The following is a 57,671-nucleotide window of genomic DNA, read 5'->3' as shown; positions in this document are numbered from 1 at the left end:
GGCGGCGGTGCTGGTCGGCAGATCGGCGGCCTCGGCCAGGTCGACGAGCCCACGCGGGCGCTGGGCCACCTGTTCGAGGAGGGCCATCGATCTGACGACGCTCTGGACGGCTGCCATCTGACCGCGTAGATTACCGCTCAACGGCAAGAAGTCCAACGGATTCCACATTGTGGGAATGCCTGTCAGCCGAGCGGAGCGACCATGACCCACCGGGACGTCGACGCCGTGATCATCGGCGCTGGCGTCATCGGCGCGGCCGTCGGCTTCGAGCTCGCTCGACGCGGTTGGCGCACCCTGAACGTCGATGCGCTTCCCGCGGCAGGCTTCGGGTCGACCAGCAACTCGTGCGCGATCGTGCGGTTCACCTACTCGACCTACGACGGTGTCGCCATGGCGTGGGAGGGGTTGCACTACTGGCTCGACTGGCCCGACTACCTCGAGACCGGCGACGAGCGCGGACTCGCCACGCTGATCCAGTGCGGCACGTTGCTGCTGCGCAACCCCGGTGGGCACCACACGAAGGTCCAGCCCCTGTTCGACGAGATCGGCATCCCGTACGAGGACTGGGACGCCGAGACGCTGCGGGAGCGCATGCCCGCGTTCGACACCGGCGTGTTCGGGCCGCCGCGTCCCGTCGACGACGACGCGTTCTGGGACCCGCCGACCGAGCCGCTCCCGGGTGCGATCTGGACGCCCGCCTCCGGCTACGTCAGCGACCCGCAACTGTCGAGCCACAACCTCCAGCGCGCCGCCGAGGCCAAGGGTGGACGGTTCCAGTTCTCCACCACGGTCACCGGCATCGGGCGCGACGGCGGGCGCGTCACAGGCGTCACGCTCGACGACGGCTCGACGGTGAACGCGCCCGTCGTGGTCAACGTGGCAGGCCCGCACTCGGCGGTCATCAACGACCTGGCGGGACTGACCGCGACCATGAACATCGGCACGAGGCCGCTGCGTCACGAGGTGCACCACATCGCCGCACCCCCCGACGTCGACTACGAGCGCGACGGCGTGCACGTCTCCGACGGTGACACCGGCATCTACTTCCGACCCGAGACCGGCAACAGCATCCTGGTCGGCTCGGAGGATCCGGTCTGCGACGCGCGCCACTGGGTCGACGACCCCGACGACTTCGACCGTTCGATCACGCCGGCGCAGTGGGAGGCGCAGGTGCTGCGCCTCGCACGACGCATGCCCGACCTGGGTGTGCCCAACCAGCGCCGCGGCGTGGTGGACCTCTACGACGTGGCGGACGACTGGATCCCCATCTACGACCGCACCGACCTCGACGGGTTCTACGTGGCGATCGGGACGTCGGGCAACCAGTTCAAGAACGCCGGCGTCGCGGGCCACTGCATGGCCGAGCTGATCACGGCCGTCGAGAACGGCCACGACCACGATCGCGACCCGCTGACGGTGCAGGGTCGCTACACAGGACTGGACCTGCACCTGGGCGCCTTCTCACGCAACCGGGAGATCAACCCCGACAGCTCGTTCTCGGTGAACGGATGAAGGGCGCGCCTTGACCGACGAGGACCTCGACCTGACGACGCTGCCCGACGACGAACTCGTCGAGCAGATGCACGACGACCTCTACGACGGGCTCGCGGACGAGATCACCGAGGGCACCCACATCCTGCTGGACCGAGGCTGGCTGCCCCAACGCGTGCTCAACGATGCGCTGGTCGAGGGCATGCGCATCGTGGGCATCGACTTCCGCGACGGCATCCTGTTCGTCCCCGAGGTGCTGCAGGCGGCCAACGCGATGAAGGCCGGCATGGCGGTGCTGCGCCCGCTGCTCGCCGAGACCGGCGCGGACGTCATCGGCAAGGTCGTCATCGGCACCGTCAAGGGCGACATCCACGACATCGGCAAGAACCTCGTCGGGATGATGCTCGAGGGCGCCGGCTTCGAGGTCGTCGACATCGGCATCAACAATGATGTCACCGCCTACATCACCGCGCTCGAGGAGGCCGAGCCCGACATCCTCGGCATGTCCGCACTGCTGACCACGACCATGCCGTACATGAAGGTCGTGATCGACGGACTGGCCGATCGTGGGCTGCGCGACCGCTACATCGTCATGGTCGGCGGCGCGCCGGTCAACGACGAGTTCGCCCGCGTCGTCGGCGCGGACGCCTACTGCCGCGACGCCGCTGCCGCCGCCGAGACCGCCACCGCCCTCGTCATGGCGCGCCGCGCCGCGGCCCGGTGACGATGGCGCGCCGGGTGCTGGTGATCGCGTGCGGCGCGCTCGCGCGCGAGTTGCATGCCGTCATCGCCGCCAACGACCTCGACGCGTTCACCGTCAGCTACCTGTCCGCCGACCTGCACACCACGCCGTCGAGGATCCCGGACGCCGTCGAGGAGCGCCTGCTCGCGCTGTCGGACGGCTACGACGACGTGTTCGTCGCCTACGGCGACTGCGGCACGGCGGGGCGCCTCGACGCGGTGCTCGAACGACTCGGCGCCACACGGCTGCCGGGCGCGCACTGCTACGAGTTCCTCGCGTCGTCGACGGTGTTCGCGCAACTGCACGATGCCGAGCCGACGACGTTCTACGTGACCGACTTCCTGCTGCGCCAGTTCGACCGCCTGGTGTGGCGGGGACTGGGACTCGATCGCTGGCCCCACCTGCGCGACGACTACTTCGGCAACTACACCCGTCTCGTCTACCTGTCACAGTTCCCGCCGACGAGCGCGCATCTCGACGGCGCGCAGCGCGCGGCCGACCTGCTGGGGCTCCGGCTCGAGCACATCCACGTGGGCACGGGCGACGTGGCGCCAGCGCTGCTGTCGATCGGGCGACGACCGGAACCCACGCCATGACCCGGTACGGCGACAGGCACCATCCATGACCAGCACCCACACCGTCGTCAGCTCCGCGTCCCGCGAGGTGGTGATGGGCCGCGATCGACCGTTCGTCGTGATCGGCGAGCGCATCAACCCCACCGGTCGTCGCGCGCTGGCCGCCGAGATGGCCGCGGGCGACTTCACGCGGGTGTGTGCCGACGCGTTGGCGCAGGTCTCCGCCGGCGCGGCCATGCTCGACGTGAACGCGGGGATCCCGCTCGCCGATGAGCCGGCGATCCTGGCCGAGGCCGTCCGGCAGGTACAGGCCGTGACCGCTGCGCCGCTGTCGATCGATTCGTCGGTCGTCGCGGCCCTCAACGCCGGGCTCGACGCCTACGAGGGCAAACCGCTGGTCAACTCGGTGACCGGCGAGGAGGATCGGCTCGAGAGCGTGCTGCCGCTGGTGGCCCGCCACGGCGCCGCGGTGGTCGCGATCACCAACGACGAGTCGGGCATCTCCGAGGACCCGGACGTGCGGTTCGAGGTCGCCCGCACGATCGTCAACAGGGCTGCGGACCACGGCATCCCCCCCGCCGACATCGTGGTCGACCCGCTGGTGATGCCGATCGCAGCGATCGGGTCCGCGGCCCGCGACGTGCTGCGACTGGTGGGCCGGCTGCGCGACGAGCTCGGCGTGAACACGACGTGTGGCGCGTCGAACATCAGCTTCGGGCTGCCCGGCCGCGCCGGGATCAACGCCGCGTTCCTGGCGATGGCGATCGGCGCCGGGATGACCTCGGCCATCACCAACCCGCTCGAGGAGGAGATACGCCGGACCGTGCACGCCGGCGACGTGCTGACCGGCGCGGACGCCAACTGCGCGGCGTGGATCGAACGGCACCGCGCCGCCGATGGTCCGGTCGACGGTGTGCGACGCCGCACGAACCGACGCCGCGCACGAGCCGGTGCCTGACGCGACCGACAAGACGACGGCGGGAGCGCACGCCACCGCCGAGGTCACGTTCACGCCCGCGGGACGGCGCGGCACCGTCACCGTCGGTACCACCGTCCTCGATGCCGCCCGCAGCCTCGGGGTCGACCTCGACTCGGTGTGCGGCGGGCGAGGTCGGTGTGGTCGTTGCCAGGTGACGCTCGGCGAACGTCCCGGTGTCGTCGCGGATCCGGCGAGGTTGACCGCCCCGGATGCCACGGAGTCGGCGTACCGGGGCCGCCGTCCGCTGACCGACGGACGCCGGCTGGGATGTGCCGCGCAGATCATCGGCGACGTCGTGATCGCCGTCCCGCCCGACAGTCAGGTGCACCGTCAGGTCGTGCGCAAGGACGCCGGGGCGCGCCACCTGCCGGTCTACCCGATGACTGTCCCGCGCTACATCGAGGTGCCGGCCCACGACGAGTGGACGGATCCTCGCAGGCGGACGACGGCGAGGACGGCGCACGAGATCATCGGGCAGGCCGAGCGGCTGCGGTCGGCGCTGGCCGCGCAGTGGGGGCTGCACGGTGTGCGCATCGCCCCCTCAGCGCTGGCCGACGTCCAGACCGCACTGGTCGACGGTGGCCATGGCGTCACGGCCGCGGTGCGTGACGGCACCACGGTCGTCGCCGTGTGGCCGGGACTGCGCGACACGCTGCACGGCGTGGCGGTCGACGTCGGGTCGACCACGCTCGCCGCGCACCTGTGCGAGCTCGGCTCTGGCAGGGTCCTGGCATCGGCTGGCCGCATGAACCCGCAGATCCGGTTCGGCGAGGATCTGATGAGCCGGGTCTCCTACGCGATGAGCCACGAAGGCGGCGGCCGGCATCTCACGACCGTCGTCCGTGACGCGCTCGCGACGATGGTCACCCAACTGTGCGACGAGGCCGCAGTCGCCCCCGACACCGTCGTCGAGGTCACGCTCGTGGGAAACCCGGTCATGCACCACCTGGTGCTCGGGCTCGATCCGGGTCCGCTGGGCTCCGCGCCGTTCGCCCTGGCCACGACATCCGCGGTGACGGTGCCCGCGCGCGACCTGGGCCTGCCCGTCCACGCCGGGGCGCGCGCCTATCTGCCTCCGTGCGTGGCCGGCCACGTCGGCGCCGACGCGGCCGCCGTCGTCGTGGCCGAGGCCCCCCACCGGTCCGACGCGCTCACGCTGATCGTCGACGTCGGCACCAACGCCGAGATCGTCCTCGGCGACCGGGACCGCATCCTCGCCGCGTCGTCACCGACGGGGCCAGCGTTCGAGGGCGCGCAGATCTCGTCGGGTCAACGCGCCGCTCCCGGCGCCATCGAGCGCGTGCGCGTCGATCCCGACACCCTGGAGCCGCGCCTGCGTGTCATCGGTGTCGATGCGTGGTCCGACGAGCCGGACTTCGCCGATGCGGTCGGCGGGACCGGCGGGACCGGCGTGACCGGCGTGTGCGGATCCGGCATCGTCGAGGCCGTCGCGGAGCTGTTCCTGGCGGGCGTCATCGTCGCGGACGGCAGGATCGTGCGGCCACAACCGCACCCTCGGATCGTCGCACGTGGGCGCACCCTGGCGTACCGGTTGTGGGACGATCCGGCGATCGACGTCACGCAGGCCGACGTGCGGGCGATCCAGCTCGCCAAGGCCGCGCTGCAGGCCGGGTGCAGGCTGCTCATGGACCACGCGGGCGTGACGGAGGTCGATCGGATCCGGCTGACCGGAGCGTTCGGCGCACACATCGATCCCGTGTATGCGCTGGTGCTCGGCCTGCTGCCCGACTGCGACCCCGCGCAGGTCACCGCTGTCACCAACGCGGCAGGTGTCGGCGCGATGATGCTGCTGTTGTCGGCGGACGCACGGGCCGAGGTCGAACAGGTGACGGCACAGATCGAGAAGATCGAGACGGCCCTCGAGCCGGCGTTCCAAGAGCACTTCGTCGCGGCCATGGGCCTGCCGCACGCGCACCTGCCCTACCGGCGACTCGCGGCGGCCGTGCCGCTGCCGACGGCGCCGACACCCACGCGGCGCTCACCAAGGCGGGCGCGCGTGCGCGGCGGTTGAGCACCCGGCCCTGCCCGATCAGCGCCCGGCCCGGTCGGTCGCCGCCAGCGCCGCGTCGACGAGGTCCTCGACGCGCTGCGGCATCGCCTCGATGTCCTCCGGCGCGTCCCGGCCGTAGGCACCCGTGCTGACGCGCGCGTACACCCCCTCGAGGATCGCCGCCAGCCGCCAGTAGGCGAGCGCGAGGTAGTAGTCGAACTGCGACACGTCGCGGCCGGAGCGCTGGGCGTACCGGGCGACCAGGTCGGCGCGGTCCGCGAAGCCCGGCAGGTGGGTCGCCGCCTGCGGGAGCGACCGCACGTCGTCGTCGGCATCGACCCAGTAGGCGCCGAGGATCCCCAGGTCGGCGAGCGGGTCGCCCAGCGTGCACAGCTCCCAGTCGACGACCGCGGCGACCGCACCGTCCCGGGTGAGGATCACGTTGTCGAGGCGGTAGTCGCCGTGGACGATGGCCGAGCCCTGCTGCGGCGGGATGGCGGCACCCAGACGTCGGTGGACCTCCACGAACGGCGGGAGCTCGCGCGTTGCCACATGCTCCCACTGGCGTCGCCACCGCCGGAGTTGACGGGCGCACCAGTCCTCGCGGCGGCCCAGGTCGCCCAGACCCACCGCATCCGGTTCGACGGCGTGCAGGTCGACCAACGTGTCGACCATCGCCTCGCTGATCCTCGCGCGCAACGCCGGGTCGGTGGTGGTCTCGACCATCTCGACGTTGCGGTACACCGGCCCCGTGACGAAGTCCATGACGTAGAACTCGGCGCCGGTCACCCGCGCGTCGTCCTCGTGGCCGATCATCGGCGGGACGGGTACGCCCGACCCGGCCAGCGCCGCCATGATCCGATGTTCACGCGCCATGTCGTGCGCGGACTGGATGACGCCGTGCAGCGGGGGGCGACGCAGCACCCAGCGCCGCCCGCCAGCGTCGCACACCTCGTAGGTCAGGTTCGACAGACCTCCCTCGATCCGCGAGAACGACAGGGGTGGATCGACGGCATCGACGTGCCCACGCCACCACGCCTCGAGGTTGCGGCGGTCGATGCCGGGGACGTCGGTGCCGCCGTCCTGCTCAGCCATCACGTCCTCCCAGCCGGTCGCGCAGCACGTGCTTCTCGATCTTGCCGGTCGACGTCTTCGGCAGGTCGCAGAAGTGGACCTCACGCGGCGCCTTGTAGTTCGCGATCCGCTCCTTGACGTGTGCGATGACGGCGTCGGCGTCGACATCCCGACCGTCGTGGACGGTGACGAAGGCGACCGGCACCTGCCCCCACGTCTCGTCGTTCCGGCCGACGACCGCGGCCTCGAGCACGGCGTCGTGGCTCTCGATCACGCGCTCGACCTCGACCGAGGCGATGTTCTCGCCGCCGGAGACGATGATGTCCTTGCGCCGGTCCGTGAGCTCCACGTAGCCGTCGGGGTGCATCACGCCGACGTCCCCTGTCCGGAACCATCCCGACGCGGTGACCTGCTTCGTCTGCTCGTCGTCCCGGTAGTAGCCGAGCATGATGTTGTTGCCACGCAGCGCGACCTCGCCCTCGGACCTGCCGTCGGCCGCGACATCCGTGTCGCAGTCATCGATGACCCGTGGCCGCTCGCCCACGACGTTGGCGACGCCCTGACGGGCGAGGAGCTCAGCGCGTCGGTCGGCCGGCAGCTCGTCCCACTCCGGCTGCCACTGGCAGATCATCACCGGCCCGTACGACTCGGTCAGCCCGTACAGGTGGGCGACGCGCAGATCCAGATCGTTCAGCGTGCCCAGCAGCGCCGGCGACGGGGGCGACCCGCCGGTGTCGACGTGGATCGGTCGAGGGGCCGGGCCGTCCCGCGCGCTGTCGGCGTGGGCGATCATCGTCAGCACCGTCGGGGCGGCGCTGAGGTGCGTGACGCCGGCCTCGCGGATGAGGCGCCAGACCTCGTCGGCGTCGAAGCGGGGCATGCACAGGTGCTGCGCGCCGGCGGCGTTGACGGCCCAGGTGAAGCACCAGCCGTCGCAGTGGAACATCGGCAGCGTCCACAGGTACACGCTGTCGGGCTGCAGCTGCGCCTGCAGCGCCATGGCGAGTGACTGCAGGTACGCACCCCGGTGGGAGTACATCACGCCCTTGGGTTGCCCGGTCGTGCCCGACGTGTAGTTGATCGACAGCACGTCGAGCTCGTCGACGGCCACCGTCAGCTCGTCCGCGCCCTCGAGCAGCGTCTCGTAGTCGTCGCCGTTCGCTGCGTTTCCGATAAGCCGCACGTCGTGCTCCGCCGCCGCGGCGGCCTCGCGCGCGACGTCGGCCAGCGTGTCGTCGTGCAGCAGCGTCACGGCGCCGGCGTGCGACAGGATCGCACCCAGTTCCGCGGGCTTGAGCCGGGTGTTGAGCGGGACCAGCACCGCACCGGCCAGCGGCACGCCGTTGTGCGCCTCGAGCAGCAGCGCCCCGTTGGCTGCCAGCACAGCGACCCGCTCGCCCGGTGTGACGCCCGATCCGGCGAGTGCGCCGGCCAGCCGGGTCGCCCGTGACCAGAACTGCCCGTAGGTGTGCTCCCGGCCACGGTCGCTCACCGCCGTACGGTCGCGGAACACGTGCGCGGCCCGCCGCAGGAACGCCGTGGGGGTCAGCGGCTCGTAGGAGAACGACGTGGTCGGCGCGGTCACTGTGGTTCCTCCGGCTCGATGCCGTCATCCTCCCCGCAGAGCGCGTCCGCTCACCGTGGCGCCATGCGGATGGCGCCGTCGAGACGGATGACCTCGCCGTTGAGCATCTGGTTGCCCACGATGTGCAGCGCGAGCGCCGCGTACTCGTCGGGACGGCCCAGCCGGCTCGGGAACGGCACCTGGTCGCCCAGCGACTCGCGGGCCTTCTCTGGCAGACCCGCCATCATCGGCGTGTCGAAGATCCCCGGCGCGATCGTCGCCACACGGATGCCGTGCGTCGCAAACTCGCGGGCCACCGGCAGGGTCATCGCGGCGACGCCACCCTTCGACGCCGAGTACGCGGCCTGGCCGATCTGCCCGTCGAACGCCGCGACCGATGCCGTGTTGACGATCACGCCACGCTCACCGACCGCGTCCGGTTCGTTGTCCATCATCGCGGCACCGACCAGACGGATGGCGTTGAACGTGCCGATGAGGTTGACGTGGATGACCCGCGTGAACTCGTCGAGCGACTGGGGTCCGTCGCGACCGACGACACGCGTCGCGGTCGCGATGCCCGCGCAGTTGACCAGCCCCCGGACACCACCGAACGCGTCGATGGCGGCGTCGACCGTTGCCTGGACGCTGGCGCCGTCGGTGACATCGGTCTCGACGAACCTGGCGTGATCGCCGATCGCGGCCTCGGCCTCGGCGCCGGCCTCGGCGTCGACGTCCGCCAGCACGACGGATGCGCCACCGTTGGCGAGGGCGTGTGCCGTGGCGGCGCCGAGCCCCGATCCCCCACCCGTGACGATGAACGTGGCGTTGTCGAGGTCCACCTGAACTCCGTTCTTCCTTCGGCCGTGCCCCGCACCGTCCGTACCCTGCCCGTCGCGTCTCACCCGCGGGGCGTCCGTATCGTGCACGCATGGCCCGCCCGCGCAGCGTTCGACGATTCGAGCGCCTCGCGGTGCGCGGTGATCCACGCGGGCACGTCGCTGGTGTCAGCGTCGGTGGCCACGCGAGCGCCGGCGTCCCGGAGCGCCCGACCCACGGACGCGACGCCGCCGCGCATCGCCACCGCCCAGCGGTAGGGACCGGCCATCTCCCGGTTGCAGGCTGGCTATCGCGCGGTAGCATCGCCCGCTTGCCCGCAGCGCACGCGCGCGGACGCAACCAGATGACATGCCGGATCGACCTCTCGGAGGTCGATCCTTCGCCGTTGCGCACGATGGTGCGCACGACCACAGGACGAACCGACGTGACCACCGCACTGCGCACCCGTCGATCGTTGGCCGGGGCGGCCCTGGCCTCCGCGATGTGCACGGGTCTGCTGACCATGCCCGCCGCCGCGGACACGCCACCGACCGACGTCCCACCACCCTCGCCGGAGCCGACGGCACACGACACGCGGGCGCGACGCACGGCCGCCGGCAGCGACGAGGCCACCGCGCTGGCCGAACCGTCCCGCCTGCTGTCGGCGACGACCGGCGACGCCATCACCTGGCCGGTCACGGGCCGGCTGACGTCACCGTTCGGACCACGGGGCGGCCGACTGCACCGCGGCATCGACATCGCTGCGGCCGCCGGCACGCCGATCCGCGCGGCGCAGGACGGCACCGTGCGGTTCGCCGGCTGGAAGGGCGGCTACGGCTACACCGCCGACATCGCACACGGGGGCGGTCTGACGACCCGGGCGGCCCACCAGTCCGAGTTGCTGGTGCGCCGGGGACAGCGGGTCCGGCGCGGTCAGATCATCGGTCGTGTCGGATCGACCGGCTCATCCACGGGACCCCACCTGCACTTCGAGATGGCGGGCCGCGGCGAGGAACTGGATCCTCTCGAGATCCTGCCGGCCCGGCGCTGACGGCAGGCCGCGGCCGGTGACGCGCTGACGACACCGACCCCGGCGCCTCCGAGGAACCGCGTTCCGGGACCCGCGTGCGATGTGGGTGGCCCCTGCCCAGGCGGGGCCGTGCGCCAGCGGACATCCTGGGACCAGATGCGAGGGTCCCGCGCACCCCCGGGCGACCGCTCGCCGTCTCCACCGCGCGCCGCGAAGGCAGCCCCGCCGATGTCCACCAACCCACCCGCGGAGACGTCGCCGCCACGTCCGGCAGCGATGCGCGACATCTTCGTGCCCGCACACCGCGCGGCGGCCGTCGCGATCCTGCTGACCGTGGCGCTCGCCGCCTTCGAGGGCCTGGCGGTCACCGCCGCCCTCCCACAGGTGGCCGCCGACCTGGGCAGCATCGAGCTGCTGCCGTGGGTGATCACCGCCTTCGGGTTGACGTCGGGCGTCGCGACCGTCGCCAGCGGCGCGCTGATCGACGGCGTGGGCGTGTCCCGGGTGTTCCGCGTCGCGGTCGCGACGTTCACCGTCGGCGGTGTCGCGGCAGGCCTGAGCGCCTCGATGCCGCTGATGATCGCCGCGCGGCTCGTCCAGGGCGCCGGCGCAGGCGCAACGATCGCGGTGGGGCTGGCAGCGGTCGGACTCGTGTTCCCCCGGGAGCTGGTGGGCCGGGCGTTCGCGCTGAACTCGACCGTCTGGGGCGTCATGGGCGTGGCGGCCCCCGCGCTGGCGGCTGCGATGCTGACGATCGGCTCGTGGCGCTGGATCTTCCTGGTCAACCTGCCGCTGGGACTCGTGGCGCTGCTCGCAGGGTGGCGCGCGTTGCCGGCCGTCGGCACGGCGCGTCGGACACCGCCCGACGTCGGCGGCCTGGTGCTGGTCACGCTCTTCACCGCGGCGGTGCTGCTGGGTGTCGATGCGCTCGGTCCGCGGTCGGTCGCCGGTGCCGCCATCGCCGGCGTCGTCGGGTGGCTGTACCTGCGCCGCGCGCGGCACCGCGGGAACGCCGTGCTGCGTCCGCGGCACGTCGTGTCCTCGCCGTTCGGTCCGCTGGCGTGGTCGATCTCGCTGATGCTGACCGGCGCCGTGGCGGTCGCGACGTTCGTGCCGCTGTACGTCCAGGGCGGACGCGGTGCGGGTACCGCCGTGACCGCCTGGTCGGTGCTGTTCTTCACGGTCGGCTGGACCAGCGGCGCGAACGCGTCGTCCAAGGTGCTCGACCGGGTGGCCGAGTCATCCGTCGTGCTGGGCGGCTTCGCGATCTCGGCCCCGGCGGCCGCCGTCGTCGCGGGCCTGGCGTCCGCCGACGCGTCGTTGTGGGCGATCTTCGCAGCACTGACCGTGCAGGGCGTGGGCGTCGGCGGTGCGACGAACGCCGCGCTGACCCTGCTGCGCGCTGTCGCGGACGACGACGAGCTGGGGCGCGCGACGGCGGCGCACCAGTTCCTGCGCAACCAGGGCATCACCGTCGGCGCGGCGTTGGGCGGTGCGACGATCCTGCTGGTCGTCGGCCAGCGCATCGGCGACATGGAACGGGTACGTGAGCTGCTCGCCGGTACGGCCGACGTCACCTCGTCGGCGGTCGCGGACGCGATCACGGCGGGATTCACCACGGCGGCGGTCGCCGGCGCGCTGGTGATCGCCGCGGGGGTCCTGCCGGTCATCGCGCTCCGCCGCCACCTCGCGCCCGCGCGGCACCGCCGACGCGGCCGACCGCCCACCGATCCGCCGGCGTCAGCGTTCCGCCACCACCGCCCACGCGCCCGAACGCAGCCGCTGGACGGTGAGCACCGCCCGCATCACCATCATGACGACCATGCCGATCCAGATGCCGCGCAGCCCCCAGCCGAACCACAATGAGAGCACGCAGACCGGGACCAGCCCGCCGAGTGACGCCAGCGTGGTCGACCACCACAGGAACCTGAAGTCGGCGGCCCCCATGAGGATGCCGTCGAGCACGTACACCACGCCCCCGATCGGCTGCAGCAGGGCGACGATGCCCCACACCGTGGCGACGGCCGCCAGCACGGCGGCATCGGTCGTGAACACCCGTGGCAGCACCTGGGCTGCCAGCAGGTAGGCGCCGCCCACGACGAAGCCGAACCCCGTGCCCCATCCCGCGAGGCGCATAGCCGCGCGCCGTGCCTCGTCGATCAGACCCGCGCCCAGTGCGGTGCCGATCATCGCCTGACCCGCGATCGCGAACCCGTCCTGCACCAGGGCGAGCATGGTCCACAGCTCGCGGGCGATCTGATGTGCGGCGACGGTGACCGTTCCCATGCGGGCGGCGACGGCGGTCGCGACCAGCATGCCCGACAGCAGCGCAGCGGTGCGCAGGAACAGGTCACGGGAGATCGACGCGATCCGTCGCATCGCTGTCGGGTCGATGCGCACCGTGGGCGGCGCGAACCGTCGGCGCCCGAGCGCGATGAAGGTCAATGCGCCGGCCGTCTGCGCGATCAACGTGCCGATCGCGGCACCGGCGATGCCGAGCCCGGCCGGATAGATCAGCGCCCAGCTCACCACGGCATTGCCGACGTTCACGGCGACGGTGATCCACAGCGGCGCCCGCATGTCCTTCGCGCCCCGGAATGCGCCGTGGCCGACCAGCACGATCAGCACCGGCACCGACGCCAGCGCGCGGATGCGCAGGTACACCTCGGCCGCGTCCGCGACGTCACCCTTCGCACCCATCAGCGCGAGCAGCAGTGGCGCCGCGAGCTCGAACACCACGGTGATCGCGACGCCCAGCATCACCGCCAGCCACAGCGCCTGCAGCGCGTAGGTCGCCGCCTCGCGGTCGCGTCCGGCGCCACGCAGCCTGGCCACCTCGGCGGTCGTGCCGTAGGTCAGGAAGTTGAACCCGAAGAACGCCAGGGTGAACAGCGCCACGCTGACGCCCAGGCCCGCCAACGGGACCGCGCCCAGGCGGCCGACCAGTGCGGTGTCGACCAGGCTGAGCAGGGGGTCCGCGGCCAGTGCCGCCATCGCGGGCAACGCGAGCCCGACGATCTCCCGATCGACTGAGGCGAGACGCATCGCGCCACCCTAGGTCAGTCGCGTCCGCGCGAGCGCTGGCAGATGCACCGCCGTTCGGGGACTACGGTGGCGCGCGCCGCAATCCCCGACGGGAGAGACCGTGACCGACGACCTGGTGCTCGCGGACGGCACCGTGATCGGCGTGGACGAGTTGGAGATGAGCTTCGTCCGGTCCAGCGGCCCCGGCGGTCAGCACGTGAACACCAGTGCGACCAAGGTGGAGCTCCGGTTCGACGTGGCCGGCAGCCGGGCGCTGGATGACGTCCAGAAGGCGCGCGTCCGCGATGCGCTCGCCTCACGTCTCACCGCCGAGGACGTCCTGGTGCTGCGGGCGGGCGAGTTCCGCTCCCAGGTGCGCAACCGTGAGGCCGTCATCGAGCGGCTGGGCAACCTGCTGAACGACGCGCTCCGCCCGCGCCGGCGGCGCATCCCCAGCCGGGTGCCGCGGTCCCAGCGGCGGAAGCGCCGCGAGGACAAGCGGCGCCGGGGCGAACGCAAGCGGCTGCGACGCCCGCCCGACGCAGGCTAGATCGCGGCCGCCACGCGGGAGCGCGCCGGGACGCGGTGCCGGATGTCCTCCGCCTGGTTCGCGCGACCTCAGTGGCGTACCCGCAGCGACCGCCAGTGGCGCTCGGCGTCCTGCCAGACATCCAGCGGCTCGACCACGTCGGTCACGGCGTCCAGCAGTTCCTCGAGCTCGTTGGTGTCGGCCGCGGTTGCGCGCGTCGGTTCGATGTGATCGAGCGACTCCGCCAACGCGGCGCGGCAGGCGAGCCACTGCGCCTCCACCGCGGGCGCCCGCCAGGCGTCGAGCTCACCGTCGATCGCCCGCAACTCGTCGCGCAGCAGGTCGAGACCGACCGGCACCGGTGCCGGGTCGACCCGACCGACGGGCAGGCACCCGAGCAGTGCCTGCCGCGCGTCCTCGACGCGTTGGGCCTGTGAGACGAACGCCGTCCACGGCTCCACCAGATGTGCGGGCATGCGCTTGCGACGGAACACGCCGAAGAGGGTAGCCGCGAGTCGACGCCCAACCACCGTTGTTGAACCTCCGCGGCGGTGCAGCCGCGCCGACGTGCGTACGATGATTGGTCGCGTCCCGCCCTTCATTCGATCCTCTGGCGGTATCCACCAATGACCCGACATCAGGCTGCTGCGGACACGCTGCTCGACGTGATGCGTCAGCGCGTCGTCGTGCTCGACGGTGCGATGGGTACGTCGTTGCAGGACCGCGAGCTGTCGAGCGAGGACTTCGGCGGTCTCGACGGCTGCAACGAGATGCTGGTGCGCACGCGTCCTGACGTCGTCGCGGACGTCCACGCAGGGTTCCTCGCCGCGGGCTGCGACGCGGTCGAGACCAACACGTTCGGCGGTGCGCCCTGGGTGCTCGACGAGTACGGCCTCGGTGACGACTGCGAGGACCTCAACACCCGCGCGGCGCAGATCGCCGTCGCGGCGTGTGACGACGTGCGGTCGCAACGCGACGCGGGACCCTGGGTCATCGGCTCGATCGGCCCGGGCACCCGCTCTCCCACGCTCTCGCTCGCGAAGGACCCCACCGCGTCCGACCACATCACCTACGACGCCGCGGTCGCTGGCTACCGCAGGCAGGCGCGCGGCCTGCTCGCAGGCGGCGCGCAGGCGCTGCTGGTCGAGACGTGCTACGACCTGCTGCAGGCCAAGGCCGCGATCTGGGCGAGCCAGGAGGCGATGGACGCCGAAGGTGTCCGTGTGCCGCTGATGTGTGCGGTGACGATCGAGCAGGGCCTGGGCACCATGCTGCTGGGCACCGACATCGGCGCGGCCGTCGCCGCACTGACGCCGATGGGCATCGACCTGCTCGGACTGAACTGCGCGACGGGTCCGGCCGACATGCGCGAGCCGTTGCGCCACCTGTCGCGTCACAGCCCGCTGCCGATCCTCGTGATCCCCAACGCGGGCATCCCGCGCATGGTCGACGGTCGACCGCACTACGAGCTGACGGCCGACGAGCTTGCGGACGCCCACGCCGACTTCGTCGCCGACTTCGGTGTACGTGTGGTCGGGGGATGCTGCGGTACGACCCCCGACCACGTCGCGGCGGTCGTCGAGCGCTGCCGCCCGCTGGAGCCCGCGCTGCGGTCACCGGTGGTCACGCCGAGCATCGCGTCGTTGTACAGCCCCTCCGCGCTGCACCAGGACACGTCGTTCCACATCATCGGCGAACGCCTCAACGCCAACGGGTCACGTCGGTTCAGGGAGCTGCTGCTCGCCGAGGACTGGGACGCGATCACCGAGATGGCGAAGGACCAGGTGCGCGGTGGTGCCCACTCGCTGGATGTCTGCGTCGACTACGTCGGACGCGACGGCGTGGCCGACATGGCGCAGGTCGTCGACCGGCTCGCGACCCGCTCCACCCTGCCGCTGGTCCTCGACTCCACAGAGGTCGACGTGGTCGCGGCGGGCCTGCGCCGGCTGGGCGGTCGCGCCGTCATCAACTCCGTCAACCTCGAGGACGGGCGCCGCAAGGCCGATCGCCTGTTCGCACTCGCCCGGCAGTTCGGGGCGGCGCTGGTCGCCCTCGCGATCGACGAGCGCGGCCAGGCGCGCACCGCGGACTGGAAGGTCGAGGTGTGTCACCGCCTCGCCGAGATCGCGGTCGACGAGTACGGCCTGTCGACGTCCGATCTGATCTTCGACACCCTGACCTTCCCGCTCGGATCGGGACAGGAGGAGCTGCGCCGTGACGGACTGGCGACGCTCGAGGCCATCGAGCGCGTCAAGGCCGAGATCCCCGGCTGCCACACGGTGCTCGGCGTGTCCAACATCAGCTTCGGCCTCGCCCCGGCGGCACGTCAGACGCTCAACTCGGTCTTCCTGCACGCCGCCGTCCAGAGCGGTCTCGACGCGGCGATCGTGCATCCAGGCAAGATCCTGCCGTTGCACCGGATCGACGACGAGGCCAGGCGCCTGTGCGACGACCTGGTCCACGACCGCCGGCGTGACGGGTATGACCCGCTGCACGAGCTGATGGCGCACTTCGAGGGGGCGTCGGAGGCTCACGACGACCGCGACGACCTCGACGAGCTCCCGCTCGAGGAACGACTCGAGCGACGCATCGTCGATGGTGCCCGCGACGGCATGCCCGGCGACCTCGACGCGGCGATGGCGACGGGCATCGCGCCGCTGGACATCATCAACACGCACCTGCTGGCCGGGATGAAGACGGTCGGGGATCTGTTCGGCTCGGGCCAGATGCAGCTGCCGTTCGTCCTCCAGTCCGCCGAGACGATGAAGTCCGCCGTCCGGCACCTGGAGCCGCACCTGGAGAAGGCTGACGCCGGGGGCAAGGCGCGCGTGGTCCTGGCGACCGTCAAGGGCGACGTGCACGACATCGGCAAGAACCTCGTCGACATCATCCTCACGAACAACGGCTACGAGGTGTGCAACCTCGGCATCAAGCAGCCGATCGACGCGATCATCGATGCGGCGGAGCAGTTCTCGGCCGATGCGATCGGCCTGTCGGGCCTGCTGGTGAAGTCGACCGTCGTCATGCGTGACGACCTCGACGAGCTCACCCGGCGCGGGCTCGACCAGTACCCGATCCTGCTCGGAGGAGCCGCTCTGACGCGGTCGTACGTGGAGGACGACCTGCGCGGTCGCTATGCAGGCCCGCTGTTCTACTGCCGCGACGCGTTCGCCGGTCTGTCGGTCATGGACGAGCTCGCCACGCAGCGGTCGACCGGCGCCAGGCTGCCGGCGTGGGGGCGTGGCGAGCCGGCTCGGCGCGCGCCCCGACGGACCCGGCGCAGCGCCGGTCCGACCACAGCCACCCGCCGACGGTCGGAAGTCCGCACGGACGTCCCCGTGCCGATCCCCCCGTTCTGGGGTTCGCGGGTGCACCGGGGCGTCCCGCTCGACGCGCTCCTGCCCCTGCTCAACACGACGGCGCTGTTCCGCAACCAGTGGGGCTTCGGTCGCGACGACACCACGGCCGCCCAGGCGGCGCTGCGTTCGACGCTCGAGCTGGCCCGGACCGAGTCGTTGCTGGCACCGCAGGTGGTGTACGGGTACTTCGCATGCAACGGCGACGGCGACGATGTGCTGATCTACGACGCTCCCGATTCGGACAGCGTCGTCGCGCGCTGGTCGTTCCCACGACAGTCGGGTGAGCGGCGGCTGTGCATCGCCGACTTCTTCCGCCCGGTCGAGTCGGGCGAGCGTGACGTGATCGCACTGCAGTGTGTGACGGTCGGCGACCGTGTGAGTGCGCGCGCCGCCGAACTGTTCGCCGCGGACCGGTACACCGACTACCTCTTCCTGCACGGGTTGGGCGTTGAGAGTGCCGAGGCACTCGCCGAGCACTGGCACGCCCGGGTCCGCGCCGAGCTCGGCATCGCGGACGCCGACGCGGCGACCCCGCGCGAACTGTTCCGTCAGGGCTACCAGGGTTCACGCTACTCGTTCGGCTACGCCGCATGTCCGGACCTGGAGCTGCGCGCGCCGCTGGTCGACCTGCTCGGAGCAGAGCGGATCCGGGTGGAACTGTCGGAAAGCTTCCAGTTGCACCCGGAACAGTCGACTGACGCTTTCATCGTGCACCATCCGCAGGCGCGTTACTTCAACGCGCGATAGCAACTGGTGCTATATTTCGGGCATCCAATGCCCAATTGGCCTGACCCGCCCCCGGGTTCGTTACAAAGGACGCATGAACCATGGCGAGCACGCAGGAATCCGCAGTTCGAAACTATCTGTTGTCCATCCGCAACCCCGACGCTCTGCGCGACGATGAAGCCATCGCCTCGCTGAACGCCAAGCTCGAGGAATCCAACGACGAGTTGGAGCGGCTGCAGCTGCGCCAGAAGCTGCTCGACAGCGAGACCCCGTCGCTCGAGGGTTACGAGGAGCGCTTCGTCGAGCACGCCAAGGCGTGGGCCGACCGCACCGGCATCAGCGCGGACGCCTTCATCGCCGAGGGCGTGCCCGCCGCGACGCTGCGGCGCGCCGGGTTCCGCGGCGTCAGCGGCGGCAGCAGGCGTCGCAGCACCAGTCGATCGAGTTCGACGCGGTCGACCTCGCGCAGCCGCGTGAGCGCCGATGAGGTGCGCGCTGCAATCCCGACCGGCCAGTTCACCGTCAAGGACCTGCAGGAGCGCAGCGGCGCCTCAGCCGCTGTCGTCCGCCGGGTCATCAGCGAGGAGGTCGCTGCCGGCAGCGTGTCGGACGAAGGCGCCGATCCCGATCACTCGGGACCGGGCCGGGCACCGACGCTGTACAAGCGCGGCGCGTAGGACGGGTCGCCTCTGGCTGCGGAGGCACCCCTGGACACGAGCGGCGTCATGTGGGGTCAATCCCACGTGACGCCGCGTTTTGTTGTGAACGCGCGCAGTGACCTGTTGGACACGACGTCATCAATGCGGTACGCGTGCCATCGCCGTCGTCCATTGGTACAAAGCGTCATTGTTCGCGATCGGTGTTCCAGTTGGTCCAGATGATGACATGTACTTCTGGACATGTGCCGACCGGTGCGCGGCCAGTGCCCAAATCCGGGTTCGTGTCACTACGACGACGCGGCGGTGAACCTACGCTGGGGCGGTGGGCACGTCCGGGACACGAGCGCGATGAGTTGGGAGCGGCCGCCACCGCGCCAACGCGCGCGGCGCGTGCTGCCGATCGCTGTCGCGGGGGCCGCCGCTGTCGTGGCGGTGATCTGGTTCTCGGTGTCGCGACCATCCTCGAACGGCACGCTGCCGGTCGGGCCCACGCCTGCGGCCGGACAGATCGCGGACCCTGTCGACATCGCGGACTTCGGCCCCGAGCAGTTGCCGCCCGTCGCCGTCACCACCGAGCAACCCGGTGACGGCGCGCTCCTCGAGGAGGCACACGCGTTGACGGTGGTCGCCGCTGACGACACCGGCCTGCAACTTCTCGACGTGGGCACGGGCGACCTCGAGCGCATCGAGGTGCGCCGACCCGGTCGCGCGTCGTTGTCGGACACCCTGTTCACCGTCGCCGGGAGCCTGATCGTCGACGCCGACAACGATGTCGTCGCGATACCCGAAGCCGGAAGCCCCTCGCGCATTGCCGCGAACCATCGCGCGATCCGCACGCTGGACGACGACGCGGTGTGGGTCTTCGACAACTTCACGCCGTACGTCAGTGGCACGGCGTCACGCGTCACGCTGGACGGGCGGGTCGAGGCACAGGTGGAACTGCCCGCTGTGGCCGAACCCCTGCTCGGTACGGACGAGGGGCTGATCGTCGGCGCCCCCGGCGCCATCACCTTCGTGTCGGGCGACGGCGACCGCCGGCTGATCGCACGCGGGATGACGGTGGCGACGGACGGCACGCGTCTGGCGTGGTTGCAGTGCGAGGACGACCTGTCCTGCGTGGTGACGATCGGAACGGTGGACGACCCGCAGATGGTGCGCACCGCGCTCGACCCGGCCGTGCTGCCGGCCGGCTTCTTCGGCCTGCCGATCGGCACGTTCTCGCCGGACGGCCGCTGGCTGGCCATGCCGCTGTACCGCAGCCGTGGACGCCGCGGCGCGGAAGGTGTGACGGTGTCGGTGATCGACACGCAGACAGGCACCGAGACCGAGCAGTTCGAGGGCTCGTCGCTCACGCCGTTCGACACGCCGCTGGCGTGGTCCCGGGATGGCCGCTGGCTGGTGTTCGTCTCTGGCGCCGACATCCACCTGTGGGACGCCACGACCGGCCGTGAGGTCACCCTGGACGTCGATCTGCGTGGCGTGCGCGCGCTGGCGGTCCGGTGAGCTGGGAGCCCGTCACCAGCCGTCGCGACGTCCTGCGGTGGTCGGTGGCCGCGGCCGTCGTCGTGGTGCTGCTCACCGCGGTGGTGCTCGGCGTGCGCGGCTGGCGGAACCGGTCGGTGTCCCACGCGCCGGGCGACGGCCGGGCGACGGCCAACGTCGCCTGGGGAGGCGAACCACCACCGCACATGCCGGGAGAGTTCACGGTCAGGCGGTGGCCCGCCGCCACGGCCGAACCCGTGCCGGCCGAGGAGGCGTTGCGTGTGGAGGGCGCCGGGGGTCGGACGCTGGTCATCGCCGATCCGCTCTCCCTGTACGAGGTGGATCTCGCTACGGGTGCCGTCCGCCGGCTCCGGCTGTCCGACGGCGCGTGGGGGCCGCTCACCGAACCGCTCATGACTGTGGGCGGCGATGTGATCACCACGACGTCCGAGGGCGTGCTGCGCATCCCGTCCCGCGCACACGTCGAACGGATCGCCGTGGACGACCGCGCGGTCGTCACGACCGACGACCGATCGGTCTGGGTGTTCGACAACCTGTCGACTCCGCTCGGCGGCATCGTCACGCGTGTGCGGCTCTCCGGTGGCGTGGCGGACCGGCTCAGCGTGCCAGACGTCACACGACCACTGGCGGGCACGAGCGACAGGATCGTCGTCGGCGGGCCGGGCACCGTCGCGGTGATGGGGACGGACGGCACCCGTCGCGTGCTGGCCGACGGCGACCCCGTCGCGAGCGATGGGACCCGCGTCGCGTGGATCGACTGCACGGAGGACCAGCCGTGCGCGCTCGTGCTCGGCTCCGTCGACGATCCGGATCAGGTGCGCCTGACGCTGGCGGCCGACGACCTGCCGGGCGGCGTGTTCGGCCTGCCCGCCGGAGCGTTCTCACCCGACGGCCGCTGGCTGGCGGTCCCCCTGACCCCGGCACCCGGACCGGTCGACGGTGGTCCGCGGTCGCGGGTCCTGGTCGTCGACACCTCCACGGGTGTGGAGGTTCGCCGCCTGGCCGGTGCGTACGGGCCCCCGACCCCGATCGCGTGGTCACCCGACGGGCGCTGGCTCGCGTTCGCGACCCGGAGCGGGCTTCGGCTGTGGGACGCCGAGCGCGACGAGGTACGGTCGCTGCCGACCGTGACCCAACGCATCCGCGGACTGACCTTCAGATGACCCCATCGACGGCGGCGGGCTCCGTGGACGTGGCGGTGCTCGGAGGTGGGCCGGCGGGCCTCGGTGCCGCCCGGCAGCTCGTCCGACGGGGATGCTCCGCGACGGTGCTCGAGGCAGGCGACCGGGTGGGCGGGCTCGCCGGCAGCGTCGACGTCGGCGGCGTGCGGGTCGACTTCGGCAGCCACCGGCTCCATCCCAGCGTCGCGCCTGAGATCCTCCATGACCTGGTCCACCTGCCAGGCGTCACGTTGCAGCGCCGGGAACGCAACGGGCGGATCCGGCTCGCAGGACGGTGGGTGGCGTTCCCCCTCCGCGTGACCGACGCACTACGGCACCTGCCCGTCGAACTGGCCGCCGGCATGGCCTGGGACATGGTCACCGGGCCGATGCGACGCACCGACGACGACACGTTCGATGAGGTGCTGCGCGCCGGAGTGGGTCCGACACTCGCCGGACGGTTCTACTTTCCGTACGCGCGCAAGGTCTGGGGCGTCGAGCCGTCCGCGCTGTCAGGAGAACAGGCCCGGCGACGCGTCGGCGCGAACTCGGTGACGGCCATCGCGCGGCGCGCGCTCCGCGGGGCGCGCGAGCGCCCGTGGTTCTGGTACCCCACCACGGGGTTCGGCGCGCTGAGCGAGGGCCTCGCCGCCGCTGCGGAGGATGCGGGCGCCGAGATCCACCTCGGAGCCCGCGTGACGTCTGTCGAGCGGACCGACGCCGGGTGGACCGTCACGACCACCGACGGCGGTGCGGTCCGCGCCCGGCAGGTTCTGAGCACCCTGCCCGTGCCCCTGCTGGCGCGCATGATGGACCCTTCACCACCACCGGATGTGGCACGCGCGGCCGCGGGCCTGCGCTACCGGGCAATGCTGCTCATCTACCTGGTGCTCGGACGCGATCGCTTCACGCCCTACGACGCGCACTACCTGCCCGAGACGTGGACGCCCGTGACGCGACTGTCGGAGCCGCGCAACTACCGCGACGGTCCCGATCCGCCGGGACGGACGGTGCTGTGTGCCGAACTGCCGTGCGCGCCTGATGACACATGGTGGTCACGGTCCGACGAGCACCTGGCGCGCGTCGTCGCCGACACGTGCCAGCAGGCGGGCCTCGAACGTCCAGAGCCCGTCGCGGTGGTGGTGCACCGACGACGCCGCGCCTACCCGGTCGCGACGACCGACAGCATCGGCCGCCTCGCGCGGCTGGAGGCGTGGCTGGCGACACAGCCGGACCTGCTCACGTTGGGGCGGCAGGGCCTGTTCGCCCACGACAACACGCACCACGCCCTGGCCATGGCATGGGCAGCGGCCGACGCCGTCGGATCCGGCGGTCACCTCGACCGTGAGGCGTGGAACCGTGCACGCGAGCGGTTCCGCGCCCACGTCGTCGAGGACTGACCGCGGCGGTCGGGCGGTCCGAGCAGCCTCAGCCGAGTGCGGCGCGGATCGCCTCGTGGAGTCCGCTGTGCGCGTCGAGGTACTCAGCGCGTTCGCACTTGAGCTCCGCGACACGCGAGGTGTACTCCTCTTCGCGGCCCTGCCGGGCGTAGCGCAGCCTCGGGTTCAGCAGCTCGGCGTCGTCGATCCCCGGGACCTCGTCGGCGATCCAGTACCCGAAGTCGGGGTCGGGCGTCCAGCTGATGGAGCCCTCCGCGATCGCCTTGACGATCGCCGACGAGTGCTCGATCTCGACGGACCTGCCACCCTCTGGGTCCGCGGCTCCGCCGATCTCCCCTGTGTTGAGCACGTACACGCCGAAGTCGTACTCCATCGACTGGATCAGCTCGCCGAGCCGGTTGCCCTGCAGGTGGTCGTGCTGCAGGAAGAACGGGTTCGTGCCCGGCACGCGTAGGGCCTTGCCGGCCTCCGCCGCGCCGCCCGCGGACGTGCCACGCGTCTCACCCAGCATGAAGTAGGCCACGGCCTGCTCGATCGACGTCATCCGGGTGACCGCCGGGACGATGTCGTCGTTGCGGTTGAGGATCAGGAGGAAGTCCGCGCGCCCCACCTTGCGCGGGTCGAAGTGCGGGATGTCGGCCAGACCGAACGTCCCACGCCCGTTCTTCGTGTGGCTGGCGTCCGCGAAGTCCACCGATCCGTCGTCGGCAACGGCGACGTTCTCAAGCCAACTGCCCGCGGAGGTCAGCGCGCGGTGGATCGTCGGCTCGTGCTCGGGGTCGAGGCTGAAGGTCTTGGCGAAGCACCCGTCCTCGGTCGCGTGGACCGTGCCACCCGGGGCGAGCGCCACGAAGTCGTCCTGCACCGGCAGCGAGTCGTTCTGCCGCGTGAACGTCGTCGTGGTCTTGCCGGTACCGGACAGGCCGACGATCAGTGCGACCCGGTCACCGTCGGACGTCGGGATCACCTTCGCGCCCGAGTGCATGGCCAGCCCGCCCCGCCGGTAGACCCACTCGTTCCACATGCGCAGCGAGCCCATCTTCGACTCGCCGAAGTAGTCGGCGCCGCTGACACGGGTGACCCAGTGCTCCAGGTCGATGGCGATCACGCGCTCGTCGGGGTAACTCGGCGTTGCCATCGTCGGCGTGTAGATGACGGTGAACGCCTCGTCGGCGTCCCAGTCGTCGTCGGGCGGGAAGTACAACTGCTGCTGCATCGCCGGGATGTTCGCGGCGGTCCGCTCGATGTACAGCTGCGTCGGCACGCGGAACACCGACCCCTCGGGTCCGATGTACCCGCGGACGCGCACCATGTCGCAGTCGGCGATGTGCGCGTCCTGCGCCTCGGCCAGCGTCCGGTATTCCGACCGTGGGATCGTCTGTTTGGCGGTCGTGCCGGGATCATCGGTGACGATGTAGGTCGAGCCCGATGAGCGGGCCGTGACCCGTGTTGTGACGCTGTAGTTGCCGTGCGCCGTACGGGTCGCGTTCGGCATCTGGTCGACCCACGTCCGCAACTGGTCCTGGGTCGGATCTTCGGTGACGGTGCGTGCGGCCGGCAGGTCGATCGACATTGGACCCCGTCTCCCCTTCGCACTCGTGAACGTGTTCACTACCCAAAGGTAGTAGGTTCCCACCGCGGTGTCCGACAACCGTCCGCGGTGGTGTCCGTTCGCCGCAAGGCGGGGGGACCTATGGCATCTCGCCGTCGTACCGCAGGAACTCCCACGTCCCGTCGCGCCACTCGTACCACGCGGACGGCCACTGCTGCGGCGGCAGTCCGGGCTCACGGCAGATGGCGACGAGGCCCGGCTGATCCGCTCCTGGCACGCGCGCGAGCGCACCGACCAGTCCGATGGTGTTCGAGCCGTCCGCGCATCCACCGCTGACGGACATCCGCTGCAGGCCGCCATCGGCGTAGGACCACAGGGTGATGCTCTCGCCCTCGGTCCCGACCCGTTGCCGCGTGTAGATCTCGGGACGGCCGTCGCCGGTCAGATCCCGCCCACGCAGGGCGACCAGGCGGTCGGCGGCCGCGCCGGTGTGTTCGCTGACAGGTGTCCACGCCCCGTCGACGACCCGTTCGATGCGCGTCAGCACCTGATCGGCGACGACCGCGGCCCAGACGCGCTCCTTCTTGCCGTCCCCGTCGAGATCGACGTGGACGACCCGCTCGTCGCGAGGGCGGGTGTCAGGGGTGATGGCGACCTGCCGCCCCGGATCGTCGGGACTGAACAGGCCGCTGCCGTCACTGCTGTCGGGCATCCCGGTCGCGGTGTCGGTGGGTGCGGTCGCCGCCCCGGACGGGCGGGCCTGCTCCGGCGGCTCGGTCGCGCCATCGCCCGCCCCTCGCTCGCCGGGGCCGGGCAGCGTCGAGACAGCCGGCTGCGGGCCGTCGTCGACAGAGGGCTCACGGGTCGCGGAGTCGTCCGATGGCTCCGTCGCCGTGATCGTCGCGGCGTCGCCGGGCACGGCCGGCTCCGAAGCGGCTGCGGTGGACCCATCCGTCGTCGCTGCCGTGTCGTCGTCGGATGCAGGGTCGACCTGTGACTCGCGATCCCCGGCCGTGTCACCGTCGGCGTCCACGTCGCCACCCGCAGCGGCGTCACGGCCGGTCCGGCCCTCCGCCGCGGCGCGTTCGTCAGCGCCGACGTCACCGTCTCCGTCGACGTCCTGACCGGTCGTGACGGGGTCCTCCCCCGCGTCGGCGGTCGCCGCGTCATCGATCCCGTTGATGCGCGTGGCGGTCACCGCTTCGGACGGCTCGACCGTCACGGACGCATCCGTGGTGCCACCCGACGGGCCCGACCCCGAGAAGACGTAGACCAGGCCGAGCAATCCCAGGATCAGGACCGTCAGGCCCGCCATCACACCGCCCGACAGGAACTCGGCGATGTCGGACCCGCCCGGGCCCTGTGACGGGCCTGCCTGACCTGCCGGCGCACGGCCCGGTTCGCCCGGACGCCGTGCGGCGCCGTCCGGCCCGGGGCTAGCCGCCATGCCAGCGCTCCCCGCGGGGGACCACACGGCCCTGCCGTTCGAGATCGGCGAGGTGGGCCCGGACGCTGCGCCCGGCCGCCGGCCGCAGGTCGGCGCGGAGGTCCGGATAGACGTGCGCGACGATCTCCTGCACGGTCCCACCACCGGCTGCGAGCGCGTCGACGATCTGTTCGGTGCGTTGCGCCCGGTGTGCGAGGAGCGCGTCGATGTGGCCGGCGGGGTCGCCGATGACGTCTCCGTGTCCCGGGTACAGCGCGGTGGGTTCCAGCTCCCGCAACGCCCGGAGCGACGTCAGGTACGCACTGAGGTCACCGTCGGGCCAGGCGATCACGGTCGTCCCCTCGCCCAGCACGTGGTCTCCGGTCAGGACGACGCCGGTGCGGGAGACCCGCAGGCACACGTGGTCGCTGGTGTGCCCCGGCTGGTGGTGGACCACGACCTCCACTCCGGCGGCGTCGACGACCTGTCCGTCCGTCAGCGGCTCGGTGCCGGGGATCCGATCGGGATCGAACGCGAGGGCCGGCGCCCGCCAGGTCGTCGCCCAGCCGACCGCTTCGGCGTGGTCGGCGTGGTGGTGCGTGATGACGACGGCCGCGACCCGCACCGCGCGGTCAGCGACCACACCCTCGATCGCCTCCCTGTGCGCGGGAAGCGCCGGGCCCGGGTCGACGACCACCGCGGTGTCGGCGCCGGGCACCGAGATCACGTACGTGTTGGTGCCCGTCAAGGTCATCGGCGACGGGTTGTCAGCCCGCACCCTCGTGGTCACCTCATCGAGTGACGTGACCCCGCTGTGGCCACCGACATCTGTCATGCTGGCAATCGTAGGGTCGAACCGCCTCCGGCAAACGTCGCAGAGGCCGCGGTGACGGCGATGTGAGCCGTGGCGGTCCGGCACCGACCGACCAGGACCCTCGTCGAGGCGGGACATGCCCTCAGACAGCGACAGCACCACATCGCACGCCGAGACCTCCGAGCACGCCGACCGGACGCCGCGCGCCGCGACGTCCGCCGGCGATCTGAACACGCGGCTGCGGGGACTGCCGGGCATCGATCAACTGCTCGCGCGCTGTGGCGACGCGATCGCGGCACGTGGGCGGCGAGCGGTCACCGCCGCGCTGCGCGACGCCGTCGACCACGCGCGCGGCCGCGTCATCGCCGGCGACCCGGTTCCCACGATCGACGTGCTGGTGGCCGCCGCGCTCGACGGCCTGGCCGCCCGCCGTCCGAAGCCGTTGCAGCGGGTGCTCAACGCCACCGGCGTCGTGGTCCACACCAACCTCGGCCGGGTCCCGCTCGCCGAGGCCGCCCTGGACGCGATGGCCGGCGCCACGGGCTACTGCGACCTCGAGTACGACCTCGAGACCGGTCGACGTGGTTCGCGCACCACCCGCCTGGAACCGCTGCTGCGTGAGGCCACCGGCGCCGAGGCCGCGTTCGTGGTCAACAACGCGGCGGCCGCGCTGGTCCTCGCCCTGGCGACCCTCGCGGGCGGTCGCGGAGTGGTGGTGTCCCGCGGTGAGCTGATCGAGATCGGCGGGTCGTTCCGCCTGCCTGACATCATGGGCGCGTCGGGCGCGAGACTGATCGAGGTGGGCACCACCAACCGCACACGCGCGGACGACTACCTGGCCGGCGGTGACGTCGGCGCGATCCTGACCCTGCATCCGTCCAACTACCGGATCGTCGGGTTCGTGGCGCGACCGTCCCTGCCCGAGCTCGCCGCCATCGCGGGCAAGCGGGGCGTCCCCCTGCTCTACGACACCGGCTCGGGTCTGCTCGAAGACGCGACGGGGGTGGTGGCCGACGAGCCGTCTGTCACCACCGCGCTGCGCGACGGCGCCGACGTGGTCCTGTGCAGTGCGGACAAGCTGCTCGGAGGGCCACAGGCCGGGCTGCTGTGCGGGCGCGCCGACCTCATCGGGCGGATGAGAGGCCACCCCCTGGCCCGGGCGCTGCGCCTTGACAAGCTCAGGATCGCCGCGCTCCAGGCGACCCTGGAGCTGCACGTCGCGGAGCGTCGTGACGAGATCCCGGTCTGGCGGATGCTCGAGGCGGACGAGGGCACGCTCACGGCACGGTGCGACGACCTCGCAGACGCACTGACGTCGGAGGGCGTCACGGCGACCGTCACGCGCGCCGCCGGCGTGCCCGGGGGTGGCGTCGCGCCGGATGCCACCATCGACGGGCCGGTCGTGCGGGTACAGGTCGGCCGACCGGACGCGCTGGCCCGCGACCTGAGGATGGGGCGACCGGCGGTCGTGGTGCGCGTCGCCGAGGATGCGGTGGTGATCGACCTGCGCACTGTCGACTCCGCCGACGACGCCCTGGTATCGCGGCGGGTCGTGGCGGTGGCCAGGCCGTCCCGATGACTTCACCCGTCCCGCACGAGCGGTCGAGCGAGCAGTCGCGCCGCACGGTGGGTGGGACGGTCGCGCTGGGTCTGCGTCGGCAGTCCAGAGAGACCGTGGGTGCCTGGGCACGGCGCCTGCGCAGGGAGACGGCCCCGCACCTGCAGGGTGAGACCCTCATGATCGCGCTCGCGGTCGCCGTCGGCCTCGGGACGGGTCTGCTCGCGTCGGCCCTGATCGGCACGATCGCCGTGGTGCAGCGGATCGCGTTCGGCACCGGCCCGTCGCAGCTGCTCGTCGTGGTCGTGCCGACGGTCGGCGCGTTCCTCGTGGGTCTGCTGATCACCTACGTCGCGCCGGAGAGCAGCGGCAGCGGCGTCATCCGGGTGATGATGACGATCGCCACCAACGGTGGGCGGTTCCGCGGACGCGTGCCGTTCACGGGCATCGCCGCCTCGGGCCTCGCCCTCGGCACCGGCGCTTCGGGTGGACGCGAGGGTCCGATCGTACTGATCGGCGGCAGCGTGGGCTCGTTGCTCGGGCGCCTGTTCGCGGTCGGCGAGGAACGCATGCGGACGCTGGTCGCCGCCGGCGCCGCGGCCGGCATCGGTGCCTCGTTCAACGCCCCCATCGGCGGGATGCTGTTCGCGATCGAATTGATCATCGGGCGGTTCCGCACATCCGTCCTGCAGTCCGTCGTCGTGGCGTCGGTCGTCGGTTCGGTGACGGCGCACGAGATCATCGGCCCCGGGATCATCTACGAGCCCGCCACGCTGTACTCGTTCACCGACGCCCGCGAGCTCGGGCTGTACGCCGTGCTCGGCGTCGTCGCAGCGCTGTTCGGCATCGCGTTCCTGTACGGCGAGGATCTGGCCGAGCGGGTGTTCTCCGCGCTTGAGGTGTGGCGTCCGTTCAAGCTGGCGCTCGGAGGGCTGGGCGTGGGACTCGTCGCACTGGCGGTGCCCGAGGTGCTCGGCACGGGGGACAAACTGCCGCCGATCGACGGCGTCCGCGACCCGATCCAGCGCATGCTCGACGCCGAGTTCGGTGCCGGTCCGACGGTCGCGATCCTACTCATCCTGCTTGCGTTCGCTAAGCTCGTCGCGACGTGCCTGTCGATCGGCAGCGGCAACGCGGTCGGCACATTCGCTCCCGCGATCTTCTGCGGCGCCGCGGTCGGCGGCGCGGTGGGACACGTCGCGGTGACGTTGCTGCCCGACGCCGGCGTGCAGCCCGGAGCGTTCGCCCTCGTCGGCATGGCGGCCGTCTTCGCGGCCGCCGCCCGCGCTCCCATGACCGCGATCGTCATCGCCTTCGAGCTCACCAGCGACTACGAGCTCGTGCTGCCGCTGATGCTGGCCGCCGGCCTGGCCACGTTCATCGCCGATCGGATCCAGCCGGCATCGATCTACAGCTGGCCGCTGGCCAAACGGGGGATCGTCTACGGCGAACCCGAGGACGTCGACCTGATGCAGACCGTCAGCGTCCGGGAGGTGATGACCGTCGAACCCGATGTCCTGACGACCGACATGACGCTGCCGGAGGCCCGTGAGGAGTTCCACCGCAGCGGCCATCACGGCTTCCCGGTGCTCGACGGCGACCGGCTGATCGGTGTGTGCACGTTGGCGGACGTCGAACGCGGCCAGGACTGGGACGGCGAGAAGGGACAACCCACCATCGGCGACATCTGCACCCGCGATCTGTTGACAGTGACCCCCGAGGACCCCGTGTACCTCGCGCTCCGTCGCATGGCGACGCTGGACATCGGCCGCCTGCCCGTCGTCGACTCGCACGATCACCAGCGCCTGATCGGCCTCATCCGGCGTTCCGATCTGGTCACCGCCTACCGGCATGCGGTGACGCAGTCTCTGGTGTCCCAGCAGCGCAGCGAGCTCCGGCGCCTGCGGGACCTGTCGGGCACGGACTACCTGGAGGTGAAGGTGACCGCAGAGGCTCCGGCGGCCGGCAAGGAGGTCCGGCACGTCGCGTGGCCGCGCCACACGCTGCTGACCAGCGTGCATCGGCACGGAGACCTCATCATGCCGAGCGGCGACACCGTCCTGGAGGCCGGTGACATGGTCAGCGCGGTCGCCGACGACGAACACGTCGCCGAGGTGCGCGAGCTGCTGACGGGGTCACCGGATCCCCGGCCCACCGAGGAGTCATGATGCACGTGATCTGCACCGCCGGGCACGTCGACCATGGCAAGTCGACGCTCGTCGAGGCGCTGACCACCATGCAACCCGACCGGTTCGTCGAGGAGCAGCAGCGCGGCCTGACGATCGACCTCGGCTTCGCGTGGTTCGACCTCGACGACGAGCACACCGTCGCCTTTGTCGATCTGCCCGGCCACGAGCGCTTCATCGGCAACATGCTCGCCGGCGCCGGACCGATCGAGATCGCGTTGCTGGTCGTGGCCGCCAACGAGGGCTGGATGCCGCAGAGCCGCGAGCACCTGCAGATCCTGGATCTGCTCGGCGTCCGCCACGGCGTCGTGGCGTTGACCAAGATCGACACGGTCGACGACGAGCTCGCCGAGCTCGCCGAGCTGGAGGTGCTCGAGGCGCTGGAGGGCACATCGCTGGAGGGCGCAACGATCGTGCGCACCAGCGCGCAGACGGGCCTCGACCTCGACGCGTTGCGCGACGCGCTGCGCGACGTGTGCGACCGCGTGGGCGCCGCGGCCGACCGCGGCCGGCCGCGGCTGTGGATCGACAGGGCGTTCACGATCCGCGGCGCAGGGACGGTCGTGACCGGCACGCTCGGCGGAGGCACCCTGCGGACCGGCGACGAGCTCGCCGTGCTGCCGGGAGGTGCGCGGGGCCGCGCGCGCTCGCTGCAGAGCCTTGACATCGATCGCGACGCCGTGCCCCCCGGCAGCCGCGTCGCCGTCAACCTCGCGGGGGTCGATCGCGAGGAGGCCGCGCGCGGCCGAGCGCTCGTGCGCCCCGATCAGTGGCGGTCGACGCGCGCCTTCGACGCCTGGGTCCGCGTGCTGCCCGGCCACCGCGTCCGCCACACCGGGGCGTGGCACGTACACATCGGTTCGGCGGAACACGTCGCCAGGGTCTGGCCGCTGGCCGGCCGACAGATCGTGGGCCCAGCCGAGGGTCCGGTGCACATCGAGCTGCGGGGAGCGGTCGCCGTCGAGGCCGGCGACCGCTTCGTGCTCCGCGAGGTCGGCCGCGCCGTGACGGTGGGCGGAGGTCCGGTCCTCGACGCGGCACCGCCGCGCCGACCACGCGGCGCCGCCCGCCGGCACGCGCGGGCGGAGCAGCTGGCAGCCCGGGCGGCGGCCGTCGGCGACCGCGACCGGCTCCTGGCCCTGCACGTCGCGGAGCGCGGAGCGGCACCGGTCCTCGAGGCACACGCATTGATCGGCGTGGCTCCTGCCGACCCGCCGGCCGGCGTGCACGTGTTGGGCGACCACTACGTGGACGACTCCCACCTGCGGCTGTGGAGCGAGGTGATCCGCGACGCGCTGGCGATCCACCACGTCGACCAGCCACTGGCGCGGACCGCGCCCCGGCCGGTCGTCGACAACGCCGTGCTCGAACGAGGTTGCCCGGCAGCGGTCGTGGACGCGGTCGTGACGTGGTGCGAGCGTCAACAGCTCATCGTGCGCGAGGCCGCCGGCCTGCGGCTGCCCGATCACCGTGTGGCGCTCGACGACGACCAGCGCCGCGCGCGCGATGAGCTGCTCGCCGCGCTGGACGCGAACCCCTTCGCGCCGCCCGGGCTCGCGGACGCCGCCGCGTCGGCAGGCGTGTCCCGACCGCTGCTGGCCGAGATGGAGTCCGCGGGGCAACTCGTGCGCCTGGCCGGCGACATCGCCATGACGTCGACCGCCCTGGAGCAGGCGATGTCGCTGCTGCGGGATGCGGCCACCGACGGCCCGTTGACCGCGTCCGAGGCACGCCAGGTCCTGGGGACCAGCCGCAAGTACATCCTCCCGCTGCTCGAGGAGCTCGACCGCCGCGGGATCACCCGACGGTCGGGAGACACGCGGACCTTTGCGTGAGGCCCCGCACCGGTAGCGTGGCACCGATGGTGACGTTCGCGGAGTACACGGACCACGACGCCGTCGGCCTCGCGTCTCTGATCCGCAGCGGGCAGGTCTCCACGGCGGAGGTGCTCGAGGCGGCCATCGATCGCATCGAGCGCCACAACCCGGTGCTCAACGCGGTCGTCGAGACCGCGTTCGACCGCGCCCGGCGCAGGGTCGCCGACGGAGTGCCGGACGGCCCGCTGGCCGGTGTGCCATACCTGTTCAAGAGCCTGAGCCACGCGTGGAGCGGCGCACGGCTGACGATGGGGTCGCGGGCGTTGCGCGCGCACGTGCCGGCGTACAGCTCGACCCTCGTCGACCGGCTGGAGGCCGCCGGGATCGTCGGCCTGGGCATGACCAACGTGCCCGAGCTCGGCATCATGCCCGTCACGGAGCCGGAGCTGCACGGCGCCTGCGTCAACCCGTGGGACCCGACGCGGACGGCCGGCGGTTCGTCGGGCGGCGCCGCCGCCGCGGTCGCGGTCGGCATGGTGCCCGCCGCCTCGGCGTCCGACGGTGGCGGGTCGATCCGCATCCCTGCGAGCAACTGCGGACTGTTCGGTCTCAAACCGTCGCGCGGACGCACCCCCAGCGGCCCGGTCGCGGCCGACGGGCTGTTCGGGCTGAGCGTCAGCCACGCGGTGACCCGATCGGTGCGTGACTCGGCCCTGCTGCTCGACGTCGCCGTCGGACCCGAGCCCGGCGACCCCTATGCCGCACCGGGTCGGGCGCGGCCGTTCAGCGAGGAGGTCGGCGCCGAGCCGGGCGCGTTGCGGATTGGGGTGGTCGACGGCGGCATCCTCCACGATGACATCGCGCCCGAGTGCCGTCGGGCCGTCAGCGCCGCGACCGTCCTCGTCGGCGAGCTCGGCCACGAGGTCACGCCGCTGCAGTTCGACATCGATCGCGCAGCGGCCGGCGAGGCCCTGGTGGTCCTGTTCGCCGCCTCGGTCGCGGCCGCCGTCTCCGACATCGCGCGGCTGAAAGGGCAGTCCTCCCCATGCCCCGACGAGTACGAGCTGGCGACGTGGGTCCTGCAGCTCGTGGGGCGCAGGCTGACGGGCGCGCAGGTCGCCGCGGCGTTCACGCACATCCGCGTCCTGGGGCGCACGATCGCGCAGCAGCTTGACCGCGAGCGCATCGACGTCGTGCTCACGTCCACCCTCGCCGATCCCCCCATGCCGCATCACGCGCTCGATCCCACGGCGACCGAACGCAGCCTGCTGGAAGCGATGCGCCGCGTGCCGGTTCGTCCCGCGCTCATGGTTGTGCTGCGCCGTCTCGCTGCGAAGGTGATGGCACCGATCCCCAACGTGCCGGTGTTCAACATGACCGGTCAACCCGCCATGTCGGTGCCGCTGCACTGGACACCCGACGGGCTGCCCGTCGGTGTCCAGTTCGCCGGGCGCTACGGCGACGAGGCGATGCTGCTGCGCCTCGCGGCCCAGCTCGAGCAGGCCCGGCCGTGGTTCGACCGACGTCCCCCGCCGGCGATCGCCGATCGACGGACCGCGCGCACGGCCTGAGCACCGGCGACGACCCGCCGCATTCGGTGCACCGCGACCGGGCGCTCCGAGGCTGCACCGCGGGGCGCGGGCCGCCCGTCCGTCAGCCGATGGGCGTGACCACCACCGGTCCCTTGGCGTGGTGCAGGCACTGCTGGCTCACCGAACCGAGCAACAGCCCACTGAAGCCTCCGTGCCCGCGGCTGCCGACCACGAGCAGCGTCGACTCGTCCGCGGCGTCGGAGATCAGCACCTTCGCCGGCGAGCCCGGATCGACCTCGCGCTCGATCTTGATGTCCGACAGGTCGCCCGCGTCGGACAGCAGCCGGTCGAGCTTGCCGAGCGCCGTCCCGCCACCCTGACGCTCGAGCTCCTCGAGCTGCGACTCCTCCACGTCGGCGTAGGCGTCGAAGGGCGACCCCTCCCGCAGCGACCGGTACACGTACACCGCCGTCAGCGGGACGTCGCGCAGACGGGCCTCCTCGACCGCCCATCGCAGCGCACGGATCGACTTGTCCGAGCCGTCCACGCCCACGACGATCGACGTGGTGCCGTCGCTGACATCTGTCATCTCCACTCCGGCGGGGATCACCGCCACCGGCACATCGGCGTGCGCGGCGACCTGCTGGCTCACCGAGCCCACGAGCAACCCCGGGAAGCCTCCCAGCCCGCGGCTGCCGACCACGATCAGATCGGCGTGGCGGCCGTGGTGCAGGATCGCCTCGGCCGCCGCCCGACCAGTCACGGCGGTCGTCGTGATGTCGACACCGGGCGCCGTGCTCCCCACACGTCCGAGGGCCTCCTCGACCACCCTGCGCGCCTCGGCCCGCTCCTCGTCGTGCGGCTCCTCGCGGTTGAGGGGGCCGGCGAGCTCGCGCACGCGGAAGGCGTTGATCACGGTGACCTGCGCCGATCGCAGCGCTGCTTCACGCAACGCCCAGGCCAACGCGCGGTCGGCGTGCTCGGAGCCGTCGACGCCTACCAGGATGCTCATCTTCGTGGGTCCTTTCGTGGTCGTGTCGGGCGGGCGACGTCGGAACGCCGTCCACGGAGTGCGCGTTCAGGTCATGCGGTCGCCGTCGCCGGTTCGATCAGCGCGTCCGTTGCCTCGACGACGGGTCCGCCCATCCAGACCAGCGCGACCACGACGGCCGCCGCCGACACAGGAAGCGCCAGCCACCACGGCACGCCGGTCAGCATCTGATCCGGCAGCGCGACCACGTACCCGGCCGACGACGGCTGGGCCCGTGCGACACCGCCGAGCAGCAGCGTGCCGACCGCGAGCACGAGGGCGACCGCGGCGATCCCTGACCCTGACGGAGGTCGCAAGGTTCATCTGCGCGCCTTTCGACCGACTGGCGTGATCGTAGGTGCGGGCGGACGATTGCGAAAGCCGCAGATGCGGCGGTCGGGACGACCACGTCAACCGATGCGGGAAACGACGGCGTCGATCAATGACGGACCGGGTGTCGCGAGCGCCCGTTCCAGGGCGACGACGAGGTCGTCGGCCGTGTCCACGCGCGTGGCCGGCACGCCCATGCCCGCGGCGAGCGCGACGAAGTCGAGCCGAGGGCCGGAGAGGTCGAACAGCTCACGGGCGCGCGGCCCGCCGCCGGCACCGACCCGGTCCATCTCGATCGCGAGGATGTCGTACGCGGCGTTGTCGTAGATGACGGTGGTGACGTCCAGGCTCTCGCGTGCCTGGGTCCACAGCGCCTGGATCGTGTACATGGCGCTCCCGTCGGCCTGCAGCGACACGACCGGGCGGTCGGGACACGCGACGGCGGCGCCGGTGGCGACCGGCAGACCCTGGCCGATCGCGCCGCCGGTGATGGTGAGCCAGTCGTGCGGTGGCGCGCCCGCCGTGGCCCGCGGCAGCGGCGCGCCGCCGGTCAACGCCTCGTCGGACACGACGGCACCCTCCGGTAGCAGCGCGCCGACGGCGGCCGCCACCGCAGCGCCGTGCAGCGGTCCGGACGGCGGGTCGGGTCGCCGGGTGTCCGAGCCGGCCGGTGCGCCGGCGCCGGACGCATCGTCCGCCCCGAGGGCGGCGGCCAGTGCCGCGAGCGCGGCCGGACCGTCCTCCCCCACGGCGGCCAGCGTGTGGACGATGCAGTCGTCGCCGACCAGCCGCCCGTCGTGATCGGGGTAGGCGAAGAACGACACGGGCTCGGGTGCCTCGACGAGGATCATCCGGCCCAGGCCGTCGAGCTGGGCGAGCGCCTGCTCGGGGAAGTAGGCGAGGCGCTCGAGCGGAGCGACGCCTGCGCCGCGGACCTGGCGGGTGGGGAACACCTCGGCGAGCACGCGCGCACCGCTCGCCGCGGCCACACGCTGCGCGGCGGCCCGCGCCGCCGCGTCGGCGGGCACCGAGCCACCGAGCAGCAGCAGCGCGGGCGCACCGGATCGCAGGGCCTGCGCCGCGGCGACCACACGGTCGTCGTCGACGGACGGACGCACGGGTCGTGCGCTGCCGGACGACCCCGCTGCGGCGCCGTCGGTCCAGCTGACGTCGGCGGGCACGATCAACGTGGCGACCTGTCCGGGTGGCCCCAGCGCCGCGGTGACCGCGGCGGCCACGTCGTCGCCGACGTCCGCCGGCGACGCCGTCGTTCGGACCCACGTCGACACGTTGCGTGCCACGGTTGCGATGTCGGAGTCCAGTGGTGCGCCCCGGCCCCGGTGCCAGGAGGCGTGGTCGCCGACGATCGCCACGACCGGCACGCCACCGCGCCGGGCGTTGTGCAGGTTGGCCAGTCCGTTGCCGAGTCCCGGTCCGAGGTGCAGCAGGGTGGTGCCCGGCCCGCCCGTCATCCGTGCGTAGCCGTCCGCAGCGCCGGTGGCGACGCCCTCGAACAGAGCGAGCACGGCGCGCATCTGTGGCACCGCGTCCAGCGCGGCGACGAAGTGCATCTCCGAGGTTCCAGGGTTCGTGAAGCAGACCTCGGCGCCGTTGGCGACGAGGGTGCGCATCAGCGCCTCCGCGCCGTTCACCAGCCCGCCCGCGCCTCGTCAGCCGACGGTCAGCCGCCGACCGCGATCAGCGCCTCGATCTCGACGGGACTGCCCAGTGGAAGCAGTGCGACGCCGACCGCGGACCGTGCGTGACGCCCGACGTCGCCGAAGACGTCGCCGAGGAACTCCGACGCGCCGTTGGCGACCAGATGCTGGTCGGTGAACCCCGCCGCACTGGCGACGAACACGGTCAGCTTCACGATGCGCCGCACATCCTCGAGGCGGTGACCGGCGGCGACGACCTGCGCGAGCACGTTCACCGCGCACTGCCGCGCGCACCGTTGCGCCGTCGCGAGGTCGACCGTGTCGCCGACGCGTCCCTCGGCCAGCAGCGCGCCACCGTCCAGCGGCAGCTGACCGGCGGTGTAGATCAGGCCACCGTCGACCACGTGACCGACGTAGGCCGCTGCCGGCGCGGGCGCGTCGGGCAGCGTGACACCCAGCTCGGCCAGCCGACGGCTCGGACCGGCGGCGGCGGCGTGGTCGCTCACTGCTTCGGCCGCTTGAAGTACGCGACGTTGTCGACGACGGTGACGAGCTCGTAGCCCTCCTCACCCCAGTTGTTGAGGATCTCCTGGAGCGCGTGGCTGATGAGCGGTGCCGTGGCGTACTCCCACTGCTGCATGGCGCAGGCCCTTCTGGTCGGCGGCGGATCAGCCGGGACGCTAGCGCACGTCCGCGACAGGTCGCACGCGCCGGTGCCTGGCGGCCCGTGCGCCGGGCACGCCGCTCGACGCCGGACGGCCCGCCTCAGGCGCGCTCGACCTCGTGCTGGCGCTGCCGTTCGTCGGTGTCGACCGGTTCGACCAGGAGCGTGAGCTCGTCGGCCATGCCCGTGACCTGCACCTGGGCGCCCGTGCGCACCTGGCCTTGCCCCTGCGGTGCCTGTGCCCGCCACAGCGCGCCGCCGACGAACACATGGCCCTGCGGATTGAGCACGGAGCGAACGACCCCGACCTTGCCCATGACCGCCTGCATGCCCGCCCGCGTCTGCATGCCCTGGGCGCGGAGGACGGTCGTCATGACGAAGACGAAGAAGATGACGACGGACGCAACCGTGACAGCGACCAGCCAACCGCCGAGCTGCAACGCACCGGGCCCCGCGTACAGCCACCAGGAGCCGGCCGCGAGCGCGGCCGCTCCGGCCACCGTCACCGGACCGAGCGACGCGATCGCCAGGTCGAGCGCCAGCAGGACCAGACCTGCGACGACCAGCGCGAACGCCCACCACTGGGTCGGCAGCACGGTCATGCCGTACACGCCGAGGGCGGCGAGCACGCCACCACTGATGCCCGCGACACCGAACCCCGGCTGGAACCATTCGAACAGCAGGCACACGATCCCACCGACCAGCAGCAGGTAGGCCAGGGTGGGTGTCGACACCGTGTGCAGCAGACGACCGAGCAGGTCCTGGTTGTTGAAGCGGATCGTCGAGGTGGTCGGATCAACCGTCAGGCGCGTCGACGAGCCGTCCACGCGGTCGACGTCCAGGCCGTCGAGCTGCGACAGCAGCTCGGGGAGGGTCCCTGCGACGACGTCGGCGGGTCCGTCCGCGAGCGCGCGCTGCTCGTCCAGCACCTCGACCCGGTCGGGGTCGACGGCCACCGGGAGTGCCGCGTCGTCGCTGAGCGCGGTCGACGGGTCGGGGGTCACGACGACGGCGGCGTCATCCGTGGCGAACGCGGACAGCAGTGTCGCGTCGCGGCCGCGCTCGCTGGCCAGCCCGGTCAGCGTCGCCGCGATCCGGTCGCGGTCCGCCGGGGTCGGATCGTCGCCGAGATCCGCCGGCACGGCACCTCCGAGGACGGCGCCGGGTGCCAGCGCCAGCACGTCGGCGGCGGCGGCCACCTGCACGCCCCCGCCGGTCACCCTGGCGCCGGGCGGGCCGACCCACACCACGACCGGCACCGGGCTGGAGCGGATCGCGTCCGTGAAGCGCTCGACCGGCACGTCGAGCGTGCCCGGCGTCGACAGCTGCAGCACGACCACCTCGACGTCCTCGGCGGCCGCCATGTCGAGGGAGTCGTCGATGTAGCGGGCGACGGTGCCGTCGAGCGCGCCGTCGACCTGCAGGATGTCGATCTTGGGGTCCGTGGTCTGGGCGGCGGCGGCGGTGTGCGCGAGCGCGAGCAGCATCGTCAGCAGCACAAGGCCCCGCAACCGGCGACGTACCACGGTGCGGTTGCCAGTCACCCGCCCAACTATAGGCCCGACGCGTCGGCGACGGCCGTGGAGGCGAGGTCCGGTGCGGCGCGCGACACTGGACACGGCCCGATCCACGCCGCGGATCACCGTGACCGCCCAGCCGACCGCCAGCCGAAAGGTTCCCGACCAAGTGGACGCCAGAGCGCTGTTGGACCCACGGGTGCTGCTGGTCACCGGCAAGGGTGGCGTCGGCAAGTCGACCGTCGCCGCGGCGCTCGCCATCGCCGGCGTGCGCAGCGGACGGCGCACGTGCCTGGTCGAGGTGGAGGGCCGCCAGACCATGCGGGCGCTGTTCAACACGGAGCCGTGGGGGTTCGACGAGCGGGAGATCCGACAGGACCTGTTCGGCCTGTCGATCGATCCTGAGGCGTCGCTGGCCGAGTACCTGGCGATGTTCTACGGAGCGCGCCGGCTGTCCAAGCTGGTCGTCAACTCGACGGCGGTCGAGTTCGCCACCACGGCCGCCCCCGGCATCAAGGACGTGCTGCTGATCGGCAAGGTCAAGGAGATGGAGCGGCGCCGGGATCCCGACGGGCGGTTCGTCTACGACCTGATCGTGGTCGACGCGCCGCCGACGGGGCGGATCGTGAACTTCCTGCGCGCGCCGGAGGCGACAACCGAGCTGGTCCGCGTGGGCCCGATCCGGGAGCAGGCGCAGTCGCTGATCGACCTGCTGTGCGACCCGAACCGCCTCCGCCTGCAGCTGGTGACGCTGCTCGAGGAGATGCCGGTGGCCGAGACCGCCGACAGCGCCGAGGCGCTCACCGGGCTCGGCGTCGAGCTGAACCCGGTGATCGCCAACCGCGTGCTGCGCAGCCGGTTCGACGAGGCGGCCGCCAAGGTCGTCGAGGGCGGCATCGCGGCCGATGTGCTGCGGTCGACGCTGGACGGCACCGCCATCGACGATGACACATCGATCACGGCGCTGCGCGTGCTCGGGGACAACCACGTGCGACGCCTGGCGCTGCAGGACACGATGCGCGCGGCGCTGCGCGACCGGGTCGACGTGGGAGTCTTCGAACTGCCGTACCTGGCCACCCGGACGTTCGCCGAGACGGAGGTGTCGCTGCTGGCGGATCACATCACCGCCGCGATCGAGCCGGACGTGACCGCATGACGGACGCGGCCACGGCGCGCTCACTGTCGTCCGTGATCGACGAGCGGCACGTCATCGTGTGCACGGGCGCCGGCGGCGTCGGCAAGACCACGACGGCAGCGGCGCTGGCGATCGAGGCCGCCGGACGCGGGCGTCGCACGATCGTGCTCACGATCGACCCGGCGCGCCGGCTCGCGCAGTCACTCGGGCTGTCGCAGCTCGACACCAGGGCCCATCCGGTGCCCGACGTGGTCGGGCTCGACGCGATGATGCTCGACATGAAGCGGACGTTCGACGAGATCGTCGAACGGCACGCGACCAGCCCGGACCGCGTGCAGCGGATCCTCGACAACCGCTTCTACCAGCAGCTGTCGGCCTCGCTGGCGGGCACGCAGGAGTACATGGCGATGGAGAAGCTGTACGACCTGCACGAGGCCCGCACGTACGACTGCATCGTCATCGACACGCCGCCCACGCGCAACGCGCTGGACTTCCTGGACGCGCCGCGCCGGCTGACCGACTTCCTCGAGGGCCGGTTCCTCAAGATGTTCCTGACGCCGGGGCTGACCGCCGGTCGGTTCGCGACCCGCGCCGTCGGCGTCGGCACGGGGCTGTTCATGCGCGCGGCGTCGCGCATCACAGGCGCGTTGGTGCTCGAGGACCTCGCCGACTTCTTCCAGTCGTTCGAAGGCATGTACGACGGCTTCAAGTCCCGTGCCCAGTCGGTCTACCAGCTGCTGCAACGCCCCGACTCGGCGTTCGTCGTCGTCAGCGCGCCCGAACCACCGCCGCTGCGGGAGGCTGCGTACTTCCTCCGCCGGCTCGCCCGCGACGGGATGCCGACGGCGGGCGTCGTCGTCAACAGGGTCACGCCACCCCCCGCGGGCGCGCTCGCGACCACGCCGGCCGACGAGCTCACAGCGATCGCAGCCGGCCTGGATCATGACGACGACGTCGAGCGGGCCGTCGCCGGCCTCGTCGAGCTGGCGCTCGACGCGCGCGAGGTGGCGGCCAGGCAGCAGCACGCCATCACCGCCGCACTGCGCGGCCTCGACCCCGGCGTGCTCGTCCAGGTCCCGCTGGCGGACAGCGACGTGCACGACGTCGCCGGCCTGCGATGGATCGCGGATCAACTGGTCCCCTGACCACCGAAGCTTCCCGTGTGGACAGCATCGGACAGGTGTGCGCCCGCCGCTGATGCGCGAACGTGAGGCCCGTCACGTTCGTCGACGACATGCGACAGGTCATGCGAGGGCCCCTCTCACCACTTGCCATCATCGTCATGCTCGTTGTGCTCATGGTTGGACATCCGGCCCTGGCCCAGCCGCCACAGCAGGAGCTCGCCGAGGCACGGGAACGACTCGACGCGCTCAGCCGCGAGCTGGAGATCCAGATCGAGGAGTGCAACCTGCGGCGGGAGCAACGCAAGGCCGCCGACCAGGCCGTCGCCGACAACCGCACACGCTACCGACGGACCGAGAAGCGCCTCGCGTCGGTGCGCGTCGAGTACAGCGAGGTCGTGGCGCAGCTGTATAAGGACCGCTCCGCCGGCCGCCAGCTGAACAGCCTGTCGGTCACGGCCGGCAGCCTCGCCGACTACGCGGAGCGGGTCGCCTGGCTCGACATCACCCAGGACGCGCGGACCACATCGGTCGAGCGCTACACCGCCGCACGCGACCGCCTGACCGCCGATGCCGACGTCCTGGAGACCACGCAGCAGGCCGCGGCCGAGGCGGAGGCCGAGGCCCAGCGCAGCTGCGACCGGACGCGCGAGAAGGTCGAGGCCGAAGAGGACACCATCGGCGAGCTCGCCGCAGAGGTCGAGCGGCTCGAGCAGGAGCAGGCGCGCGAGGCGGGTCAGCAGCAGGCCACGGCCGAGACGACCTCACAGGTCCCGGCGCCCGCCGCGGCGTCGGGGAACGCGGCGACCGCCGTGCAGTTCGCGCTCGCCCAGTTGGACAAGCCGTACAGCTGGGGTGGCTCGGGCCCGGACTCGTACGACTGCTCCGGCCTGACCAGCTCGGCATGGGCGGCGGCCGGCGTCTACCTGCCGCACAACTCCGGCATGCAGTACAACGCGACCAGCAGGGTGTCGCACAGCGACCTGCAGCCCGGCGACCTGTTGTTCTACGGCAGCCCGATCCACCACGTCGGCATCTACATCGGCAACGGGCAGATGGTCGACGCACCGCGCACCGGGTACACGGTTCGCGTGACCTCCATCGACCGCTCCAACTACGTCGGCGCTGGACGTCCATGAGCTGAGCACGCGCCCGTCCGGCGTCGACCATCGGCGGCGTAGACCGCCCATTGCGGAGTCCCGGCTCGCCGGGTGCTGTGGTCTGCCTACCTGCCCATTCCGCCACGTCCCGCTCGCCGACCGGGACGGTATGATCCCGACTTCGACCGTGCGGCCATCGGACGGTCCAGGACGCGCATGGGATTGCAGACGTACGACCCCCCGCTGCGGCGACAGGGGGCGCCGCGACCGGCGCCGACGCAGCCGCCACCCAGGCCGACGCCATCGGGGCGCCGGCCACGTCGCCGACGCCGCACAGCTCCCGGCGGGCCCCTGGGGGTCGTCACCATGGGCGTCGCCCTGCTGCTGTTGCTCGGCGTGCCCGCGTTGGCGGCACTCGCGGCGGCGGTGAATGCGGCCGGTGACCGTGTCACCGACATCCCGCCCCTGCCGGACGAGCTGGCCGACCCGCCCGAACGCAGCGTCGTCATCGACCGCGAGGGCCGTCGCCTGGCCACGCTCGAGGTCGAGAACCGGCGCTCGGTTTCCCTCCAACGCGTACCCGACCACGTCATCAACGCCGTCCTCGCCACAGAGGACCAGAGCTTCTGGGAGCACGAGGGCGTCAACTGGTCCGCGATCATGCGTGCCGCGGCGCTCAACGCCAGCTCCGGCGAGATCGCCGGCGGTGGATCGACGATCACGCAGCAGTTGGTGAAGAACCGGGTCGTCGGCGGGGAGCAGTCGCTGAACCGCAAGATCACCGAAGCGGTCTACGCGAGCCAGCTCGAGCGGCGCCGGGGCAAGCGCGAGATCCTCGAGATGTACCTCAACGACACCTACTTCGGCAACGGCGTGTACGGCATCGCCACCGCCGCCGAGTACTACTGGCGCAAGCCCGTGCGCAAGCTGAACCTCGCGCAGGCCGCGCTGCTCGCCGGCATCATCCGCTCGCCCGAACGCAACAACCCGGTCGACGAACCCGAGAACGCGCTCGCCCGCCGGACCGTCGTGCTCGACCAGATGGTCGAGCAGGACATAATCACGCGGCGGCAGGCGCGCCGCGCCGCCCGTAGCAAACTGAACCTGCGGCTGAGCGACCGCGCGAAGAACAGTTCGCCGTTCCTCGTGGACGTGCTCCGCCGCGAGCTCGAGCGGGACGCCCGGCTCGGCGACTCGCCCCAGAAGCGCTGGAACACGGTCCTCAACGAGGGTCTGCGGATCCGCACGACGTTCGACCTGCGGCTCCAACGCATCGCCGAACGCACCATCCGCGATCTACTCGACGAGCCGCGCACCGATCCGCTCGCATCGATCGTGGCGATCGACCCGAAGACCGGCGACATGCTCACGGCCGCGGTCGGACCGGAGCGCTACGGCAACGGTCCCCGGCGGACGACGGTCAACCCGGCGGTCCCGGGGCTCGGCGGGACGGGGCGCCAGCCCGGCTCGACGTTCAAGGCATTCGAGGTCGTGACCGCGCTCGAGCACGACGTGCCCATCACGCACGGCTTCGAGTCGACGTCGACGTTCACGTCGGAGTCCCCGCAGTGCCCCTCGTACGAGGTGCGCAACTACGGCGATGCCGACCTCGGCTACCAGCAGATGCCGCAGGCGACCGCGACGTCGAGCAACACCTACTTCCTGCACCTCATGGACATCGCGGGGGGACCGAGCGCGCTGGCCGACACCGCCAAACGGATGGGGATCCGCAGCAACCTCGACCCGGTCTGCTCGCTGGTGCTGGGATCGAAGGAGGTCTACCCCGCCGAGATGGCCGGCGCCTTCGCGACCTTGGCCAACGACGGCGTGCGGTGCCGCCCGCACGCCGTCAGCGAGATCCGGGATCGTTCGGGCAAGGTGCTGCGCCGCAGGAACGGCGGCTGCAAGCAGGTCATCGAGGAAGACGTGGCGCACCAGGCCACCAGCCTGCTGCGCGGCCCGTTGGAGAACGGCACGGCGAGCGCCAATGGACAGATCGGCCGTCCGGCCGCCGGGAAGACGGGAACCACCACCGACTACTACGACGCCTGGTTCGTCGGGTACATCCCTCAGATGTCGGTGGCGACCTGGGTGGGACACGAGTTGCAGGAGAAGTTGGTGCACCCGCTCTGCGGCGAGGTGACCGGTGGTTGCCTACCGACGATGCTGTGGCAGCGCTTCATGGCCGAGGCGATCGCCGAGCTGGACCTGCCACTGGAGGACTTCCCGCCGCCGCCGCCACCGCCGGCCGCACCCGTGCCATCGGTGACCGGCATGCACGTCGACCAGGCGACGGCGACGCTCACCGATGCAGGGTTCACGGTGGCGCGCGCGGTGGTCTCCGACCGGGCGCCCGTGGGCACCGTCGTGGGCCAGAGCCCCGCCGCCGGCGAGGAGCTCGAGCTCGGAAGCGCAGTGAGCCTCGCCGTCTCGGACGGCGTGGGTATCGTGGAGGAACCTCCCGAGGAGGAGGCGCCCGATCCGCTGCAGGAGCAACAACAGCAGGGCCCGTTGAACCTGCAACCCGGTCCCGGTCCCGGGCCGGATCCGGACCCGGATCTCGATCCGGATGGGACGACCGACGACTCGCCGTTCAAGTTCCGGCCCGGCAACGGTGGCGGGCGCGACGAGCCGTAGTGACACCGTCGATGCTGACGGAGGCTGAGACATGAGGCGCCTGATCCGGACGGCCGCGACCGCCGCGACCGCCGGCCTGGCCTGGGGTCTGATCGAGCGGCGGTGGTTCGTGCTCCGCCACGGGACGCTGCCGGTTCTGAGCGGACCGGACGCCAGCACGCTCCGGATCCTGCACCTCTCGGACCTCCATCTGGTCCCCGACGACCGGCGGATGGCGCGGTTCGTCCGCGGCAGCCTCGCGCACGGGCCCGATCTGGCGGTGGTGACCGGTGACATCCTCGGCCATCACGACGCGATCGACGATGCCGTGGACCTGCTCGCGACGATCAGCGCTGACCGTCCAGCTATCGCCGTCCTCGGCTCCAACGATCGCCATGAGCCGGTCGTCCGCAATCCGCTGCGCTACTTCGCGGGACCCACGCGCCGACACCCGGGAACGCCGCTCGACACCGAGCGGCTGGTCGTGGGGCTCAAAGAGGCCGGGTGGCACGTGCTCCGCAACGAGCGGATCACCGTGCCGACGTCCGCGGGCGAGATAGACGTCGTCGGCCTGGACGATCCGCACATCGGCGCCGACAGCCCGGAGCAGATCGACTGGGCGCCGCCGCCCGATCCCCTGCCGCTGCGGTTGGGCGTCGTGCACTCGCCGTACACGGACGTCGTCGATCGCTTCGCCGACGAGGGGTTCGGCCTCACGTTGGCGGGTCACACCCACGGCGGTCAGGTGCGGGTGCCCTTCGTCGGCGCACTCGTCGACAACTGCGACCTGCCGCTGCACATGGCGCGCGGCGCGACGCGTTACGCGGACCACATGTGGCTTCACGTCTCCGCTGGTCTGGGCACGTCGCGCTTCGCACCCGTGCGGTTCGCCTGCCGACCGGAGGCCAGCATCCTGGACCTGGTTCCCGTGCGAGCCGAGGAGCCCTTCGCGCTTTGAGCCTGCCGGGTGAGCGGGCTACCCTGTACGCGCACACGGGATGTAGCGCAGCTTGGTTAGCGCGCCACGTTCGGGACGTGGAGGCCCCGGGTTCAAATCCCGGCATCCCGACCACATCAGAGAGTCGAACCGGTGGTCGAGGGCGACACGCCGACGGCCACCCTCGACGCAATGCGACGCAAGCAGGCCTTTTCAGATTCGTTCGAACGGGTTAGAACTACACCGGTCGAACGAACGGGGCTGTCGATGAGACGTGTCGGAAACCTGTGTCTGCTGACGATCGGCTGGCTGCTGCTGCTGGCGCCCGCTGCGCATGCGGGCCAGGAGCAGAGTGGCGTCGACAAGGCGGTCAACGACACGCTCGGGCCCGTCGCCGAGTTCGCGGCGGGGGTCGTGTTCTATGCGGTCCCGATCGGTGAGACGTCGCTCCCGCTGATCGTCGTCTGGCTGTTCGGCGGCGCCATCTTCTTCACGGTCTACAACAAGTTCATCAACCTGCGCGGATTCCGGCACTCGATCGAGGTCACGCGCGGCGCGTACGACGACCCTGACGATCCCGGAGAGACGACGCACTTCCAGGCCCTGATGACCGCACTGTCGGCGACGGTCGGCCTCGGCAACATCGCCGGCGTCGCAGTCGCGGTCTCGATCGGTGGTCCGGGCGCGACGTTCTGGATGGTCGTCGCCGCCTTCTTCGGCATGTCGACCAAGTTCGTCGAGTGCTCGCTGGGGGTGAAGTACCGCAACGAGTTCGAGGACGGGCACGTATCCGGCGGGCCCATGTACTACATCGACCGTCTGAGCGACAAGTACCCTTCGATCCCGAGCTGGGCGGCCAAGGCCGTCGCCGCCTTCTTCGCCGTGGCGACCATCGGCGGCGGACTCGGCGCCGCCAACATGTTCCAGACCAACCAGGCCTACGTGCAGTTCCTGGAGATCGCCGGCGAGGACAGCTTCTTCGGCAACAACGCCTGGGCCTTCGGGTTGATCTTCGCCACCATCGTCGGGATCGTGATCATCGGTGGCATCAAGAGCATCGCCCGCGTCACCGAGAAGCTGGTGCCGTTCATGGCGGGCATCTACCTGCTGGCCGCGGCCGTGATCATCGTGCTCAACATCACCGAGTTGCCGACCGCGCTCTGGCGCATCTTCTCCGGAGCGATGACCGGCGCCAGCGTCGCCGGCGGCTTCATCGGTGCGCTCGTCGTCGGCATCCAGCGCTCGGCCTTCTCCAACGAGGCCGGTCTGGGGTCGGCGGCCATCGCCCACTCGTCCGCCAGGACCGACCTGCACATCCGCGAGGGCTTCGTCGCCCAACTGGGGCCGTTCATCGACACCGTCATCATCTGCAGCGCCACTGCGCTGATCATCGTCATCACCGGCGTGTACGAGGGCGCCGGCGACGAGGTGGAGGGCGTCAGCCTGACATCGGAGGCGTTCGCGCAACGGATCCCGTGGTTCCCGTCGGTGCTCGCGATCGCGGTCATCCTCTTCGCCTTCTCGACCATGATCTCGTGGTCGTACTACGGCGTGAAGGCGGCCAACTACCTGTTCGGTGAGAGCACGCTGGTCGTGCGCGGGTTCCAGATCATCTTCCTGATCGCCGTCGTGGTCGGCGCCTCCCTGGCGCTCGAGAACGTCGTGCCGCTCATGGACGCGCTGATCTTCCTCATGCCACTGGCCAACGTGCTGGGGTTGTTCTTCTACGCGAAGGAGATCCGCGAAGATCTCCGCGAGTACTGGAACGCCTACCAGTCGGGTGAGATGAAGACCTACGCCGAGGAGCAGGCCGAAGCCAGCGCCTGATCCCGCGCTCCGGGGAGCCGGTCCACCGCCTCGGCCGTCCGGCTCCCGAGTCGCGTCGGCGCTAACCTCCCGCCACATGGACATCGCCGCATTCCAGGCACAGATGCGCACCATCTACGGCGAACGCGACCGCCAGCGCGGGGCGGCGCGGACGTTCGCGTGGTTCACCGAGGAGTGCGGTGAGCTGTCGCGCGCGGTGTTCCGTGGGGCACACGAGGACCGCACCGTGGAGTTCGCCGACGTGCTGGCCTGGTTGGCGTCGCTGGCCGACCTGACGGGCGTGGACCTGGCCGAGGCCGCGCAGCGATACGCCGACGGGTGCCCGCGGTGCCGGGTCATGCCGTGCCGCTGCGACCGCGACTGACGCGACAGGCGGCGCCATACGCGTCCCACCGTGAGGTGGTCGCGCTCGGACCGACGCCGCGGGGTCGGTCCGAGCCCGGTCAGCCGACCGTCACGGACGTCCGCATGCCCTCCTCATAGTGGCTCTCGAGCGTGCCATCGGACTCCTCCTCCACGATGTTGCAGAAGAAGACGTAGTCGCCCGGTGGTAGCTCGAAGGTGCCCGAGCAGGTATCACCTGCGGCGAAGCTCTCGATCTCACCGATGAACGCGCCCTCGGGCAGTTCGTCCTCCTGGACCTGTCCGTCAGCCACCGGCAGGCCGTCCAGGTCGTCGGCGCGGACGATCACGACCTCGTGGGGCTCGCCACCGATGTTGCCGGCAGTGACGGTCACGGTGCCTGACGGCACCTGCGTCGGCACGCCGATCTCCCACTCGGTCAGCGTGACCGCGATCGCCTGGTCCGACGGCTCGCTGGGCGGCGCGCACGCGACCTCGGCGTCGTCGTCGACGGCGGACGACGCCCCGCTCGCCGACGACGACCCGCTCGCCGACGACGACGCGCCGTCGCTCTCGACACCCGAAGCGGATGCGGCGCCCTCGGACTCCACTCCCGACGCCGAGCTCGACCCGGACGCCGAGCCACTGCCCGATCCGGACTCGCTACCGATCGTGCGGACGCCCTCGTCGGCGCCACTGCACGCTCCGAGCAACAGCAGGGCAACCGCCAGAATCCGCAACCTCATGAACCGTCTCCACATCGACCCCTTGCGACCCGGTCCCACCGATCCGTCACAACTAAGGGTAGGTTAACCTTCTCTGTGGAGGAAGGTTACACCGCCCCGCGCTCGATGAGCAACTCGGCGATCTGGACGGTGTTGAGCGCGGCGCCCTTGAGCAGGTTGTCTCCGACCACGAAGAAGTTGAGCGCGCGAGGGTCGGTCAGGTCCGGCCTGATGCGTCCCACGGCGACCTCGTCGCGACCCGCCCACTCGAGGGGGGTCGGCAGGTCGGCGATCTCGAGGCCGGGGAACGCGGCCATCACCGACGTCGCGCGATCCACGTCGACGGGCGAGGAGAACGTCGCGCGAACCTGGATCGCATGCCCGGCCATCACCGGAACCCGCACACAGGTGGGTGACACCGCCAGGTCGGGCAGCCCGAGGATCTTGCGCGACTCGTTGCGCAGCTTCATCTCCTCGTCGGAGTAACCCGAATCGACGTGCGAGCCGAGCCATGGGACGACGTTGAACGCCAGCGCCGCGGCGTGGACGCGATGTTCGACGAGCTTGGCCGCTGCAGCGCCGTCCCGGCGCAACAGCTCCGGCTCAGCGAGCAGCGTGGGAACCTGGGCGAGCAACTCGTCCATCCCCTGCTGTCCCGCCCCGCCCGCCGCCTGGAAGCTGGTGGCGACCATCGCTGTCAGGCCGAACTCGTCGTGCAGCGCCTTGAGCGGCAGCATCGCCGCCATGGTCGTGCAGTTCGGGTTCGCCACGATGCCCTTGCGCATGCCATCCAGGGCGTCCGGGTTGACCTCGGTCACGACGAGCGGCACGTCGGGGTCCATGCGCCAGGCGGACGAGTTGTCGACCACGAGCGCCCCCGCGGCGACAGCCTGCGGCGCGTACTCGCGGGAGCGACCTCCGCCGGCCGAGAACAACGCAATGTCGACCCCGTCGAACACGCCAGGCTCGCTCAGCGCCCGCACCGCGACCTCACGGTCGCCGAACGCCAGGCGACGCCCCGCGGACCGCTCGGATGCGATGAGCACGACATCGTCATGGTCCACGTGGCGGCGCAGCAGCAACCGCCGCAGATCCTGCCCGACAGCGCCGGTGGCTCCGACCACCGCGATCGTGCGTCCCATGTGCCGTTCCTCGTGTCGCCTGGCTGGTGGTCCTAGTGCACCGAGGTCTCGCCGGCCGCGCCGACCTCGCGTGCGAGGCCGAAGTGCTCGTGGATCGCGTTGACGGCCGTCTCGGCGTCGTCGCGGCGCACGACGACCGAGATCCGGATCGTCGACGTCGAGATCATCTCGATGTTCACGCCGGCCTCGCTCAGTGCGCGGAACATCGCGGCCGCCACACCGGGATGGGTCTTCATGCCGGCGCCGACCAACGAGACCTTCGCGACCTGCTCGTCGAAGGCGACCTCCTGCGCGCCGATCTCCGACGAGATCTGCTCGAGGAGATGGAGCGCGCGCGGCCCCTCGTCCCTGGGCAGCGTGCACGAGATGTCGGTCGTTCCGTCGTCGCCGACGTTCTGGACGATCATGTCGACGTTGATGTTCACGTCTGCGAACGCGGTGAAGATCTGTGCGGCGACGCCGGGCTTGTCCGGGACGCCACGGATGACGAGCTTGCCCTCGCTCGTGTCGTGGGCGACGCCCGAGATGATCGGTTGCTCCATGGTTGCGGCCCTCCGGACCCAGGTGCCGTCCTGCCAGCTGAACGAGCTGCGGACGTGAATGTCGACGCCGTGATTGCGTGCGTACTCCACACTGCGCACCTGCAACACGTTCGCGCCACAGGCCGCGAGCTCGAGCATCTCCTCGTGCGACGTCTCGCGGAGCCGGCGCGCGTCGGGCACGATCCTCGGGTCGGCGGTGTACACGCCGTCGACGTCCGTGTAGATCTCGCATATCGGCGCATCGAGCGCGGCGGCGAGCGCCACCGCGGTCGTGTCGCTTCCCCCACGCCCGAGCGTCGTCACGTCCTTGGACTCGCGCGACACGCCCTGGAAGCCGGCGACGATGACGATGTGACCGCCGTCGAGCGCATCGGTGATCCGCCCGGGTGTGATGTCCAGGATGCGCGCCTTGCCGTGCACGGCGTCGGTGATGATGCCGGCCTGGCTGCCGGTGAAGCTGCGTGCGGTGAACCCACGCTCGTGGATCGCCATGGCCAGCAGCGACATCGAGATGCGCTCGCCGGCCGTCAGCAGCATGTCGAGCTCACGGCCGGGGGGTCGAGGGCTGAGCTCGTGGGCCTGACGCACCAGCTCGTCGGTGGTCTGTCCCATGGCCGAGACGACCACCACGACGCCGTTGCCGGCTCGCGCCACACGCTCGATGCGCTGGGCGACCCTGCGTATGCGGTCGGTGTCGGCCATCGACGTTCCGCCGTACTTCTGCACTACGATCACGGGACGATCCAGGTCTCCAGCGTTCCTTGAGCTGCCAGACATCCAGCGGCGCCGGCACGTGACGGCGCGGCGCGGCCCGCACAATGCTAACGACCCCGCCAGGTCCCGTGCGCCTGGCGGCATGGCCGACCGTGAGACGACGCCGTCGCATCGGTGCCGTCATCGTGACCGCGCGCGGACGGGCGTGCGACCCGGACGTACCCTCGTGGCGTGGAGCAGGCGATCGGACAGCTGGCGAGGCTCGTCACGAACCGTGGGATCGTGGTGCTGAGCGGCGCCGGCATCTCCACCGACTCGGGCATTCCCGACTACCGCGGTCCCGACGGCGCCCGGCGGCGGACCGCGCCCATCACGTACCGCGAGTTCGTCGCCGACAGCAGCGCGCGACGCCGCTACTGGGCGCGCAGCCAGGTCGGTTGGCGTCACGTGCGCCGTGCGCGCCCGAACGCCGGGCACACCGCGGTGGCGGCGCTGGAGCGTGACGGCTGGGCGTCGGGACTGATCACCCAGAACGTCGACGGGCTGCACGGTGCGGCCGGCAGCAGCAACGTCGTCGAGTTGCACGGCAACCTGGCGCGCACCGTCTGCCTCGGTTGCGGGCGCCGCCGGTCACGACGCGAGATGGGCGAGCGCCTCGACGACGCGAACCCCGATTTCGCCGCGCGTGCGACGCAGGTCGCCCCGGACGGCGACGCCGACCTGGCGACCGACGCCGAGCGCGACTTCCGCGTGGTGGGCTGCACCACGTGCGGCGGCGTGCTGAAGCCCGACGTCGTGTTCTTCGGTGAGTCCGTGCCGCGCGCCCGCGTCGACCGCTGCTTCGGCATGGCCGACACCGCGCGGGCGCTGCTGGTCGTCGGATCGTCGTTGACGGTGATGTCGGGGTACCGCTTCATCATCCGCGCCCGCACGCTGGGCACGCCGGTCGCGATCGTCAACCGCGGGCCGACGCGTGGCGACGACGACGCGCGGGTCCGCATCGACGCCGGCCTCGGCGACGTGCTGCCCCGCCTGGTCGACCTTCTCCGCGCCCATCCCGCCGCCGGGACGCGCCCGACGAGCGTCGCAGGCTGACACCACCCCGACACATTCGCCGCGCCCGGCGGCGTCACGTCCGGGTGGCCTCGCACTTGGCGACGTTCTGGCGGGTCGACAGCAGGGCGTCCGGATTGACCGAGATCGAGTCGATGCCCGACTCGACCAGGAACGCCGCCAGATCCGGATGATCACTGGGACCCTGCCCGCAGATCCCGACCACACGACCCTTGGCGTGCGCGGCCTCGATGACCGTGCTGATCGCCTTGCGCACCGCGGGGTTGCGCTCGTCGAACAGGTGTGCCAGATGCCCCGAATCACGATCCACACCCAGCACGAGCTGGGTCAGGTCGTTCGACCCGATCGAGAACCCGTCAAACCGGTCAGCGAACTCGTCGGCCAGCAACACGTTGGACGGGATCTCACACATCACGTACACCTTCAAGCCGTGTTCACCGCGGCGCAGCCCTTCGGCGGCCATCACCTCCAGGACACGGTCAGCCTCCTCCAGGGTGCGCACGAACGGCAGCATGACGATGACGTTGTCCAACCCCATCTCCTCGCGCACCCGCTTGAGCGCCCGACACTCCAACGCGAACGCCTCCCGGTAGCCCTCCATGTAGTACCGGCTGGCGCCCCGCCAGCCCAGCATCGGGTTCGACTCCTCCGGCTCGAACTGACGTCCACCGATCAGATCGGCGTACTCGTTGCTCTTGAAGTCACTCGTGCGCACCACCACCGGGTCGGGGTGACGCGACGCCGCGATCCGCCCGATGCCCATCGCGAGCCGGTCCACGAAGTACGCGCGCAGGTCGTCGTAGCCGACGGCCAGCTTCTCGATGTGCTTGCGGACCTTGCGGTCCTCGACGTCGTCGAAGCGCACCAGCGCCATCGGGTGGACCTGGATGTGGTCGTTGACGATGAACTCCATGCGCGCCAGGCCGACACCGTCAGCCGGCAGCTGCCACCACCGCATCGCCGCACCCGGCGACGCCAGGATCAACATCACCTTGGTGTCGGTCTCGGGGATGTCAGACACGTCGATTGCGTCCTCGACCCACTGCACCTCACCCCTGTACACCAGACCAGCGTCGCCCTCGGCGCACGAGACCGTGACGACCTCGCCGTCCTCCAGCACACGTGTCGCGTCATCGCTGCCCACCACCGCCGGCAGGCCCAGCTCGCGGCTGATGATCGCCGCGTGGGCGGTCCGCCCGCCCCGGTCCGTCACGATCGCGCTCGCCCGCGCCATGATCGGCCCCCAGTCGGGGTCGGTCATCTCGGTGACCAGCACGTCGCCGTCCTCGAACTCATCGGCATCCTCGGCGCTGGTCAGCACGCGCACCCTGCCGGTCGCGACGGCACTGCCGACCGCGATCCCGCGCACCACCGGAGTCTCGTCGGTCTCGACGCGGTAGCTGGTCAGTGCACCCGCGCCGACACGTGACTGCACCGTCTCGGGCCTGGCCTGCACGACGAACAGCTCACCGGACTCGCCGTCCTTGGCCCACTCGACGTCCATCGGCCGGCTGTAGTGCCGTTCGATCGCGGTCGCCCACCGCGCGAGCTGCAGCACCTCGTCGTCGGACAGCACGTACGTCTCGCGCTCGCGCCGGCGGGTGTCGACGACCTTGGTCGCCGCGGCCTCGCCGGTGGCGTAGACCATCTTGGTCAGCTTCGACCCGCGCACCCGGTCGATGATCGGACGACGCGCAAGTCCGTCGGGCGTCGTGCCGTCCAGCCCGGGCTTGAAGACCACCCACTCGTCGGGTTCGACGTGACCGGCGACGATCTGCTCGCCCAGACCCCACGAGCCGTTGATGACCACGACGTCGGGGAACCCCGTATCGGGTTCCAGCGTGAACATCACCCCCGAGCAGGCGCGGCCGGACCGCACCATCTTCTGAATGGTGACCGACAGCGACACGTCCGACTCGTCGAACCCGTGCCTGGCGCGGTAGACGATGGCACGGTCGGTGAACAGCGACGTGTAGCAGAAGCGCACCGAGTCGAGCAGGTCCTCCTGGCCCGTGACGTTCAGCACGGTCTCCTGCTGCCCGGCGAAGCTGGCATCCGGCAGGTCCTCCGCCGTCGCCGAGCTGCGCACCGCCACGTCGACCTCGGCCATGCCGTAGCGCTCGCACAGGTCGTCGTAGGCCTTCGCGATCTCGGCGGCCAACTCGTCGGGGAAGTGCCCCCGCCCGACGGCCCGGCGCAGTCGCTGACCGACGTCGCGGACGCGGTCCTCGTCCTCGCGCAGGATCGCCGTCGCTTCGGCGATGAGGTCACCGATGCCGTTCTCCTCGACGTAGCGACGGTAGCCCTCGACCGTGATCGCCACGCCCTCAGGAACCCGCACACCCTGCTCTTTCAGGCCCGAGAGCATCTCGCCCAACGAGGCGTTCTTGCCGCCGACGACGTCGACGTCGTCCCATCCGAACTCGTCCAACGGCCGCACCAGCTGACCCATCGCAGGCTCCTCTCACCGCGTCCCTCGCGTCGCGCCGATCGAGTGTCTGCGACGCCGGTCACCCTGGCTGCACCGTAACGCCGATCCGCCTGTACCAACAGGGGCAGATCCACAGATCCGGGCACAGTCGGGCACACTCGGGCAGGCGCCTGTGGGATGTCATTCGTCACCACACCATCTGATCGGCGGTGGAAGCAACGTTCCACACGCTCCGCGGTCGCGATCGCGGCCGCGGGACGTCAGAGTGATCGGCGGCCGGCGAACGCGCGACCGAGGGTGATCTCGTCCGCGTACTCGAGATCGCCGCCGACCGGCAGACCCGACGCGATCCGGCTGACCTGCAGATCCATGCTCTTCAGCAGCTTGGACAGGTAGCTGGCGGTCGCCTCGCCCTCGATGTTCGGGTTGGTGGCCAGGACAACCTCGCCGACGTCCTCGGTGCCGATGCGTGCCACGAGCTCACGGACCCGCAACTGCTCCGGGCCGATCCCGTCGATCGGCGAGATGGCCCCGCCGAGGACGTGGTAGCGGCCTCGGAACTCTCCGGTCTTCTCGATCGCGAGGACGTCCCGGGGTTCCTCGACGACGCACAGGACGGTGGGGTCACGTCGTGCGTCACGGCAGATGCGACACTCGGCGAGCTCGCTGACGTTGTAGCAACGGTCGCAGAACTTCACCTTCTGCTTGACGTTCCGGATGGCGTCGGCGAGACGTTCGGCGTCTTCGATGTCGACCTGCAGCAGATGGAACGCCAGGCGCTGGGCGCTCTTCGGACCGACGCCGGGCAGTCGGCCCAGCTCCTCGATCAGGTCCTGGATCGGACCCTCATAGATGCTCACGATGCCCTACGCCTACGGGCGCCGTGTGCGCCCGCCCACCGGCCGGACCGCCCGCTCAGATCAGCCCCGGCGGCAGACCGAGACCACCAGCGAGGCTGCCCAACTTCTCCTGCTCGAGCTCCCGGGCGCGGCGCAACCCATCGTTGACCGCCGCGACCACCAGGTCCTGGAGCATCTCGACGTCGTCGGGATCGACGGCATCGGGCGCGATCTCGATGCTGGTCAGGTCGCCCGCGCCGGTGACGACGGCGTTGACGGTGCCGCCGCCGGCGCTGCCGGTGACCTCGACCTGCGCGATCTCCTCCTGCGCCTTGGCGAGCTTGCGCTGCAGTGCCTGGGCCTGTTGCAGCATCTGGTTCATGAGGTGTGCCTACCGCTCGTCGAATCGCCGGCGACCGCCGGGCGGCCGATGGCCAACAGCCTACCCCGCGCCCGCTCCGCCGAGGTCGACGACGGTGGCGCCGAGGTTGCGCCGCAACGTCTCGATCGCCTGCTGACGCAGTTCCTCCTCGTCGGGCAGCTCCCCCGACGCCTCCATGGCCTCACGTTCAGCGACCTCGGCCGCCTCGGCGTCCTCGGTGGAGGGACCCGTGTCGCCATTGTCGGAGGCGACCACGCACCGCAGACGGGCCCGCACTCCGATCACGTCGTGGATCGCGCCGCCGATGACGCGTTGACCGTCGGCGCCCCCGCACTCTCCGGCATGGAACTGGTGACCGGGCCGGAACTCCAGCGTCACGGTCTGACCGTCGAGCGCGACGGGTCTGCTCATCGACACCAGAGCGTGCCAGCGGACCTTCTGGCGCTTGACGCGGTCGAGCACGGCGGGCCACGACCGCTTGAGCAGATCGAGGTCGACGCCGTCACCATCACCCGACGTCGCAGCGGCAGACGACGGGGGCGCCGCGGTGGCCGGCGTCGACGGTTCCTCGTCCGCCACCGCGGCCGGAGCCGGTCCCGCGGACGCGGGATTCGCCGCGCCGGCGGCGTCGTCCGCGTTCCGACGCCCGGGGTCGGACGTCAGCTCCGCGGTGGCGCCGACGGTGGATTCCGGCGCCGCGGGTGTGGAGGGCGCCGTTGCCGTCCGCGCCTCGTCCACCCGCTCGCCGTCGCCACCCGCCGGAGCGTCGGACAGTGACGGTGCGCCGACAGCCCGGGGTGCGTCATCGACGCCGCTGCGTCGCTCCAGGCGGTCGAGCCGCGCAGCGAGTGCAGCGGCGTCACCCGACGCCTCGGGGAGCGCGGACTTCGCGAGCGCGAGCTCCAACGGCAGCCGGGTGTTGCCACGGCGCATCTGCGCCTGGCACTCAGCCAGCAGGTCGACGGCGCGCAGCAGTTCGATCCGGCCGAGCCGCTGGGCCTGCGTGCGCAGACGCGTGAGCCGCTCGGGTGTGCCAGGGACCAGGTCCGCGTCGGGCGCGACCTGGATGAGGAACAGCGACCGCAGGTGCTCCGTCGCGTCGCGCGCGAACTGCCGCAGGTCGTGGCCACTGTCGGCCAACCGCTGCACCAGCCTGCACAGCGCCGCGACGTCGCCCGCCGCGATGCCGGTGGCCATGTCGGCCAACAGGTCCTCGTCGGTGGTCCCGAGGACCTCGGCGACTCCCTCGACCGTGACCTTGGGGCCGGTGAACGCCAGGACCTGTTCGAGCACCGACTCGGTGTCGCGCGCGCTGCCGTCGCCGGCGCGCACGATCAGGGCCACGGCGCCCGTGTCGAACGAGACCTGTTCGCGCTCCCCGATGTGCTCCACCCGTGCCGCCAACGTGCCGGCGTCGATGCGCCGGAAGTCGAAGCGCTGGGTGCGCGACAGGATGGTGGCCAGCACCTTGTGCGGCTCGGTGGTGGCGAACACGAACAGCACGTGGTCCGGCGGCTCCTCAACGGTCTTGAGGAACGCGTTCCATCCCGCCGTCGACAGCATGTGACACTCGTCGACGATGTAGACCTTCATGCGCGCCGACGCCGGCGCGAACGCCACCCGCTCCCGGAGCTCGCGCACGTCGTCGACGCCGCCGTGGCTGGCCGCGTCGATCTCGATGACGTCCACGCTGGAGCCGTTGGTGATCGCCGTGCACTGCCCACAGACGTTGCACGGCGACGGCGTCGGACCCTGCACGCAGTTCACGGCCTTGGCCAGGATGCGCGCGGTCGACGTCTTGCCGGTGCCACGCGGCCCGGTGAACAGGTACGCGTGGTGCAGCCGGTCCTCGGTGATCGCCTGCGACAGCGTCTCGGTGACGTGGGACTGGCCGACGATCTCGGCGAAGGTCTGTGGCCGGTACTTGCGGTAGAGCGAGACGTGGGCCATGGCACCTCGGAGCATCCGCCGATGTCCACGCCATGATCGCTACCGGACGGACGAATAGGTACGGGGAA

General features: G+C 71.4%; 46 protein-coding genes, 1 tRNA gene and 1 pseudogene (1 of these 48 running past the window's edge). 26 read left to right on the top strand and 22 right to left on the bottom strand.

Translation table 11 applies throughout. The features are described from left to right. Positions 1–117, bottom strand: partial view of an IclR family transcriptional regulator gene (locus VFZ70_18210; GenBank protein HEX6257749.1) — the 5' end (the start) only. The gene continues 624 nt to the left of window position 1, outside the view; only the first 117 of its 741 coding nucleotides appear in the window; its start codon is at positions 115–117; the stop codon falls past the left edge of the window. Positions 118–201: 84 nt separating this feature from the next. On the opposite strand from VFZ70_18210, the gene VFZ70_18205 reads away from it, so the two are divergent. The 5 genes from VFZ70_18205 to VFZ70_18185 are packed head-to-tail and all read left to right on the top strand — an operon-like array spanning position 202 to position 5,819. Further along, a complete protein-coding gene (locus VFZ70_18205) occupies positions 202–1,512 on the top strand; it encodes an FAD-dependent oxidoreductase (protein ID HEX6257748.1) in 1,311 nt (436 codons plus the stop codon). 10 nt (positions 1,513–1,522) lie between these two features. Further along, on the top strand, positions 1,523–2,215 hold the full coding sequence (locus VFZ70_18200) for a corrinoid protein (GenBank protein ID HEX6257747.1): 693 nt from the start codon (positions 1,523–1,525) through the stop codon (positions 2,213–2,215). A 2-nt stretch (positions 2,216–2,217) separates the two neighbouring features. Beyond that, positions 2,218–2,829 (top strand): DUF1638 domain-containing protein, encoded by a 612-nt coding sequence (locus tag VFZ70_18195; GenBank protein ID HEX6257746.1) that lies wholly within the window; start codon positions 2,218–2,220, stop codon positions 2,827–2,829. A 25-nt stretch (positions 2,830–2,854) separates the two neighbouring features. Next, positions 2,855–3,766 carry a dihydropteroate synthase gene (locus VFZ70_18190; protein HEX6257745.1) on the top strand — a complete coding sequence of 304 codons (912 nt, stop codon included), beginning with the start codon at positions 2,855–2,857 and terminating at the stop codon, positions 3,764–3,766. Next, positions 3,759–5,819 (top strand): ASKHA domain-containing protein, encoded by a 2,061-nt coding sequence (locus VFZ70_18185; GenBank protein HEX6257744.1) that lies wholly within the window; start codon positions 3,759–3,761, stop codon positions 5,817–5,819. Before VFZ70_18190 ends, VFZ70_18185 begins: the two co-directional genes overlap by 8 nt. A gap of 18 nt (positions 5,820–5,837) precedes the next feature. Here the strand turns inward: VFZ70_18185 and VFZ70_18180 are convergent, their stop codons facing one another. From VFZ70_18180 to VFZ70_18170, 3 genes are read right to left on the bottom strand one after another with little or no spacing between them, the layout of a single operon-like run. Next, positions 5,838–6,893, bottom strand: a complete 1,056-nt coding sequence (locus VFZ70_18180) for a phosphotransferase family protein (GenBank protein HEX6257743.1) — start codon at positions 6,891–6,893, stop codon at positions 5,838–5,840. Further along, a complete protein-coding gene (locus VFZ70_18175) occupies positions 6,886–8,457 on the bottom strand; it encodes an AMP-binding protein (GenBank protein ID HEX6257742.1) in 1,572 nt (523 codons plus the stop codon). Before VFZ70_18175 ends, VFZ70_18180 begins: the two co-directional genes overlap by 8 nt. A gap of 50 nt (positions 8,458–8,507) precedes the next feature. Beyond that, entirely contained in the window at positions 8,508–9,275 is a 768-nt protein-coding gene (locus VFZ70_18170) for a 3-hydroxyacyl-CoA dehydrogenase (protein HEX6257741.1), read from the bottom strand. Between the two features lie 422 nt (positions 9,276–9,697). Here VFZ70_18170 and VFZ70_18165 point away from each other — a divergent pair, with 422 nt between their 5' ends. Further along, positions 9,698–10,303, top strand: coding sequence for a M23 family metallopeptidase (locus VFZ70_18165; GenBank protein HEX6257740.1), 606 nt, complete (start codon positions 9,698–9,700; stop codon positions 10,301–10,303). A 135-nt stretch (positions 10,304–10,438) separates the two neighbouring features. After that, positions 10,439–11,749: pseudogene (locus VFZ70_18160) on the top strand (MFS transporter). Positions 11,750–12,022: 273 nt separating this feature from the next. On the opposite strand, the gene VFZ70_18155 reads toward VFZ70_18160, so the two are convergent. Then, complete coding sequence (locus VFZ70_18155) at positions 12,023–13,327, bottom strand: MATE family efflux transporter (GenBank protein ID HEX6257739.1); 1,305 nt, start codon at positions 13,325–13,327, stop codon at positions 12,023–12,025. A 100-nt stretch (positions 13,328–13,427) separates the two neighbouring features. Here VFZ70_18155 and arfB point away from each other — a divergent pair, with 100 nt between their 5' ends. Further along, complete coding sequence (arfB, locus tag VFZ70_18150) at positions 13,428–13,856, top strand: alternative ribosome rescue aminoacyl-tRNA hydrolase ArfB (protein HEX6257738.1); 429 nt, start codon at positions 13,428–13,430, stop codon at positions 13,854–13,856. 68 nt (positions 13,857–13,924) lie between these two features. Here the strand turns inward: arfB and VFZ70_18145 are convergent, their stop codons facing one another. Continuing rightward, positions 13,925–14,365 (bottom strand): hypothetical protein, encoded by a 441-nt coding sequence (locus VFZ70_18145; GenBank protein HEX6257737.1) that lies wholly within the window; start codon positions 14,363–14,365, stop codon positions 13,925–13,927. Between the two features lie 96 nt (positions 14,366–14,461). Between VFZ70_18145 and metH the strand changes: the two genes are divergently transcribed. The 5 genes from metH (at position 14,462) to VFZ70_18120 (ending at position 22,642) form a co-directional block, all read left to right on the top strand. Further along, positions 14,462–17,941, top strand: a complete 3,480-nt coding sequence (gene metH, locus VFZ70_18140) for a methionine synthase (GenBank protein ID HEX6257736.1) — start codon at positions 14,462–14,464, stop codon at positions 17,939–17,941. Between the two features lie 80 nt (positions 17,942–18,021). Then, entirely contained in the window at positions 18,022–18,597 is a 576-nt protein-coding gene (locus tag VFZ70_18135; protein ID HEX6257735.1) for a hypothetical protein, read from the top strand. Positions 18,598–18,927: 330 nt separating this feature from the next. Further along, positions 18,928–20,082: a hypothetical protein gene (locus VFZ70_18130; protein HEX6257734.1), complete on the top strand. Its 1,155-nt coding sequence runs from the start codon at positions 18,928–18,930 to the stop codon at positions 20,080–20,082. Beyond that, entirely contained in the window at positions 20,079–21,245 is a 1,167-nt protein-coding gene (locus tag VFZ70_18125; protein ID HEX6257733.1) for a WD40 repeat domain-containing protein, read from the top strand. The genes VFZ70_18130 and VFZ70_18125 overlap by 4 nt, the downstream gene beginning before the upstream one ends. Further along, the gene (locus VFZ70_18120) at positions 21,242–22,642 is read left to right on the top strand and encodes an FAD-dependent oxidoreductase (GenBank protein HEX6257732.1); all 1,401 of its coding nucleotides are present in this window, start codon (positions 21,242–21,244) and stop codon (positions 22,640–22,642) included. The genes VFZ70_18125 and VFZ70_18120 overlap by 4 nt, the downstream gene beginning before the upstream one ends. Positions 22,643–22,670: 28 nt before the next feature. On the opposite strand, the gene VFZ70_18115 is transcribed toward VFZ70_18120, so the two are convergent. The 3 genes from VFZ70_18115 to VFZ70_18105 all read right to left on the bottom strand — a co-directional run bounded on the left by VFZ70_18115 (position 22,671) and on the right by VFZ70_18105 (position 26,455). Beyond that, positions 22,671–24,215, bottom strand: a complete 1,545-nt coding sequence (locus tag VFZ70_18115) for a phosphoenolpyruvate carboxykinase (ATP) (GenBank protein ID HEX6257731.1) — start codon at positions 24,213–24,215, stop codon at positions 22,671–22,673. Positions 24,216–24,333: 118 nt separating this feature from the next. Then, positions 24,334–25,641, bottom strand: coding sequence for a hypothetical protein (locus tag VFZ70_18110; protein ID HEX6257730.1), 1,308 nt, complete (start codon positions 25,639–25,641; stop codon positions 24,334–24,336). Beyond that, positions 25,631–26,455, bottom strand: a complete 825-nt coding sequence (locus VFZ70_18105; GenBank protein HEX6257729.1) for an MBL fold metallo-hydrolase — start codon at positions 26,453–26,455, stop codon at positions 25,631–25,633. The genes VFZ70_18110 and VFZ70_18105 overlap by 11 nt, the downstream gene beginning before the upstream one ends. Before the next feature lie 115 nt (positions 26,456–26,570). Here VFZ70_18105 and selA point away from each other — a divergent pair, with 115 nt between their 5' ends. The 4 genes from selA to VFZ70_18085 are packed head-to-tail and all read left to right on the top strand — an operon-like array spanning position 26,571 to position 33,566. Next, a complete protein-coding gene (gene selA / locus VFZ70_18100) occupies positions 26,571–28,013 on the top strand; it encodes an L-seryl-tRNA(Sec) selenium transferase (protein ID HEX6257728.1) in 1,443 nt (480 codons plus the stop codon). After that, complete coding sequence (locus VFZ70_18095) at positions 28,010–30,160, top strand: chloride channel protein (GenBank protein HEX6257727.1); 2,151 nt, start codon at positions 28,010–28,012, stop codon at positions 30,158–30,160. Before selA ends, VFZ70_18095 begins: the two co-directional genes overlap by 4 nt. Beyond that, complete coding sequence (gene selB / locus VFZ70_18090; GenBank protein ID HEX6257726.1) at positions 30,157–32,013, top strand: selenocysteine-specific translation elongation factor; 1,857 nt, start codon at positions 30,157–30,159, stop codon at positions 32,011–32,013. The genes VFZ70_18095 and selB overlap by 4 nt, the downstream gene beginning before the upstream one ends. Before the next feature lie 26 nt (positions 32,014–32,039). After that, the gene (locus VFZ70_18085; GenBank protein HEX6257725.1) at positions 32,040–33,566 is read left to right on the top strand and encodes an amidase; all 1,527 of its coding nucleotides are present in this window, start codon (positions 32,040–32,042) and stop codon (positions 33,564–33,566) included. 82 nt (positions 33,567–33,648) lie between these two features. Here VFZ70_18085 and VFZ70_18080 read toward each other — a convergent pair whose 3' ends face one another. From VFZ70_18080 to VFZ70_18055, 6 genes are all read right to left on the bottom strand, one after another. Next, positions 33,649–34,539, bottom strand: coding sequence for a universal stress protein (locus tag VFZ70_18080; GenBank protein ID HEX6257724.1), 891 nt, complete (start codon positions 34,537–34,539; stop codon positions 33,649–33,651). A 71-nt stretch (positions 34,540–34,610) separates the two neighbouring features. Beyond that, positions 34,611–34,874: a hypothetical protein gene (locus VFZ70_18075; GenBank protein HEX6257723.1), complete on the bottom strand. Its 264-nt coding sequence runs from the start codon at positions 34,872–34,874 to the stop codon at positions 34,611–34,613. A gap of 93 nt (positions 34,875–34,967) precedes the next feature. Further along, positions 34,968–36,539, bottom strand: a complete 1,572-nt coding sequence (locus VFZ70_18070) for an acetolactate synthase large subunit (protein ID HEX6257722.1) — start codon at positions 36,537–36,539, stop codon at positions 34,968–34,970. A 29-nt stretch (positions 36,540–36,568) separates the two neighbouring features. Beyond that, positions 36,569–37,051: a RidA family protein gene (locus tag VFZ70_18065; protein HEX6257721.1), complete on the bottom strand. Its 483-nt coding sequence runs from the start codon at positions 37,049–37,051 to the stop codon at positions 36,569–36,571. After that, positions 37,048–37,185 (bottom strand): hypothetical protein, encoded by a 138-nt coding sequence (locus VFZ70_18060; GenBank protein HEX6257720.1) that lies wholly within the window; start codon positions 37,183–37,185, stop codon positions 37,048–37,050. Before VFZ70_18060 ends, VFZ70_18065 begins: the two co-directional genes overlap by 4 nt. A 125-nt stretch (positions 37,186–37,310) precedes the next feature. Next, complete coding sequence (locus VFZ70_18055; GenBank protein HEX6257719.1) at positions 37,311–38,753, bottom strand: NfeD family protein; 1,443 nt, start codon at positions 38,751–38,753, stop codon at positions 37,311–37,313. A gap of 142 nt (positions 38,754–38,895) precedes the next feature. Here VFZ70_18055 and VFZ70_18050 point away from each other — a divergent pair, with 142 nt between their 5' ends. From VFZ70_18050 to VFZ70_18015, 8 genes are all read left to right on the top strand, one after another. Then, positions 38,896–39,882 carry an ArsA-related P-loop ATPase gene (locus VFZ70_18050; GenBank protein ID HEX6257718.1) on the top strand — a complete coding sequence of 329 codons (987 nt, stop codon included), beginning with the start codon at positions 38,896–38,898 and terminating at the stop codon, positions 39,880–39,882. Then, the gene (locus VFZ70_18045; GenBank protein ID HEX6257717.1) at positions 39,879–41,006 is read left to right on the top strand and encodes an ArsA-related P-loop ATPase; all 1,128 of its coding nucleotides are present in this window, start codon (positions 39,879–39,881) and stop codon (positions 41,004–41,006) included. The genes VFZ70_18050 and VFZ70_18045 overlap by 4 nt, the downstream gene beginning before the upstream one ends. A 62-nt stretch (positions 41,007–41,068) precedes the next feature. Then, positions 41,069–42,121: an NlpC/P60 family protein gene (locus tag VFZ70_18040; protein HEX6257716.1), complete on the top strand. Its 1,053-nt coding sequence runs from the start codon at positions 41,069–41,071 to the stop codon at positions 42,119–42,121. A 327-nt stretch (positions 42,122–42,448) separates the two neighbouring features. Beyond that, the gene (locus VFZ70_18035; GenBank protein ID HEX6257715.1) at positions 42,449–44,719 is read left to right on the top strand and encodes a transglycosylase domain-containing protein; all 2,271 of its coding nucleotides are present in this window, start codon (positions 42,449–42,451) and stop codon (positions 44,717–44,719) included. A gap of 31 nt (positions 44,720–44,750) precedes the next feature. Continuing rightward, positions 44,751–45,656 carry a metallophosphoesterase gene (locus VFZ70_18030; GenBank protein HEX6257714.1) on the top strand — a complete coding sequence of 302 codons (906 nt, stop codon included), beginning with the start codon at positions 44,751–44,753 and terminating at the stop codon, positions 45,654–45,656. 36 nt (positions 45,657–45,692) lie between these two features. Next, a tRNA-Pro gene (locus VFZ70_18025) sits at positions 45,693–45,770 on the top strand. A gap of 132 nt (positions 45,771–45,902) precedes the next feature. After that, positions 45,903–47,462, top strand: a complete 1,560-nt coding sequence (locus VFZ70_18020) for an alanine/glycine:cation symporter family protein (GenBank protein ID HEX6257713.1) — start codon at positions 45,903–45,905, stop codon at positions 47,460–47,462. Between the two features lie 76 nt (positions 47,463–47,538). Continuing rightward, the gene (locus tag VFZ70_18015; GenBank protein ID HEX6257712.1) at positions 47,539–47,826 is read left to right on the top strand and encodes a MazG nucleotide pyrophosphohydrolase domain-containing protein; all 288 of its coding nucleotides are present in this window, start codon (positions 47,539–47,541) and stop codon (positions 47,824–47,826) included. Between the two features lie 79 nt (positions 47,827–47,905). Here VFZ70_18015 and VFZ70_18010 read toward each other — a convergent pair whose 3' ends face one another. The 3 genes from VFZ70_18010 to VFZ70_18000 form a co-directional block, all read right to left on the bottom strand. Further along, the gene (locus VFZ70_18010) at positions 47,906–48,550 is read right to left on the bottom strand and encodes a hypothetical protein (GenBank protein HEX6257711.1); all 645 of its coding nucleotides are present in this window, start codon (positions 48,548–48,550) and stop codon (positions 47,906–47,908) included. Between the two features lie 86 nt (positions 48,551–48,636). Then, complete coding sequence (locus tag VFZ70_18005; protein ID HEX6257710.1) at positions 48,637–49,671, bottom strand: aspartate-semialdehyde dehydrogenase; 1,035 nt, start codon at positions 49,669–49,671, stop codon at positions 48,637–48,639. Between the two features lie 32 nt (positions 49,672–49,703). Continuing rightward, a complete protein-coding gene (locus tag VFZ70_18000; protein ID HEX6257709.1) occupies positions 49,704–50,948 on the bottom strand; it encodes an aspartate kinase in 1,245 nt (414 codons plus the stop codon). 210 nt (positions 50,949–51,158) lie between these two features. Here VFZ70_18000 and VFZ70_17995 point away from each other — a divergent pair, with 210 nt between their 5' ends. Further along, positions 51,159–52,022 carry an NAD-dependent protein deacetylase gene (locus VFZ70_17995; GenBank protein HEX6257708.1) on the top strand — a complete coding sequence of 288 codons (864 nt, stop codon included), beginning with the start codon at positions 51,159–51,161 and terminating at the stop codon, positions 52,020–52,022. Between the two features lie 34 nt (positions 52,023–52,056). On the opposite strand, the gene ppsA is transcribed toward VFZ70_17995, so the two are convergent. From ppsA to dnaX, 4 genes are all read right to left on the bottom strand, one after another. Then, positions 52,057–54,453: a phosphoenolpyruvate synthase gene (gene ppsA / locus VFZ70_17990; protein ID HEX6257707.1), complete on the bottom strand. Its 2,397-nt coding sequence runs from the start codon at positions 54,451–54,453 to the stop codon at positions 52,057–52,059. 239 nt (positions 54,454–54,692) lie between these two features. After that, positions 54,693–55,292: a recombination mediator RecR gene (gene recR, locus VFZ70_17985; protein HEX6257706.1), complete on the bottom strand. Its 600-nt coding sequence runs from the start codon at positions 55,290–55,292 to the stop codon at positions 54,693–54,695. A gap of 55 nt (positions 55,293–55,347) precedes the next feature. Beyond that, a complete protein-coding gene (locus VFZ70_17980) occupies positions 55,348–55,653 on the bottom strand; it encodes a YbaB/EbfC family nucleoid-associated protein (protein HEX6257705.1) in 306 nt (101 codons plus the stop codon). A gap of 60 nt (positions 55,654–55,713) precedes the next feature. Then, positions 55,714–57,603, bottom strand: a complete 1,890-nt coding sequence (gene dnaX, locus VFZ70_17975) for a DNA polymerase III subunit gamma/tau (GenBank protein HEX6257704.1) — start codon at positions 57,601–57,603, stop codon at positions 55,714–55,716. Positions 57,604–57,671: the final 68 nt, after the last annotated feature.

The sequence above is a fragment of the Euzebyales bacterium genome, assembly GCA_036374135.1.
Taxonomy (GTDB): Bacteria; Actinomycetota; Nitriliruptoria; order Euzebyales; family JAHELV01; genus JAHELV01.
The sequence above is the reverse complement of the archived record's forward strand: the minus strand, read 5'-3'. Positions and strand labels throughout refer to the sequence as shown.

What these genes read in the sequence shown, in the direction of transcription:
- VFZ70_18045 (HEX6257717.1), top strand. Translation starts at nt 39,879, where the DNA reads ATGACGGACGCGGCCACGGCGCGCTCACTGTCGTCCGTGATCGACGAG.
- VFZ70_18130 (HEX6257734.1), top strand. Translation starts at nt 18,928, where the DNA reads ATGAGTTGGGAGCGGCCGCCACCGCGCCAACGCGCGCGGCGCGTGCTG.
- VFZ70_18010 (HEX6257711.1), bottom strand. Translation starts at nt 48,550, where the DNA reads ATGAGGTTGCGGATTCTGGCGGTTGCCCTGCTGTTGCTCGGAGCGTGC.
- VFZ70_18195 (HEX6257746.1), top strand. Translation starts at nt 2,218, where the DNA reads ATGGCGCGCCGGGTGCTGGTGATCGCGTGCGGCGCGCTCGCGCGCGAG.
- VFZ70_18080 (HEX6257724.1), bottom strand. Translation starts at nt 34,539, where the DNA reads ATGAGCATCCTGGTAGGCGTCGACGGCTCCGAGCACGCCGACCGCGCG.
- dnaX (HEX6257704.1), bottom strand. Translation starts at nt 57,603, where the DNA reads ATGGCCCACGTCTCGCTCTACCGCAAGTACCGGCCACAGACCTTCGCC.
- VFZ70_18035 (HEX6257715.1), top strand. Translation starts at nt 42,449, where the DNA reads ATGGGCGTCGCCCTGCTGCTGTTGCTCGGCGTGCCCGCGTTGGCGGCA.
- VFZ70_18015 (HEX6257712.1), top strand. Translation starts at nt 47,539, where the DNA reads ATGGACATCGCCGCATTCCAGGCACAGATGCGCACCATCTACGGCGAA.
- selA (HEX6257728.1), top strand. Translation starts at nt 26,571, where the DNA reads ATGCCCTCAGACAGCGACAGCACCACATCGCACGCCGAGACCTCCGAG.
- ppsA (HEX6257707.1), bottom strand. Translation starts at nt 54,453, where the DNA reads ATGGGTCAGCTGGTGCGGCCGTTGGACGAGTTCGGATGGGACGACGTC.
- VFZ70_17980 (HEX6257705.1), bottom strand. Translation starts at nt 55,653, where the DNA reads ATGAACCAGATGCTGCAACAGGCCCAGGCACTGCAGCGCAAGCTCGCC.
- VFZ70_18155 (HEX6257739.1), bottom strand. Translation starts at nt 13,327, where the DNA reads ATGCGTCTCGCCTCAGTCGATCGGGAGATCGTCGGGCTCGCGTTGCCC.
- VFZ70_18135 (HEX6257735.1), top strand. Translation starts at nt 18,022, where the DNA reads ATGGCGAGCACGCAGGAATCCGCAGTTCGAAACTATCTGTTGTCCATC.
- VFZ70_18180 (HEX6257743.1), bottom strand. Translation starts at nt 6,893, where the DNA reads ATGGCTGAGCAGGACGGCGGCACCGACGTCCCCGGCATCGACCGCCGC.
- VFZ70_18085 (HEX6257725.1), top strand. Translation starts at nt 32,040, where the DNA reads ATGGTGACGTTCGCGGAGTACACGGACCACGACGCCGTCGGCCTCGCG.
- VFZ70_18105 (HEX6257729.1), bottom strand. Translation starts at nt 26,455, where the DNA reads ATGACAGATGTCGGTGGCCACAGCGGGGTCACGTCACTCGATGAGGTG.
- metH (HEX6257736.1), top strand. Translation starts at nt 14,462, where the DNA reads ATGACCCGACATCAGGCTGCTGCGGACACGCTGCTCGACGTGATGCGT.
- VFZ70_18190 (HEX6257745.1), top strand. Translation starts at nt 2,855, where the DNA reads ATGACCAGCACCCACACCGTCGTCAGCTCCGCGTCCCGCGAGGTGGTG.
- VFZ70_18110 (HEX6257730.1), bottom strand. Translation starts at nt 25,641, where the DNA reads ATGGCGGCTAGCCCCGGGCCGGACGGCGCCGCACGGCGTCCGGGCGAA.
- VFZ70_18030 (HEX6257714.1), top strand. Translation starts at nt 44,751, where the DNA reads ATGAGGCGCCTGATCCGGACGGCCGCGACCGCCGCGACCGCCGGCCTG.
- VFZ70_18005 (HEX6257710.1), bottom strand. Translation starts at nt 49,671, where the DNA reads ATGGGACGCACGATCGCGGTGGTCGGAGCCACCGGCGCTGTCGGGCAG.
- VFZ70_18205 (HEX6257748.1), top strand. Translation starts at nt 202, where the DNA reads ATGACCCACCGGGACGTCGACGCCGTGATCATCGGCGCTGGCGTCATC.
- VFZ70_18120 (HEX6257732.1), top strand. Translation starts at nt 21,242, where the DNA reads ATGACCCCATCGACGGCGGCGGGCTCCGTGGACGTGGCGGTGCTCGGA.
- VFZ70_18020 (HEX6257713.1), top strand. Translation starts at nt 45,903, where the DNA reads ATGAGACGTGTCGGAAACCTGTGTCTGCTGACGATCGGCTGGCTGCTG.
- VFZ70_18095 (HEX6257727.1), top strand. Translation starts at nt 28,010, where the DNA reads ATGACTTCACCCGTCCCGCACGAGCGGTCGAGCGAGCAGTCGCGCCGC.
- selB (HEX6257726.1), top strand. Translation starts at nt 30,157, where the DNA reads ATGATGCACGTGATCTGCACCGCCGGGCACGTCGACCATGGCAAGTCG.
- VFZ70_18115 (HEX6257731.1), bottom strand. Translation starts at nt 24,215, where the DNA reads ATGTCGATCGACCTGCCGGCCGCACGCACCGTCACCGAAGATCCGACC.
- VFZ70_18060 (HEX6257720.1), bottom strand. Translation starts at nt 37,185, where the DNA reads ATGCAGCAGTGGGAGTACGCCACGGCACCGCTCATCAGCCACGCGCTC.